Source organism: Flavobacterium hercynium, assembly GCF_002217285.1.
GTDB classification, from domain to species: domain Bacteria; phylum Bacteroidota; class Bacteroidia; order Flavobacteriales; family Flavobacteriaceae; genus Flavobacterium; species Flavobacterium hercynium.
In genome coordinates this window covers 1-57,671 of the sequence record NZ_MUGW01000011.1, presented here as the reverse complement: position 1 = coordinate 57,671, position 57,671 = coordinate 1, and the positions used below count along the sequence as shown (strand labels likewise).

Below are 57,671 nucleotides of genomic sequence, written 5' to 3'. Positions count from 1 at the left end.
CCCATCGTATTCTGCATTACATGCAATGTATTATCATAAGCTTCTCTAACATCATTGGCTTGTACCAGCATATACATGTTTGATTTTCTTTCTTTTCCGCTTTCTTCATCATAAGCCAATAAAGAAATTTTTGATTTAAACCATCTGTCAGCATTTTCAAAAGGATGAATTTCAGCGTAGTTCGCTACTTTTATATTTGTGATTTTAAATTCTTCACTTATGTAGGCAGCCATTTCTTCATTAATTCTGCTTTCCGCTTCTGTGTAAGATAAGGCATCTACCAAATAAGGTTCAGTCAAAACTTTTTGTCCCCCGGTTTCATCCGTCTTTCTATATTTTACTTTGCATTCGTACCAAGTTGCGCTCATTCTCTATATGTTTTTAAAGAGGGCAAAGATAGATTTTACAGAAAAACAAATGATTAAATCATTAAAATAGATATTCACAATTTAAAGTAATTTTCTGTATTTATGGGCTTTGTAGCCTGTAATTATGTCTTAATCTGTTATTAATCAAAGGTATTGTGGAAAAATTGGGATATAATTTTGTAAACAGTTTTTAAACAAATTTTTTATGAAAAAGTATTATTTTTTATTTTTCTTATTACTGAATGTAAGTATACTGCTTGCCCAAACCAAACAAAAGGTAACAAGTTGGGGAGCTTTGACGACATCATATAAGATTAATGATAATTTTAGTGTTCAATTGAATACTCAGGTCAGAGGTACAGATAGGTTAAAGGGAACACCATTGTATCTTATACGTCCAATGTTAAATTATAAAATGGATAATATAACGGTTGGATACGCATTTACAGAAAACTATAAAACGGTTAGTGAGATATCGGGTTGGTTGCCGGAACATAGGGCCTGGGAACAATATGTATTAAGCCAGAAAATATCCTTTTTGAATCGTAAAACAGCACTAACACACCGTTTTCGTCTGGAAGAGCGCTTTGTAGCAACAGGTATAGTCGATGGTGAGAGACTAAAGAAAGACAGTTTTGAATTTGCATTAAGATTCCGTTATCACATTAGAACTATGATACCGTTTCTGCAAAAAGAAAAGTTTACTTCAGGAGCTTATGTAGCACTTCAAAACGAGTTATTTGTCAATGCTATGAAAAGTGATAAAGTTACCAACGGAAAAGTGGTAGATCAAAATAGAGCCTATGTAGCATTGGGATGGCGTTTTAGCCCAAAATTTGATCTTGAAGCCGGTTACATGAATCAATATTCTGTAGGTAAGACAGCATCTGATGTTTCTAATAATATTGTGCATTTGGCTGGCACAATAAGACTATAAAAATTAGGCCTATATTGCAAAAACTTTTTATTTTTTGATTGTAAGACTTAGTACGTAAAATTATTATAGGGTATTTTACGTGTTAAGTTTTTTTATTTAATTGAATTAAAACCCTTCTGTAGGTATCTGTAGGGTATTTTAATGAAAGTATGTCCTATTTTGTTACAATTAAATTTATTTGGCTCTTTTCTGATGTTATTTGTAATTAAGTTAGCAGGCTAATTTTAAAAAAAATACTATGAAAAGGATTTTATGCATATTAAGTGTTGCATTTTTAGCACTAACTTCTTGTTCAAAAGACGATAATTTAGCTAAAAGAGAGGATACCTCTAAACCCGCTCCGGTTTTGGTGAAAAGAGAAACGTATACTATAGGAAGCAGAATGACAAACAGTCTGATTTCGTATGAGGGAAATAAAATTATCAGTACTACCAGTTCCAGCGGACGAGTTTCTAAATTCACATATACAGAAGATTACATTACTAAAAGAGAATCATATAATATGGCAGGTAAATTGGAATCTACAACGGATTATGTCTATGATAAAGGAAAGTTGGTAGAAAAGATTAGAAAAGACGGTGAAGACAGTGAATATTATTACAAGACTAAGTATATACATAACGGAAGCGGAATAATTATTTATCAGGAATTTAGAGTTACAATAGCTAACGGAGAAGAGCAAGCATCTGATTTTGCTGGAAAATACACTTACAAAAGCAGCAATTTGGTAAAGATTGAAAGTACATTTAATGGCGTAGATGCTATTACTACATTGGAATATGATAGCAATAATACTCCATACAGAAATATAAAAGGATTTAATTTATTACTAGGAGATGACTCTTCAAACTTTAATAATATTATTAAAAAATCGTATGTATTAAAAGAAGCAGATAGTGAGCCAAGACTTACAACTTATGAGTATAAATACAATACAAAAAATTACCCGACAGAGATGGTAATAAATTATTATTTTGAAAATTCTGTTTCGACTGAAATAACACAGTTTTCATACTAAATAAAAAGAGCCAATGCTTCCATAATGCAATAAGGAAGTATTGGCTCTTTTTTAATTTCAGAATATTTTAGTAATGATATAGCTGTAGGCCTATGAAAAAAAATTACATTTTAGTTTTTTATTATTTTCTTTTTTTAGTTTTGGACAGGCTCCAATTGGTCAGTATAAAGTTGTTTTTAAAGGATGGGCTAGAGGAGATAGCGAACAGGTTTTAGAATTAGACGTTTCTATTCCGGGTATTGCACCACGATATGAATGGACTTTGACTAACGGTTTTACCTCAGATCAGACAAAAGTAAGTCTGACCAATGCAGGAACCTATCATGTAAAAGCCACTTGATATTTAGGTTGTATTGCGCAAGATGATATCATGGTTTCGGTTAACAATACTATTATCAACTCAGAATTATTATTAAGCACTCAGGCTTATCAGGATGAAGAAGTAGTATTGGAGAATAAAGATTATTGTTTATTGAAAATGACAAAAGTCTGAAATATAATTCGATATTTTTTTGACTTCAAGCTTTGCAAATTGCTGTTTGATATTAATGCACAATTATTTCTTATTTTTTTATATTTAGTTTTAATTGATTTTTCTAGTTAAGTTCGCAGAATAATTGAAAAAATAGTATGAAAGTAATATTATGTTGTCTAAGTGTTTTATTATTGTTTTTAAGTTCTTGTTCTAATGATGATAATTCATCAAATGCGAAAACAGTTTTAGCTAAAAATATAGTTTCCAAAGAGAATGGAAAAGAACGTACACGTGTATTTACCTACGATGGTAATAAAATAAATACTGTTACGTTTTCAGATGGTTTAGTTTTTAAATATACATACACTGGGGATTTTATTACTAAAAGAGAAGACTATGCTGAAAAAGATGGCAAACTTAATTCTAGTTCTGAATTAACATATGAAAATGGTAAGTTGTCTAAAAAAATCGAAAGAGAGGTTGGCAGTAAGTTTTATCATGTAAATAGGTATATATATAATATAGATGGAACAATTTCTCTTGAACAGTCCTATGTTGATTCTGAAACAGGTATTGAAACGTATGATAGTAGTGAAAAATATACTTATGTAAATGGCAATTTGGTAAAGGTTGAAAGATTTTTTTCAGGTTCATATAATGAAAGTATAATCGAATATGATACTAAAAATAGTCCTTTTAAAAATATTATAGGATTTAATTTAATCGTAGGTGATGAAACTACTTGTTCTAATAATGTAATTAAAGTAACTCGTCTACCAACAGAAGGTGCTAAAACATATTTAGAAAAATATACTTACAAGTATGATAAAAATAATTATCCAATAGAACAAGTAATAACATATCAATTGGGTGATTATATTTTTTCTGAAACCAAGCAGACAAAGTTTACATATTAAGTTATAAAAAAGAAATATAAAAAGAGCGAATACTTCCTGAAATTTAGGTAAGTATTGGCTCTTTTTTATTGAAAAGAAAAATTCTGCTGTTTTACATATTGAAGAAATTACAAACCAATATAAATTATAGTTTAGTTTTTAACTAATTTGTGTTTCTGTAGTTTTTATATTATTAATAAGAGAAGATTTGTTTTTTACTGATTAGCCTTACAAATACTTCTGTTGTGTTAAAATTAAAATATGTCCTAATCTGATATAATTAATTTTATTTGCTTTTTCTTTTTTTAAATTTTCTACTTAAGTTCGCAGCAAAATTTAAAAAGAAAATTATGAAAAAAATTTTATGTTTAGTAAGTGCTGCGTTTTTGGTACTAAGTTCTTGTTCAAGTGACAGTGATTCAGCTAAAGAATCTTCAATTTTAGTTAAAAAAGTAATTTATACTTATCAAGATGGTACAACAACTAGTGATGTAAGTTACAATGGTAATAAAATAACTAAGATTACTGATTCTGATGGAGAGTTTACTACGTATACTTATACAGGAGATGTGGTTACTAAAAGAGAATCTTTTTATGAAGATGGCTCGTTAAATTATTCAACTCAATTTATTTACACTAGCGGAAAATTATCAGAAATTCTTAAAAAGGAAGGATCAGACAGCAAATTTAACTATAAAACTAAATATACACATAATGCAGACGGAACAATTGCTTATGAAGATTTTAGAGTTAATATCGCTACAGGTGTTGAAGAAGAATATGGTTTTATTGGAAAATATACGTATGCAAATGGTAATTTAGTTAAAGAGGAAAAATCATTTTATGGTTCAGATTCAGTAATTACTCATGAATATGATACTAAGAACACACCATTCAAAAATGTTACAGGATTTAGTTTATTAATTGGAGAAGAATCTTCAAGTAGTAATAATGTTGTTAAAAGTACTTTTAATTCAAAAGGAAGCAGTACACCAAGTAGTGAAGCTTACATTTTTGAATATGATTCAAAGAATTATCCAACAAAAATAACAACTAATACTCAGGCAGGAACTTCTGTTATAGTTGAAACAACAGAGTTTGTATACTAAAAAGAAGTTAGAATAAATAAAAAGAGCCAATGCTTCCTGAAATTAGGTAAGTATTGGCTCTTTTTTGTGCTTAAAATTTAAGTGTTTTTACTTTTTTAAACAATATTAAAAAATAAGAATTTTACATAAACTATAGTTTAATATAGGTCTTAATTTTATTTTTGTAGTTTTTTAAGTACTAATTAAAAAGCTATCCACTTTCACTGATTAGCCTTACAAATGCTTCTATTGTGTTAAAATAAAAATATGTCTTAATCTGATATAATTAAATTTTTTTGAATTTACTTCATTGTTCTTTTGTACTTAAATTCGTAGGCTAATTTAAAAAAATGATATAATGAAAAGAGCTTTATGTGTTTTAAGTGTTGCCTTGTTGGCATTAGTGTCCTGTTCAAAAGATAATGATTCAGTTGTTACTCCTGGTGATAAAGTAATTACCGATCCAATAGTTAAAAAAGAAGATTCAATAGTACTTCCTCCAATTTTGGTTCAAAAAATAATTTCTACAGATCAATATGGTACTTTAAATAATATAGTACTATATGATGGCAATAAATTAAAAAGTATTATGGACGAAGAAGGTAATAGCTTAAAGTACACGTATACCGGGGATTTAATTACTAAATCAGAAACAATATACAATGGTAAATTGATCGCTACTAATGAGTATACATACAATAACGGAAAGTTGTCGATGACTATTCAAAAACAGCCAGGCCGCGATTTTTATTATATAAAGAAATATACACATAATACTGACACTACAGCTGCTTATGCAAAATTTAAAGTAACTATCGCTACAGGGATTGAAGAAGAAACGGGTACTATTGGCAAGTATACCTACAGAAATGGTAATTTAGTAAAAGAAGAAGAGTTTATCAATGGCTTAGAATCAATAACAATAAATAAATTTGACACTAATAACAATCCGTTTAAAAATGCTGCAGGTTTCAATTTGTTGCTGGGTGATGAAAATACAGGTGTTAATAATATAATTGAAAGCAAATCAACTTCTGGGTCAGGATCGAACCCTAAGCCAAATAATATAGCATATGTTTATAAATACGATTCAAATAAATATCCAACAGAAAGAATACTAACCTATCAGGGATTAAGTTCAGTTGTAACCATAACGGAACAATATGTATATTAAACTATCAGCATAACATAAAAATCTAACATACTTATAAATAGGTGTGTTAGCTTTTTACTTAATGCATTAGCAAGTAATTTCTTTGATATTTTACTCTTTTATATAGAAAAATCTACATTGTGTTTTCAAATAGTACATACATCATTAATTATCTATTAGTAAATAACCAATTCCTTGTGAATTAGTAATTATGTACTATTTTTGCATTTTTTTAACACGGATATAATTACCATTTAATGCCAAAAATTAAACTCCTTTTATTTCTTTTCCTTTTTACCTTTCTATCTTATTCTCAGACAAAAGAGGCAACGATTATGGTCAATGCCCGAGCACAGAAAAACAGAATACTGCTTCGCTGGGCAATTAATTCGCCTAGTGAATGGAAAAAAGCGCATAAAAAGGGATTTGTAATCAATAGAATTACAGTGCTGCGTAACGATAAGATTTTGCCAAAACCGGAAAAAACACTTTTAACAGTTTCGCCTTTGCGACCTGATGTATTAGATTCATGGATAGATCTGGTACAAAAAGACGGTAATGCTGCCATTATCGCGCAAGCCATTTATGGAGATAGTTTTGAAGTTACAGGAGCCAAAGAAGGGGATATTTCAAGAATCATAAATATGGCAGATGAACTCGATCAGCGCTATACATTTGCTTTGTACGCAGCCGATATGAATTTTGATGCTGCAATCAAAGCAGGATGGGGTTATGTCGATACCAATGTAAAAGCAAATGAAGTGTATGCGTATCAAATCAGTGTTTTTGAAAGCCCTAAAGTTAAAAAAGCGTCCGCAATGGTGGGCTTACGAGACTATAGTGATTTACCCGCACCAACGGATTTTATAGCAATTGCAGATGATAAAAAAGTAATGCTTTCCTGGGATTACGAAACCTTCAAAAGAATTTATACTTCTTTTATGGTGGAGAAATCAGCTGACGGAACCAATTTTGCACCTATTGCCAATACACCTTTGGTCAATTTAAACGATAAAGAGGGGAATCCCTCAAAAACCATGTATTATGTAGATACGCTAAAAGTAAATGACAAACAATATCATTACAGATTATACGGTATCACCTCTTTTGGAGAAAAAGGAGAATTTACAAAACCTATTACAGCTACCGGAATGGCAGGACTTTCTGTTGGAGCAAGATTGACAGATTATAATATTATAAATTCTAATGAAGTAAATCTGATGTGGGATTATCCGCAAGAGTCAGAAAATGTAATTCAGGGTTACGAAATCAATTTGGCTCCGGACGATAAAGGACCTTATAAAGTTATTTCAAAACTTATAGCACCTACAGAACGAAAGTTAAAGTACAATGAAAAAGAAGGGCTTTACCCCTCCAATTATTTCACCATTACCGCTGTAGGTAAAAACAACCAGCGTCTTACCTCACAGAGTATGCTGGTACAGCCCGTAGATTCTATTCCGCCTGCCAGACCCATTGGGCTTGAAGGTGTGATTGACAGTCTTGGTGTTGTTCGCTTAAAATGGAAACCCAATACCGAACGTGATTTAAGAGGGTACAGAATTTTAAGAGCCCATAATCCTACTGAAGAGTTTGTCGATATTTACCACAAATCATTTAGCGGAACAGAGTATAAAGACAGTGTGAGCCTGAAAATGACCAATAGCAAAGTATATTATAAAATTGCTGCCGAAGACATGCGCTACAACATATCAGAACCTTCCGAAGCCTTAATATTAGATAAACCGGATAAAATTCCGCCCGCAGCTCCTATTTTTAAGGACTATGAAAGTGTAGACGGTAAAGTAACCCTAAAATGGATTCGAAGTTATAGTGAAGATGTGGTTGGATACAAATTACTCCGAAGAGAAAAAGGACTGCCCAACTGGATAGAGATCAAACAAATGAACGACACCATTCAGGAATATACAGATAACAAAGTAGAAAACAGAAAAGTGTATCAGTATGCAATTATGGCGATAGACAAAAGCAATCTTTGGTCCTCATTAGATCAGTCGACCATAACGGTTATGGTATTGGATTTTACACCCGTAAAAACAATTAATTTTCTGGAAGGCATTGTAGATCGCGAAAAGAAAAAAATAGTACTAAACTGGGACTATACTAAAAACAAAGAAAAGATTCTGGGAGTAAGTATTTATAAAAGCAGTAAAGGAAATCTGCCCACATTATGGAGGGAATTAAATGCAGATATCCGCACCCTAGAAGATCGCAATCTTAAAATAAACACAGAATACGAATATCATTTTATTCCCAATTTACAGAGTAGTACTCCTGCAAGACAGGAAATTTTAACCGTTGTATATTAAGCCTATGAAGAAGATTTACTTATTGATAATTTTATTGGTTACCAATTTTGGTTTTGCACAGGTAGAGATAGTAGGTAAAGCTACTTATCGTACTGAAGTAACTGTAGCTATGGGTAATGCAACAGCAGATGGTTGTACAGGAGGAGGATTAGGATATCTATATTTAAGTGGAATCGGAGCCGAAAGTGTTTTGAAAAATGATAATGATTTTTGGGAAGATAAAGGTGATTTTTTTACAAGAGACTATACAGATGCTAATTTAGCAACACATGTAGCTTTACACACTAGAAGAAGAACTAGGAGTGGTGGTTGTAGTGTTACGCAAGATCTTAAAAGTATTAGACCAATAGTTATAAATCAGGATATTACATATAAAGATTATAATAGTGATAAGAATCCTGACGGAATATTTGCTTATTTAGTTCACGGCACTCTAAGAGTAAATAGCTTTCCTAAAATTGATTTAGTAAATACTGATCCAGTAAGTGATATTATTGGTACAGAATCTTCTCTTGTTATACCTCAGATAACAGGTGTAGCACCGCAATATTTTGACTGGATGTATCATATTGAGGGAGATGATACACGTATTGTAATAAAAAATATAACGATTATAGTAGAGAATTGGCACCCTCTTCCAGCCGGATATCAGGGTAAGAATTCATTAAATATAAAATGTAAAGACTTTTTACCGGATGAAGCGGTTGGAAAAAAAATCTATTTAAGAGCAAGTGAACATGGAACGAAGGTTATATTACTATACAACTTATCTGCACCACATATTCTATCTGTTGAAGAAACAGAAACGAGATGTTTTGATACTAATGACGGTAGTAGTATAAAAATAAATTTTAGCAGGCCTTTAGAAGATAATGAAAAGTTGTCTTTGGATTTTGATGGTACTTTTACGGATGATATTACCAATATCACCAACAACGGACGTTTTCCGAGTGGAATGTTAGAGCGTGATAATTCATATACGGTTCGTAATTTACCAAAAGGTATAAGCTATCTTAAATTATTTGGATTTTTCACGAGAGCAGGTGTTGAGGAAAGCCTTTACATTAAGGATCCGGAACACCAGAGGACTTTCGAAATAACGTCTCCTACACCTGTAGATTTTTCGATTGCAAAAAAGAATGATGTTCTTTGTTATGGAGGAGGTCAGGACGGTGCCATAATAGTAACGGCAACAGGAGGTACAACCCGAGGAGGTCTATACCAATGTACCATAGACAATGGGGCAACATGGCAGAATTTTTCCAATGGAGCGGAACATACCATTACAGGTTTATCGATGGGAATTTGCTACGTAAAAGTAAGAAGAATCAAAGATGCAAATGATACTGTGGGTTGTGTTGCAAAAAGTGCCGGCAATGAAAAGCAATTATCACTTGAAATAGGGCAGCCTGCTGCTCCGGTTTCTTTATTTAGCTCTTCTACACAGCAACCAACTTTTTACGGTGGTACAAACGGAAGCATTACCGCTTCGGTAACGGGGGGAACACCAATTGCAGGTAATTCCTATTCTTATGAATGGAGAAATAGTAAAGATGAAGTAATCAGCAACACCAAAACCACAACACAATTTGGCGGAGGATTGTATGCCATTACCTTACAGGGTATTCCGGCAGATACTTATAAATTAACAGTTTGGGATGCTAATCATGGGGCTGCAGTGCATAAAGAAGGCTGTACCATAGTACCCGTAAATATCGTAGTTATACAACCAGATCCTATTGTAGTGACCTTGAGCATTCAAAAAACAATTTCCTGCAACGTGACCAATCAGTTTGGGAATGAAAGTGATATGGAACCTGTCGACGGACAACGAGACGAATCGCAGGATGGAATTCTAACTGTGAATGTAACCGGTGGAGTACCTTTTACAGGTTTCTCTAATGGAGGATTGCCGTACAAATACTTTTGGAAGAAACAACAGCAAAATGGAGCCTGGACCGCTATTAATGATGACGATGCCACTATTGAACATTTGTCGCACGGTAATTATTCCGTAAATGTCGAAGATAAAAACGGAATCCGACTAGGCGATTATGTCGACAATATTTTAACTGTAGAGCGCGATAGCATTCAATTTATGCAACAGCCTGATAAATTAGAATTAACGTTTACCAAAGAAGATATTTTTTGCAGTCAGGGCAATAACGGCTGGGCAAAAACACATGTGACAGGCGGAACAGCTCCGTACAAATACCAATGGTCTAATGGAAAAACAACAGCAGATTTAGCCGGTTTAAATACAGGAAATTACTTTGTGCAAATTACAGATGCCAAAGGATGTGTCGTACAGGGAAGCATCCTGATCGAACAGCCGAACGGTGTAGCAGTCAACGAAAACATCAAAAATCCAACCTGTTATCAGGGCAACGACGGAGCCATTACTTTAGCACCTACTGGTGGTGTTCAGCCGTATGAATACCGCTGGAGTACCGGAGCCAATACACAAAGCCTTTCGAATTTAACAGCCGGAAAATACACCATAACACTAACCGATGCGCAAGGCTGTATCCTGATTCAGGATTTTGAATTAACAGATCCTGCTCCGATAGTAATCGATTTAGGTCCCGACAGAACATTGTGTTACCAACAGGTTTTAGATTTAGACGCTTCTATTTCGGGCAATGCACCGCGATACGAGTGGACTTCAACCAACGGTTTTACTTCAGATAAAGCCAAAGTAAGTGTAACCAATGCCGGAACCTACCACGTAAAAGTAACCTCAGATTTGGGTTGTATAGGCGAGGACGAAATTGAAGTTGCGACCAATGATACCATTATCAGTTCAGAGTTTTTATTAAGTACTCAGGCCTATCTCGATGAAGAAATAATTTTAGTAAACACAAGCAGTCCGCGTGGGGAAAGCACCAAATGGATAACGCCTGAAGGGGCTGCCATTGTGGAGGAGAAAGACAATTTTATTACTTTAAAATTTAAAGACTTAGGAACCTATACCGTTTCGCTGCAACAAACACAAGGCGATTGTTATGCGATTTTCACTAAAAGCGTCATGATAGAAAAAAGAAGTATCATGCCCAATGCCGGGGCAGCAGAAAGTTCTTTTATAAAAGATTTTATAGTAACACCCAATCCAAGTGACGGAAACTTTAAAGTAATAGTAAACCTGGAAAATAACAGTACGGTAAACCTGAGATTGTTTACCTCAAACGGACAAAACGCCTTATTGGAGAAAAAGGAATCAGGCAAAAAGGAATATGAAATAGACTTTAATGCAACACTGGCATCAGGAATTTACATTTTAGTTTTAGAAACAGGACAGCAAACGCTTGTTAAAAAAATCATCATCTATTAAAATGAGAAACTTTTATAAAAATATAGTTTTATTTATAGTACTTATGCAGTGCTCCCCCTTCGGGGGTTGGGGGGCCTACGCGCAACTTTATCCCGTAAATCTTACTCCAATATTCAATGTACCGTATTCTGTTAAAATTTCGGAATATGCCAACAGCATGGATACCAAAATGCAGTTGCTTATTAACCCAACAGATTTTGCTATAACCCAAAAACAGGTACGTCTTAAATTATACATTCAAGGAAATCGTCTTAATATACAAAGCAGCGATTACATACAAGGACAAAGACCCATTTTTATCAATGGTGGTGAATTGCAAACCTTGACCAATACCGATATTGCGGCACTTTTTAGATTAGAAAACCTGCAGGGAATTACAGCGGCACAATACGCAGCGCCATTGCCGGATGGTATGTATAATTTTTGTTTTGAAATGTATGATTTCCTAACCAACGAAAAATTATCGCAAAAGAGCTGTGGAATGATGTATTTGCAGCTTAATGATCCTCCGATATTAAATATTCCGGCAAAAAACGAACAGATCGTTGCTACAGATTTTCCCAATATTCTTTTTAACTGGACACCACGACAAATCAATGCGACGAATGTATCGTATAAGTTTGAGTTAAAACAAATTATAGATCCTGCCATAGACCCGCAAATTGGGTTTATGATGGCACCTTTATTGCATGAAGAAACGGTTTTCAGCACTGCCTTGCTTTATAATTTATCCATGCCCATACTTACGCCGGGCATGCGTTATGCATGGCGTGTAAAGGCGATTTCAACCACAGGTTTATCTGAAAATGCGGTCTTTAAAAATGATGGGTATAGTGAAATCTTTTCATTCAAATACGCGACCAACTGTAGCGCTCCAAACTTTTTGCTCAGTCAGGCACAAAGCGCCAAAAGTGCTAAAATTACCTGGCAAAGCCAGTCCGGAAACCGAAAATTTCACGTACAATACCGTACAAAAGGAGTAGCCAAAGCAGAATGGTTTTCGGTTTATACGCAAAACGATCAGGTAACGCTCACGAATCTGGAACCGGAATTAAGTTATGAATTTCGTGTAGGGGCTACCTGTGAAGCAGAGCAATATGGTATCGACCCAAGTTATGTATACAGTAACATTCAGGAATTTAGAATGCCGGAGAAGAGTAATGCCGTTCAGGCTTACAACTGTGGGATTCGTCCTGCGCTAAAAATCAGCAATCAGACACCACTTACCAATTTAATTCAGAGCGAAACCTTTACTGCCGGTGATTTTCCGGTAACGATTCTGGAACTCAGCGGAAAAAGCCCTTACTCAGGACTAGGTTATGTTGTAGTGCCTTATCTGGCAGATACTAAAATTGCCGTAGAGTTCAATAATATTATCATCAATACCGACTATCAATTGATTAATGGTATTGTAGAAACAAGTTATAACCCGGATTGGAATAATGTTGCAAATATAAAAGAGCCTTTTGATGATCTTTTAAAAGCTGTATCTGATTTAATTAGTAAGCAAGAACAATTATTAGCGGATAATAGTGATGGTATAAAAAATCAGGAAGAATTTGAAAATATTTGGATTGAATACGAAAAAGAATCTAAAGAAAAATTTGATCTATTATTTAATTCAGGTGATTTACCGCAATCGATAAAAGACGATATTACTAAAGTTGCAGGTAATACTTTTACAGCTTCAACAGAAAATAATGCTCCTAAAGTAACGGAGTTTAGCAGTAAAAAAGAAGAACTAAAAGCCCAAAAAGAATTAATAGAAGCAATAAGTCAGACAAATAAAACATTTGATGAATTGGTTTCTTTTTTGGATTTGGAAACAGTATTAAAATGTAAAAAATGTGATGAAGCAAAGAAAGTTAGTACAGTTCAAATTGATAAAATAGGATCTTCTAGTTTTTCTTTTAATCCCTATAATAAAGAAAGATACATTTGTATTTTGGGATCAATAATTAAAGGAGAGTTTAAACTAAAAAAAATAGATGCAAAGCAAGCCAATGCATCGGATAAAAAACTTTTAGAAAGCACCAAAAAAGCTTTTAATACAAATAAAAGTATTTTTTTGGCAGTTGTTCATACCGACAATCAATTAGTTGAATGTAACGTCAAATATGCTTCTGATGAAATTTGTAGTGCTGATAAAAAAGTTTCTGCAAAAACAGAAAAAGAAATTGCAGAAGAAATTTCAGCATGTTACGATGATAATAAAGCTAATTTTATTTTACCGGCTTTGGCAACAGCAGCCAGAAAAAATCAGTCAGTTGAATTTTTCTATAATAATGAAGTGTACCGCTTCATCAATAATCAAGTTGAAAAAGTAGAAAATCCGTTAAGCGATGAACAAATTAACAATGGAAACTGGACAGAAGATTCAGATGTTAAAATCCGTTATGAAATTAGCAATAATGGCGTTATACAATATAAAGCATTAGGTTTTTGGAAACAATTATCTATTGCAAATGGAAAAACAGCAGATTTAAAAAAGCTTTCAAAGGAGATTAAAGAAAAAGCCAATACATTTTTTCAAAAGTATAAAGTAGTAAAAGCAGATTTAACGCCAATTAAAGCGGGTGTAGATTTGAATAAAGATTCAGAAGAATTTGCAGACGGAGAAAAGATTGCTTTAGACAATAAAGCTTCCTTTTATAAAATTTCTTCAGAGTTAATAGGCTTAACAACTACTTTTCTGAAAAGTGCTGAGATAGAAGAACCGACATATTTGGCTAGTTCAAAACCAATTACAGTTGTTCACGCACCAGGACTTGTTACCGGAACAATAGAAAGTGGTGCAACGGTTGTGACAGATATTACAAGCCTATGTTCGATGATTTATGACTTGTCTACTGATGAAAAAGCAAGAACTGAAATGCACGCGGGGCTTGTTAAGCTAAAAGATGTAGTTAAAGATGAGCCTGCTGGTATTATACCAATTTTTGCTCAAATGCTAAGCGGTAATACAAATGACGAATGGGCAGCGATAGCAAAAGATCAAACTGATGAAGGTAAAAAAGGACATTTATATTCAAGAGGTGTTGTAACATCTGTAAAGAGTGCTATTGTTGGTGGTGCGCTTATTACAAAATTACCTGAGCTATCTGAGAAATTAGTTGAGAATATTAAGAAGGTTAAGAATGCAGTAGAGCTAGTTGGTAAATATGATTGGGGCACTGCAAAGCGATATTTCGCACATATTCAAGATATTACAGGCAGGCAAGTGTTACAGGTACAAGTTGACAAATTAAAAGAGGCGTTGAGAGCTAAAGAATATAAAAAACTTTCTCCGGCTGAAGTGACAAAACATAGAAAAAAATTCACATCAAAGGTTAAGAATAAATGTATAGAGGATTGGGAACGTGAAACTGGGCAGAAATGGCCAAGATATACAGAAGAAGTTTTAGATAAGAATGGAGATGTTGTACGAGCAATAGGCACTCCCTATGATGCTCATCATATTATTGAAAATCAATTTGAAGGACCTCACGAATGGTGGAATATGCATCCAGCAAAGTTTCCTGATGAGCATCAAGGAGGTATACATGGAGCAGGATCGCCAAGTAGAGAATTATTTAAATAACAATTAAAAAAAGTAAAAATGTTTGAAAAATTTAAAAAATATATAATTGAAAATAAAAATCAAGAAAATAATTTGAAACATAACTTTTATAAAGTGAAGTTTGAAAATATTAGAGAAACAGAAATTTCAATCCAATTACCACTTGAATTAAAATTATTTTATGAAGAAGTAGGCTATGGTTTTTTTTACAAAAAATTAGATTCAATAGACAGATTGCTTTCTCCATTGCAAGTAAAACAAATTAATTTAAGAGAAGATTTTTACGAGTTTGACCCAGATTTAGAATTATTCAAAGCTGATTTTTATAAAGACAAATTAATTTTCTTTGAAATTAATGATGGAAATTATCTATTAATTAATAAAAGAAATGATCAAGATAAAAATGCGATATATTATTTTGACATAAAAATAGCTGATTCTCTTAGTGAGTTTTTGAATCGATTTGATGATGAGGGACATTATTTTGAATTAGATGAAATGTCATAAAGAACAGCTTATCTATTAAAGTAAATGTTTTGCTCTCTGCTCCTGTATCTTTCACAAGTAAGATATTTGCGACAGGATTTAGGGAATTGTTTAAATAACATATTAAATATTTTATTATGAGTTTTGAAAAAGAATTGAATTTTCTAAAGGAAAATGAAAATCAAGATAACTTAATTAATAATAAAATTAGAAGTAGTGTTCCCGAAATTAATAGTTTAAAGGAAAGTTATCCAAATCTACCTAATGATTTTTTTGAATATTTATTAGAAGTAGGTTCAGGGAATATAATGGAATCACAGTTTAAGGTAATGAAAGACTTATTTGATTTTAATGATTTAGGATTGGAAGATATCTATGATTTATCCGATAATATTAAGCTATTTGGTGATAATTATTCAGGTGATTTTGCCGGATTTGATATATTATGTAATAAAGATGAAGTTATTGAATTTTGGCACGATTCAAATGAGCTTCATTATACAGGAAAAACATTTAGAGAGTATATCAGAGAAAAAATGCTGATGGAGTAGATATAGCTGGTAGTATTTTGGATATGCAAAGAATAAATACAGATAAAGTTAAGTGATAAGGTATCTTTCTTTTTAATAAAGAGAGCTTAATATATGCTAAATAGAAAATAAGATATACGTTCATTGAAATAGAGAAAAGATGATTTACTAATTGGTCTGAATATGGAGTTGCAAAAAATCTTTTTCTAGCCAAAAATAAGTTTAGGCAAAAGTTGTGGTCACTAGCGAGACGCTCGCGAAAGCGGGGGAAATACTTTTAAATGTGTATGAGCATCAATTTGAATTTTATCCAGCGGCGCGTGGAAAAGTTTTTACAATAATAGAAAAATAAATATTATGCATAATTTGAAAAATATTCTTGAAATTTATAGAAAAGAAAACATAAATACCGACGAAATTATGTTCATCGAGATGATTGATAAATATAAGAGTTGGCAATCAATGACTGATCGAGAGAAGTTTCAAGATAAAAAGCAATCTTATTTAATAGATACTAAATTTGGTGGATTTTCTTTAGAAATTGAATATGAAACACAAATTATTTTCTTTTTAGAAAATTTATTGTGTTTTTTTGAAAGTATTAATGAGCAAGAATTTTTTCGGGAATATTTATCTCTTAGTCAAGAAAGCAAAATACTATTTCGTATTTATTATTTGTTGTATAGTGAAAAAGAATTATTACTATATACTAGAAGCTCAAGAGGAATAAAAATTCACATTCCACTTGAAACTTTTGAGAATCTAATAAATCAAATAAAATTTACTTCATTGTATAAAAAATACTCACTAGAAAAGTTATTTGAAGATTATAGTTTATTATTAGAATTATTTTCAAAAAAGCCTTTTGAATATGATGAAAAGTAAAGTGTTAATGCTACCTAGACTTGTTAATTTAGATGACTATATTGAAGGAGCAGCCCCCTCGCTGACGCGAGTGTCTCTCTCATGAATATGATGGAAGTTTTATTCTAAATAGAAGATAAAATTTAGATTCATTGAAATAGAAAAAAATATAATTTACTAATTGGTCTGAGTATAAAATCAAGTTTTTTTGTTTTAGAAGAGATTTATTTTAAAGATTATAAATTTAGAATTAAATATTAAGTTGTTTAAAATGAAAACATTAGATATAAATACATTTCCTAAAGTAGAAGTGTCGGAAATAGAATCAGTCTTATTAGCTCAAATGACTGAAGATAATGCTAATTTGATTACTTGGATTGAATTTTCTAATACTTTAAGCGCAGAACAAAAATTAGAAGTTTATAATAAGCGTATTGAACTGTTAAGAAAAATTGAAAAGGATAATTTTGAATCGATGAGCTCTGATGAAAAGAAAATACAAAATGAAAATTTTAACAAGAGCATGAATAATAATCATTTTACAGGTAATATGGGAGATTTAAAAGGAGAACATAGAAACAATAAAAAACATAAATGATATAATTTTACGAATGCCTACGTTGCTTGTGATATGTTCGCTTAAGAGAGGTTAATTTCTCAGACGTAATTCTGGCTTTATAATAACTAAAAATATGCTAAATTATATTTTTCAAATAATTTTTTTAATTCTAATGATGTATGTCTCTTGCAAGACTAAAATGTTGTTAGTATCTAATTATTTTATAGGCTTCTTTTTATTGTTATTTTTTACGTGGTCAAATTTTGAAGGAGTAACAAATTCGCTAATGATTAGAATCATGATGTTTATGTTTAATTTAATTTTTTATACTGTTTTATTCACGTTTTCATCATTTATCTATTTTGATAATGAAGATAATAAAAGACATTATTTTATAATTCCTTTTATCTCATATTTTGTTTTAGCATTTTTAGAATCAATTACATTAAACGTTGATGATTCATTTAGCTCTATGTTTGTGCCTGTTTTTATTGCTTTTTTTCCATTGTTTGTTTTAAAACATTATTTAAAGTATATAAAATGATAAGGTTTTATTCTAAAATAAGTTTATGCAAAGGTTGTGTTAATGAGGGAGACGTTTGTGCCGCTGGGGATGTTAGTATTACAAGGTAATGTTACAGAATTAGAATTGCAATTATTAATGAGAAAAAAATCGTGGTTTTAAAATGTAATTTTTCATAATGCTTGTAAATTTTTAAAGAATCAAGAACTAGTTTTAAAAGTTATAAAATATTTAGAGTGATGATTAATATTAGTGAAAGAATTTTGAATAAAAAAGTAACTGGAATTTATAATAATTTCTTTGAACAAACCTTAATGATTTCTTTTGAAGATGATTGTATACTTAAATTTAGTGGATGTGCAATTGTTTTTGATTTAGGTATGATAGGACATATTATTTCTTTCGTTTCTGACAGTGGCACATTAGGAATGGCTCTTGAATTAAAAAGAATTAAACTAGATCCAGAGGAATATAATTATTTATTAATAAGTAGAGATATAAAAGATTATGAGAATAAAAATGAAATTGTTATCTCATATAAAAAAATGGAGTTTAAAAATAATAATTAAGTACTATATGTTAACTTTTTAATGTTGCAGTGGTATGGTGATGTATCGGATTTGGTGATAGAAATTAAGAAGACAATAAACTTCACGAACACTTTATATGGACAGAGTAAGAAACTATAATATAATATCTCAAAGATTTGTTACAGAATCTTATGATATTCCTTTTGTAGAGACTAATTGTAGAAATGGTAGTAAATACGATGTATTTATTGAAGTATTTGATACCGATTTCACAAAATCCTTTTTTGAATATTTTAATATATTTAATTTATATGCAATTTATATTGTTGATGAAGGAGATGATTCTAGTTATTTTAATTTAAACATAATTTCAAAATATAACAATTATGGAAAGGACATTGTTGTGGTGAAAGCAGAGCTCAACTTTTTTATGAATATAGAGTATAATAATAGAACCGTAGTGGCAACACCATATTTTTTTAAATCTGATAATTTTGAAGAATTGAAAGTAGAGGAGGTTTTAAATGATGCATTATATTGGAAAGAAATTGTAATTGGAAGTTTTAGAAAAAATATTGTTAAGATCGATATTTTAAAATTATTAGAGAATGTTGAAATTAAAAGTGCTATAAAATTTTATACTGATAGAACTGAGGCTAATATAGAAGATATTCTAAGATTGAAACAAGACGCCTTAGATACAAATGCAGAATATATATCTAAAATCGAAGTTAGTCTTAATAAATAAAATAAAGCTTGTATTATTATGATTTAGCTGGTTAATGATATCATTAAAACAACTTGAAATATAATTCCTTGTCTTGTCCTGAAATAAGTTTACACAAAAGGACAAGAACGAGAACGTTGAAAAAAACAAAAGAATATAAATAAAGAATAAAATGAAAAACAAAATTACATTACTGGTAGTACTACAACTTTTTTTAATGCTGGGAGCTTGCAGTTCAGATTCAGGAAGCGATTCAGTTCCTACACCAGAACCTGTGGTAGTTAAAACGCCAAAAATAACTTCTTTTTCAAAAAACTCAGGAGAAATAGGAGAAACCATTACGCTAAGTGGTGAAAACTTATCAGATAAAATTAGCGAAATCAAAATAACTTTTGATGAAGTTAATGCTACAATTATCTCAGCAACAACAAAAGAAATTACTTTTATATTACCTAATTCAGAGAAAGTTTTGCCAAAATTTGCTCTAACAATAGCTGACAAAAAAGTGATAAATGAAGTTAAGAACGATTATAAGGGTGCTATTGGAATTTTACCAAAACCGTCTACTTCAGATTGGTTTACTATGGAAAATACTTCTTTAATAAATGATTTAGGGATTCACAGAATTCAACAATTAAGTGAAAGTAAATTATATTATTCGATAGATACGAATACGTCGGAGGGAACTAGCATATATAGAACACTTGATGGAGGTATTACTTGGATTCTATGGGCTCACAATACTTTAAGAGGAGGTTTTTATGTTACGGCGAATGATGAAGGATGGGCAGATAGAAGTTTTGCATTTTCAAAAATATCAAAAGAGGGATATTTAGGATTTGATGAATTTGCCAAATTTGAAGATAATCAAAAAGTTAGTGTATTTAAAGCCACGTATGTTGATGACGAAATGAAAAATGGAACGTGTGTTACGTATAAAGGAAAAGTTTATACAACCAATGACGGTATTAATTTTAGAAAAGCGTATGAAGTAAATATAACAGAAAGTGATGTTTTTTCTCTTTCTCTAAGCACCCAAATTGATAACGATCATATGTGGGTCATTGGTTCTAAAAGGATGAAGGGTAGAAATGATAATCTCTTAGATGATAGGCCTTTCATTTTGTTTAAAAATAATACAACAGATGGTTGGAAAGAGTATCCGTTTATTGATGAAGTAAACAGATGTTTAGCCAAAGAAATATATTTTGTTGACAAAACCAATGGTTTTCTTTTAATTGATAAGTATAATGATAATACTAAAATAGAGACTAAGTTATTTAAAACAGCTAATGGAGGTGATTCTTGGGAGCAGATTTATAACCAGCAATTTTTTACAAAGTTTACCTTTAAAGATGCTAATACAGGTTGGGCAATTGCTGAAAATAAAATATACAAAACTGTAGATGGAGCTGCTACCTGGACACTTGATTACACTCATGACCAGCCAATTAAAGCTATTTCGTATAAAAACAATGTGGTTTGGGCAATTTCTACAGATAAAATTATCAAGCGTTATTTAAAATAAAAATCTTCTTCAGGAGTACAGAATAAAAAACATGAAAAAAAATATTTTAGTCTTACTGGTATTGCTATTAAGTGTGGGCAGTTTTGCTCAAAAAATCAAGATAAGCAAAGGAGAGATCAAACTCGATAACAAAACAATTGGGTATGTCGAAGGGAAAAAGCCAAATTTTAAAATCTCGAATTTAGAAAAAAGTTACAGTCTTATTGTTGAGTTAAAGCAAGTATTACCGGTTCCTGCTATTCCTATTATGCTGTTAAAAAATGAAGGAACAGCGAAATTCAATGAAATTGCTTTTACGCTTGGAAAGTTTAATCCTTTTAATAATGAGAAAAGTGTTATAGCGGCATTGGTGGAGCATCAATATTTGAGTGCAGATGGTTTAAATGCAGCACTAACGGAAAGCTTTATTAATGGAGAGGCAACGGGTGTTTCTGCCAAATTATTAGCAGAGCAAAATGAAAAAGACCAGATAAATAATGCTATAAATGCGTATAAATTAACGATTGATGATGCAGGTACAATTTACAGTATAAAAGCACAAAATCCGGATCCAAATGATAAAAGAATCGGATATGTAAAAATGACATCACCTTCTAATAATGGAGAAGTGCAATACGAAATTCTAGATTTAGACAATTATCTTACAGCAACCTGGTTCGCAAGAGGAGGTACAATGTTAGATTATAATAGTTTTTTGAATCAGGAATTAATCACTGCTGACAGAAGGATATTCAAAGTACCATTTGATAACAGTGGTAATCCCATAGGTTATAAAATGAGCAAAGATATAACCGCCATGAATATAGTAAGAGCTTTGATAGGAGAAGGTTACACATTGCAACATCAAGGCATGGAGATCGAAAACAGAATTAGAGCTCAGAACATGCAGCAAAAACAAGAGCAGGCAAAATTGAATCAGGAAAGGTATGAAGCTGATAAATTAAAGTCAGTAAATATTTATGATAAAAAGGGATTTGTTGTTAATGAAAAGGGAGAAAAAACAGCAGGCGTTTTTAAGATAGAATTTGAACAAATCGCTTCTGAAAAAATAAATGGAAACAACACTTTTGTTCCGGGTCAGAAATTGTATCAGACAGATAATAAAAATATTTATCTCGCAAAATCAGGAATTCGTTTTTGTACAGAGGAAAGTAAAGAATGTTTTATTGGTTTAACTGCTAAAGGCGGAAGTATATTGTCTTCAGGAATAAGAGCTTTAAATGGTGATAATGCAGTTTTTTACAAGATTTTGCATGAAGATAATGGTCTTATGGTTTTAGCTTCTCCAAACAATTTAGAAGAATTAATACTAAAAATAAAAGCTCAGGAAAACGGTCTTTTTACTACTAAAGTAAGTAATGGTAAGTTAAAGAAAAATGTAAGCGAGTATCTGAAATGCGATGCAGTTGTATTTGAAAAGCATGATTTTAAAACGTTAGAAGGATTGATTAAAGTTTTAGAAGATTACAAAAGCAATTGTAATAAGTAATAAAAAAGAATAAAAAGAATAAAAAGAATAAAAAGAATAAAAAGAATAAAAAGAATAAAAAGAATAAAAAGAATAAAAAGAATAAAAAGAATAAAAAGAATAAAAAGAATAAAAAGAATAAAAAGAATAAAAATGAAAACAAGAATTTTAACAATAGTAGCATTGCAACTTTTTTTAATACTGAATAGCTGTTCCAGCTCAGACAATGAGTCAGTGAACATTGTAGATAAAGAAGAAATACAAACTGACTTTATAGCTGAAAATCAAGGTGATTTTGTTATAACGACTGATAATTTGGTTTATAATGTAAACATTAAATCTGATAGAATATATCCTTATATTGAGCAAATTGATGCAGAAGGAAAAACAACAGTACTTAAAACTTTAGATTTTACTTTTCCTAAGTTAGTGTTTTCTCAAAGTGGAGAACTTTTGTTGATTTCGCCAAATAAGACTAATGATTCAGATAAAATATTTCGATTTGAGAATAATTTTCAACAGTTAAATCCATTTTATGTGATGCAGGCTGAAAGCTCTCCTTTTGCGAAATTAGCTAGACTTGGAATTATTTGTAATGCCAATGATGGTTCCTATTTTGTTTTTGATTATACAAGCAATAATATAAAACGTATTATCCCTGAGTTAGGTACTGATGTTTTTATTGCAGGTTCAGGAAAGGAAGAAATAAAGGATGGTGATGGATTAGAGGCAGGATTTGGGGGTATTACAAAGATACTTTTTCATAAAAACATTTTCTATTTAATTGATAACAATTATAAAAGTAATGGCACTTCTGATGGAATTTCTTATATCAGGAAATTAGAATTTTTGAATAATAAATGGACAGTAACAACATTGATTTCGACACCAGGTGTGAATGTATATAAGGATCTGGCTTTTGATGCAAATAATAATTTACATGTTGTCGTTTCAGAAAAAGGAATCTATAAATTGAATCTTCAAAATAATGATTTATCCCTTTATAAGGATTGGAGTGTTAAAATTAGAAAAGATAATAGACAATATTATACCAATTTCAAAACTGTTACAGGCTTAAAGTTTAAAGGAAACGTGATGTATCTGGCAACAAGTGACTTGTTAATTAAAATTTCAGATTATCAATCTAAATTTGATGCATTAGGTAAATAAAAACTGTCTAAGATAAAACACTACAACCTTAAAGAAGTTGTAGTGTTTAAAAAAATACTGAATGAAGAAAACTTTACTTTTATTATTATTTATTGTTATTACATCATGTTATCAGGAAACTTCTATTTTGATAGAAGGCGATTTTACGACTTCGTATGTAAACGCTGATGAATCGGTTCCTGTTATCATAAAAATCGACAATCAGGTTACCGGTGCTGATACCTATCAATGGGAATTTGAAGGTGGAAGTCCTGCAACATCCTCGGAAAAAAATCCGGGGGAGATCTTGTATGAAAAACAAGGTACCTATGCTATTAAACTGCACCTTACCAATGTAGACGGAGAAATCCGTGACATTAGCAAAACAATTGAAATAAAAGAGGGAATTCACATTCAGTTTAAGCATGAAATTATAAAAAGTACTTTTTCACCAGTTGAGGTAGTACTTACTAATACAACACCCGGAGAAGGTTTAACCTTTCAGTGGGATTTTCAGGACGGAATACCAGCTTCTTTTACCGGAAAAACACCGCCTAATGTAGTTTTTACAACACCGGGAGAACATATAATTACCCTAACAGTTTCTAACGGATTTGAGTCAGAAAAACAAATTCAGACCATCAATGTAGCGCCTTATCTGGTGAGTGCCTTTGTATATGAATCAAAATTTGAAGACGATGATTATCAAAATCCGGTTGTAATTAATTTCATAAACAAATCAATAAGTGCTACAACTTATAAATGGACATTTGAGGGCGGTTCACCTGCCACTTCAACAGTAGAAAATCCGGTTGTGACTTTCTCTACAGTGGGAGAGCATCAGGTTACGCTGGAAGTTTTTAACGATAAAACAAGTCATATTTCCACCACATCAATAACAGTTTTACCCGATACCAATCTACGTGTTCTTACCGATGTGCAGTTAGGAATAAATGCAGCGCATACTACGAATAGTGTAGGCGCGATGTTTTCGACGACAACGAGATTGGTGTATAAAGCCAATGAAATTACAGCGCAAAACAGTCCTTTGATCGATATCGTTTTTCAGGGTTTAAACAGCAATTTTGGTTCAAACAAGTTCATTTCGCCGGATCAGGCAGGTAATTTTGGTTTTCTGCCCTTGAAAAATGCACAAAATACAGTCTTTATCAATTCACAAAATTTATGCAATTGTGGTTTGAATTTTACAGAAGCCCAATTTGATGCCATGGTAAATGATAATCCCCTAAAAGGATTAAATATAAATTATAGTGCGGCAGGAGCACAAGAATTTGGCAATACGTATCCACGTATCATTTTGTTTAAAACACAAGATGGACGAAAAGGCGCCATTAAAATAAAAGAAATGGTCAAAAACGGAACGGAGTCCTATATTTTATGTGACATCAAAGTACAAAAACAATAAGGTCGCTTACTAATGATAATAGAAAATAAAAAGAATTTATTTTGGGTGTTTGTTGTTTTTGTCTGTTTACTAAGTAAAAACGCCTACGCACAAGATGTTGATTTAGAAAATGTTTACAAGCCTAATTTTAAAGTAAGTGGAGCATTAAATGCCAATACCGTATTTTACGATTCGAATCAGGACAGTTCTCGTGAGCCTTTTACGTACTTGCTGTCGGGAAGTTTAAATTTTTCAGCTTTCAGCTTTAGCGTACCTGTTTTTTACAGTATTACGAATCAGGGAGAGAATTTAGGTTACACAGCACCTTTTGATTTTAACCGAATTTGTATAATGCCAAAATACAAATGGATCAAAGCCTATATTGGGAATGCGAGTATGACTTTTTCTCCTTATACCTTAAGCGGCATTCCGTTTAAGGGAATTGGTCTGGAACTAACACCAAGAGGACCTTTTAAAGTGAGCTTGATGGGAGGACAAATATTTAAAGCAGTCGCAGAAGACGAAGCTTTAGGCGGCGTTCCGGTATACGAGCGTTATGGATATGGTGTAAAAACGAGTTTCGAAAAAGAAAAGTATAAAATTGGGTGGATTGGTTTTTATGCCAAAGACAATGCAAATTCGCTGCAGTTTGTAGGAGAAGAGAAAGGCGTAACACCAAAAGAAAACTGGGTAAACAGTTTAACTTTTAATACATCGTTATTAAGTAATTTAACTTTTGATGTGGAATATGCCATGTCTGTAGTCACTGAAGATTCCCGTGCCAATTACAGAGCAGGAGGAAATTTTCGTGATAAAATTTTTTCGGCAAAGGAAAACACCGAATATTTAAATGCATTGAATGTCAATTTCGATTATGCCATTCAAAAAAGCAAATTAGGACTAACATACGAACGTATCGATCCCAATTATTACACTTTAGGCGCTATGTATTTTAATAACGATTTAGAAAATATTGCACTGCGGTTTTCGCGTCCTTTTTATAAGGATAACATTAACTTTTCTGCCAGTCTGGGATATCAGAGAGATAATCTGGCACAAGATAAAAAACAGGATTCCAAACGTGTAGTAGGATCTTTGAATATGAATTATAAAATTTCAGATCAGTTAAGTTTCAACGGAAGTTATTCTAATTTCTCAACTTATACCAATAAAAGACTGGATCAGTTTGAGATTATCAATAATCCTATTGTGGTACCTGCAGATACTTTAAATTACAGGCAATTGTCTCAGAATGCCAATTTTAATCTGACCTACGCTTTTGGAAAAAAGAAAAACCAAAATGTAAATTTCAATTACAGTATTGCGGGTCAGGCCAATCAACAGGGAGGCGTGATCAGACGAGGACAGGCAAGCACCGTACAGAATTATAATCTTGCTCATACAATCAACTTTACAGGGATAAAGACATCTTTTAACAGTTCGATAAATTATACAGAAAATCAGGTGTCTCAATTTGATAATTCATCTGTAGGAGCTTCAGTAGGAGTTTCTAAAAAATTATTAAAAGATAAAATGAATACCAATTTCGGTTTACTCTATAATAATACGGAGAGTAACGTAACCAGTAGTTCCGTTTTTGGTATCAAGTTCAACAACACGTATATGTTGCTGCAAAAACACAATTTTACATTAGGTCTGATTTCGATGTTTCGGAGTTCAACAGGCCGACCTCAAAATAATGATTTAATGTTGAATTTTAATTATGGATATTCTTTCTAATGAAATTAAAATCCAAAAATATAAAAGAAACTGCTATGCTCAAATTCATAACAATGACTACTTACACGCCGACTAAAAAGACAATTAATTTACAGTTATTCTTTTTACTATTCTTATTTGCTATTTCATTTTCGTATGGTCAGGATCTAACCGCTTCAAAAGAAGTAAGTGCGGCATCCAGTACTATAACCAAAATTGAAAAAGCGGACCGCTGGGTAGATAAATTTTCCAATCAGGAACTAACAGAACTTCCGGTGGGTATCCGCAACACGGTAAGCAATGTTCAGTACTCGATCGGAATTACAAAAGCTATTTTTTCTCCTGAATATACTACGCTAACTGTTTTTTGCAGAGTAGATATTCCACAAAAGGATAAAAATGGGCAACCCATGCAATTGTTCTTTGGAGCAAATGATGTAAAACTATCACATCAGGGAGGTATCATTGGCGAAGCAAAATTGGTATTACTGGGTAATGTTGAGATTCCGTTTAGTGAAAACAAATGGCAAGTATCCTTATACGGTGGTTTTAATATGGACACTGGTGCTACGGCAGATTTAACCTATGTAACCATAGATTGTGATGGATTTAAAGAAATGAAAATTTCCGGAGCAGTAGAATTTTCAAGGGACTTAATATTGCCTATAGATCCGGTATCAAAAACAGTTAATGAAGCCAAAACAACCGTTACTAAAACGTATTACAACGGAAAACAAGTTCCAATTCCGAATAGAGTTAGAGGAGAGTTTAATTTTATGGCAGGCAACTGGAATGATATTGTAGTAAATGTAGATTTGCAGCCTTTTGTTTTAAAAGAGAAACGAAATGGTAAAGATTATGATGGGAATTTTGAATTTATGGTCAGTAATGCCGTACTGGATTTAAGTGATCTTAAAAACAGTCCCGGTGTAGCTTTTCCGGATTATTACTTCAAAAACGGATTGCTGATGCCAAGTCAGGAATCCTGGAAAGGAATTTTTATACAGAATTTCAGGGTAGGTTTACCAAAAGAATTTCAAACCGGTGAAACGGCTTCCAAACAGGAGCGTGTAACCGTTGGAGCTCAAAATCTTATTATAGACCGATACGGTGTTTCAGGAACATTTTATGCCGATAATGTTTTTCCGCTGGAGCAGGGCGTTACAAGCAAAGAAAAAGCCTGGGCGTATTCATTGGATCATATTGATGTAACGATTGCTGCCAATACATTTGTAAAGGCCAATTTAAACGGGCAGATCCTTTTACCAATAAGTAAACCAACTACGGAAAAGAAATCAGAAAAAGATGCAAGTGGCAAAACGACTAAAGCAGGTCTGGCTTACAATGGTTTTATTTCGATGAACGAATACCGTTTAAACGTAGTTACCAAAGACTCCATTTCATTTGATTTATGGAAAGCCAAAGCGTTGCTACTACCCAATAGTTCTGTGGAATTAGCGTTAGTAGAAGGACGCTTTTTGCCAAAAGCCAACCTAAACGGAACGATATCCTTTGCTACCAATAAAAAAGCAACAGACGATAAAGCCGTAGAAGGAGATAAAGCAATTGATTTTAAAGGAATTACTTTTGAAGATCTGCAATTGCAAACTGTTTCCCCGATAATTTCAGTTCGAAATATGGGTTATGCAGGCACCGTTTCGTTTAGTAATTTTCCTGTTTCGATCGGTAATATAAACGTTGCGATGGACGGCGACAATACCCGAATCGATTTTGATCTTGGTATCAATTTAATGGATGCTGTAGGAGCAAGTGCCACCGCCAGAATTGGTATAAAAGGAAAAATGTACGATGACGGCATCAGGCAAAAATGCAGGTACGACGGATTAGATCTGTCGGCTATTAATATCGATTGCAAATTTGGCTCATTGAGCATTAAAGGAGGTTTAATCTTAATGGAAGATGATCCTGTATATGGAAATGGTTTTAATGCAGATCTGGAAGTCGATATTGCTAGTATAGTGAATGTTCGCGCCAAAGCTATTTTTGGGAGAAAAACATTCCGATACTGGTATTTTGATGCAGCAGTAAAATTTCCGCCTACACCCGGAACTCCTTTTATGATTACCGGTTTTGGAGGAGGTGCATACTATAAAATGCGAAGAAATTCAGATATTCCTATTGGTGATTTTTCTACATCGGGTTTAAGTTATACACCGGATGAAAAGATAAATTTAGGATTGAAAGCCTTAATTTATTTCCATATAGGATCAGAAACGATTTGCGATGGCGAAGCAGGTTTTGAAATAGCGTTCAACTCAAGAGGAGGAGTAAACAGACTGGCTATTTTTGGTAAAGCAAATGTTATGGCTAAAATACCGGGTATGAAAAAGATCAATGATCTGATCGGAAAGGTTGCTGGTGACGTAACGGCAAAATCAAGTTTTTTAGGCGTAAGCGAATCCGATCTTCAAGGCTCTTTTGCCAGTAAATATATTCCGGAAGCCAGTAAAGCAATTCCAGGCCCACTGTCTGCAGATGTTGGAATCAGAATGGCAACAGCAATCGAATTTGACTTTGAGCACAATTCACTGCACGCCACCATGGATACCTATATTAACACACCAGGTAATTTCTTATCAGGAACAGGACCCGGAGGAAGAGCGGTCTGGGCTGTTTTTCATAAAGATCCGCAGGACTGGTATATGTATTTGGGAACACCGGATGACCGATGTGGTGTAAAAATAGGGGTTGCAGGACTATTCCTGAAAACAACCAGTTATTTTATGGCAGGTTCAGTTTTACCGGGAAGTCCGCCACCACCGCCGGTTGTAGCAAAGATTTTGGGAGTTGATGTCAAAGAACTGGACTACATGCGTGATGAAAATTCATTGAAAAACGGAGGAGGAATGGCGTTTGGAGCCAGCTTAGATTTTGACACAGGAGACTTAAGTTTCTTGTTGTTCTATGCTCGTTTTCAGGCAGGAATGGGCTTTGATATTATGCTAAAAGATTACCAGCAGGCAAGATGTTCTAATACAGGCGATCAGGTAGGAATAAACGGCTGGTATGCTAACGGACAATCGTATGCTTATCTGCAGGGTGAGCTGGGTATTAGAGTTAAATTATCTTTTTTACGATTAAAAGTTCCAATTATTTCGGGAGGTGCAGCAGTACTGCTACAGGCAAAATTGCCAAATCCGGTTTGGATGCAGGGTTATATGGCAGGGAATATGAATATTTTGGGAGGATTGATAAAAGGAAAATTCCGTTTTAAATTTGAAATAGGAGAGCAATGTCAGTTCGAAGACGGATCTCCGTTAGGAGGTATTAAATTAATTACAGATGTAACCCCAAAAGAAGGTTCAGGAGATATTGATGTATTTGCAGTACCGCAAGCAGCTTTCTCTATGAAAGTGAATGAAGCATTTGTAATTCCTGAGGATTCGGGAGATGTAACTTATAAAATAATACTGGAAAAATTTAAAGTTTTTGATGGAGCAACTGAAATACCGGGTGTGTTTGAATGGAGTTCGATGAAAGACAGAGTAAATTTTGTTTCTAAAGATATTTTACCACCTAATAAAAAATTAAAAGTACAAGTAGAAGTAAGTTTTCAGAAAATGATAAATGGAGTGTTCCAGCCTATAAAAGTTGATGGACAAATTGCAAAAGAATTTGAAGAAAGAAGTTTTACAACAGGAGGTGCACCAAATTACATTCCGTTAAATAATGTACAGTATTCGTATCCGGTGGTCGATCAGAAATATTTCTTTGAAGAAGAATATCCAAAAGGTTATGTACAGCTTAAACGAGGTCAGGATTATCTGTTTGATGATGGCAAATGGGAAACCAAAGTAAAATTAAATGAAGATGGCACTTCAAACATAAAGGCTGCTGCTTTTACGTATGAAACAAACTCCAATCAGATTTATTACGACTTGCCAAATATCGATCAGCAGAAGAAGTATAATTTTTCTATTGTAAGCAGCTTAAAAACAGCTACGAGAAATAATACTGTAAGCAGTACAAGATCAAATAGTATTAATAATGAAGGTAATGATATTGAAATAAAAGAAAATCAGGCAGATGCATTGTCCAAAGCCGAAGGTGATATTGATCGACTTAATTATTCGTTTACTACCAGTAAATATAAAACGTATCTTTCTAAAATGAATTCGATAGCGACAAGAAGTTACAATTTTGGGGTATTGTATTCCGATGTTATTTTCCTGAGTAACTCCATTAACAGTGATGAAGCTTTTGATCTGGCAGATCTTCAAGGAGTAACCTATAGTGACAATAAACCTTTGATTGCAGCTCAGTCTAAACTAAATGATGAGTATTTCAGAACAGATATATTTCCTTTTTTGTATAGAGATTATCCTGTAAATGATTCTTACACTATAAGAAATAGAAATACAGAAGAATATGGTATTGTACCGGCAAAAGCAATACCGCTAAACGCGTATTATATGACTAGTATTGAAAATGATATTAATCATAGCTGGACGAAGGAAAATTTCCCTTATAAATACAACATGCCATTATTATACAAGGAAGATTGGGTTGATCTGAACAATCAGATTATGAACGATTATTTTGATGGAGTAGCAGCTAGTTTGTCGATTGCAAAACGCTTTATGAATAGTAGATTCTTGTTTATGCGATATGGTAATTACGACATTGAGATGAAGTACAACTTACCCGGAAATAAAAAATCCTCTGATTTTACGTATACATTCAAAAACAGAAACAGTTTTAGATAAGTTTTAAAACCGTAATTTCAAAAGTTACGAAAATTTAAGAAAGCCAATACACCCTAAAAAGGAAAGTATTGGCTTTTTTGTTTCTGTTAAGTACGTTCTCAATTGCTAACTATTTATTGTATTGCAAATTTAAAACTGCAGTGCTTTTTTTTGTAATTTTTTAAGTGTTAAGTTTTCTGGCTTTTCATCAATATATTGCTATTACAGATGTTTGTATTGTGTTAAAATGCAATTATGTCTGATATTGTTACAAATAAACGTCTACAACTGCTATGGTATTTCTTTTTGTATTTAAGTTTGAAAAATCAATCAAAATAAGTCGCTAATTAGAGAATTAAAAGCTTCTGCCTTTCTTAAGTCAGATAGTTTTAATTATGTAGTGCAAAAATTGATTTAATTATTTTATTAACATGTAAATTAAGTAGTAATGTCAAAAATCAAACTTTTTTTACTCTTATTCTTTTTTGTTTCTTTAACGTATTCTCAATCAAAAGAGACTGCTATTGTGGTTAATTCGCGAGCTCAAAAAGATAAGATATTAATTCGTTGGGCTATAAATTCACCAATTGAGTGGAAAAAAGCCCATAAAAAAGGATTTATAATCAATAGGATTACAGTTTTGCGTAATGGTAAAATTGTGCCAAAACCGGAGAAAACACTTTTAACTCCTACACCGCTGAAGCCAGATGTTTTAGATGCTTGGCTTGATCTGGTACAAAAAGACGGTAATGCTGCCATTATTGCGCAAGCTATTTATGGAGATAGTTTTGAAGTAACAGGAGCGAAAGAAGGCAGTATATCCAAAATAATCAGCATGGCTGATGAACTCGATCAGCGCTACACCTTTGCCTTGTACGCAGCCGATATGAATTTTGATGCAGCTGTAAAAGCAGGATGGGGATATGTTGATACCAATATAAAAGAAAATGAGGTTTATGCCTATCAGATTAGTGTTTTTGAAACTCCTAAAGTTAAAAAAGCCTCTTCTATGATTGGATTAAAAGACTATACTGATCTACCGGCACCAACAGATTTTATAGCCATTGCTGATGATAAAAAAGTAATGCTTTCCTGGGATTATGAAACTTTTAAAACAATCTACACCTCTTTTATGGTAGAGAAATCAGAAGATGGTATCAACTACAAGCCTATTGCCAATACACCTTTGGTAAATTTAAATGATAAAGACGGTAGTCCGTCAAAAAGCATGCATTATATAGATACACTAAAAGTAAATGATAAGCTATATCATTACAGATTATATGGCATCACTTCCTTTGGGGAAAAAGGGCAGCTGACCAAACCAATTACTGCAACTGGAATAACAGCGGTATCCGTTGCAGCAAGATTAACAGATTATAGCATTATAAATTCTAATGAAGTAAATCTGGTATGGGAATATCCGCAAGAGTCAGAAAATGCAATTCAGGGGTATGAAATTAATTTGGCACCAGATGATAAAGGACCCTATAAAGTTGTTTCAAAACTGATTGCGCCTGCGGATAGAAAGTTTAATTTTAAAGAGAGCCTCTATCCTTCCAATTATTTTAAAATTACGACGGTTGGTAAAAACAACCAGAGACTTACTTCTTACAGTATGCTGGTACAGCCTGTAGATTCTATTCCACCGGTCAAACCAACAGGACTTGAAGGTGTGATTGACAGTCTGGGTGTCGTAAATTTAAAATGGAATCCCAATACTGAACGTGATTTAAGAGGATATCGAATCTTAAGAGCGAATAATCCTGATGAAGAATTTGTAGATATTTACCATAAATCATTTACAGGAGCAACGTACAAAGACACTGTAAGTCTTAAACTGACAAACAGTAAAGTGTATTATAAAGTGGCTGCCGAAGATATGCGATACAACATATCAGAACTTTCAGATGCCTTAGTTCTGGATAAACCAGATAAAATTCCGCCATCAGCTCCTATTTTTAAAGATTATGATATTAAAGAAGGTAAGGTAACCTTAAAATGGATTCGAAGTTATAGTGAAGATGTGGTTGGGTACAAATTAGTGCGGAGAGAAAAAGGACAGCCGGAATGGGCAGAGCTTAAGCAAATGAACGATACGATTCAGGAATTTACAGATGAGAAGATCCAAAACAGAAAAATATACCAATACGGAATCATGGCAAAAGATAAAAATAATCTTTGGTCATCGTTAGAACATTCTACTTTAACAGTTACTGTATTAGATTTTAAACCTGTAAAAGCAATTAGCTTTCTTGAAGGAACTCCAGACAGGGAAAAGAAAAAGATAGTTCTGAATTGGGATTATGTTAATAACAAAGACAAAGTTTTGGGAGTAAGTATTTATAAAAATGTAAAAGGATTTCAGCCAACACTATGGAGGGAAATAAATAGTGAGGTACGAACATTAGAGGACCTTAAACTTAAAATGAACACGGAATACGAATATCGTTTGATTCCTAATTTAGAGAGTAATAACCCTGCGAGGCAGGAAATTTTAACAGTACTATATTAAGCATATGAAGAAAATTTACTTAGGAATATTTTTAATGATTTGTTTTAGTAGCTTTTCACAGATAAATATAAGTGGTGATGGTTATTCTACTTTAAGAGTTACTGGAAAAGTAGGGAATAGTGGAGGTGTCTGTCCTAACAACAAGATTACTGGAGGATTGCAGTGGATTGCAACAAAAGACAGGAATGGTAAATATGAAACTATCGTTCAGGGTAATGCGTCATATCCCGATAATGGGAAAGCATTAGCAAATGAATCTTTTGATTCTAACACTATAATTTTTAGAGATGATAAACAAATTACGGAGTTAGTTATAGGAACTAGTTACAAACCAAAAGGCAACAGGTGTTTTGGTAATGATTTTACAGATCAAAAAATTAGTATTACAGGAAACTACGATAAATATTTTGACTTTTCTAATTTGAAACTAAATCAGCCTGGTGAAGTACAAATTAATGTTGATCCTGTCATTAATTTGACGAATCAGGATACAAACAATACTTTTATTGGTGCAGAATCGTCAATTGTTGTTCAGGCAATAGCAGGTGTGGAACCTCAGTATTTTGAATGGATGTATCATATCGAAGGGGATAGGGTGTATCGTCAAATTAGTCCAGTTCGTGGATTTTGGCAAGATGTCTGGAACGATCTGCCAAGTGGTTATCAGGGTAAAAACTCATTGAATATAAAAGCAAAAGATTTTTTGCCGAAAGAAGCAATAGGTAAAAAAATCTTTCTAAGAGCTAGTAAAAAATCAGACAATGCTCCTATAGAATTATTTTATGCTATGTCAGCTCCCCACATTGTATCGATTGAAGAAATTGAAACAAGTTGTTTTGATACTACAGACGGAAAAATAAAGATCAATTTTAGCAGGCCTTTAGAAGATGGTGAAACATTGACTTTGGATTTTAGTGGAACTTATCAAGGAGATATTTACAACATTAGTAAAGATGGAAATCTTGGAGGCGGAAAATTAGCTCCTGATAATTCTTATACTATTGAGTATTTAGCAAAAGGGAAAAGCCATTTAAACTTACTGGGATTTTGCAAAAAAAATGGCTATAATGCCAGTACTTATGTAAATGATCCGGAACATCAAAAAGATTTTGAAGTAACCTCGCCCCCAAGAGTAGACTTTTCGCTTGTAAAGAAGAATGATGTTCTTTGTAGCGGAGGAAGTCAGGATGGAGCCATTATAATAACTGCAACAGGAGGTTCAGCTAAAAGAGGTATTTATCAATATTCTTTGAATAATACTGTAACATGGCAAAATTTTTCAAATGGAGCGCAGCATACCATTAAAGGTTTATCGGTAGGAACTTATTTTGTACACGTCAGAAAAGTAAAAGATATAAATGATAAAGGAGGGGGCTGTTTTGCCCAAAATGCTCAGGGATCTAATAAGTATTTGTCAATGCAAATTGATGAGCCCGCTGCTGTTGTATCTTTATATAAAACTTCTACTCAAGAACCTCCTTTTCATGGTGGAACAAATGGCAATATTACTGTTTCCGTAACAGGAGGAACACCAATTAATGGTAATTCGTATATGTATGAATGGAGAAACAGTAAAAATGCTGTGATCAGCAATACGAAAACTACCACTCAATTTGGTGGTGGTTTGTATGCTATTATTTTAAAAGATGTTCCAGCCGATATCTATACTTTTACTGTCTGGGATGCAAATTATGCAACAGCCGCAGATAAAACCGGTTGTACAATAATCCCGGTAAATATTGTGTTGAAACAGCCTGATCCGCTTGAGGTGACGTTGAATGTTAAAAAAACAATTTCTTGTAATGTCACCAATCAATTTGGAAATGAAGCAGATATAAATCCTGCTGATGGACAGAGAGATGAATCACAAGATGGTATTTTAGAGGTGAATGTAAAAGGTGGTGTGCCTTTTACAGGTTTTAATAATGGAGGACTACCGTACAAGTATTTTTGGAAAAAACAGCAGAAAAATGGTAGCTGGATCACTATAAATCATCATGAAGCTACTATTGAAAACTTATCACATGGTAACTATTCCGTAAATGTTGAAGATAAAAATGGTATTAGGTTAGGGGATTATGTAAACAATGTTTTAGTCGCAGAGCGTGATAGTATTCAATTCATGAAACAGCCTGATAAATTAGAATTAACTTTTACTAAGGAAGATATTTTTTGTAGTCAAGGAGATAATGGCTGGATAAAAACAAATGTTAAGGGAGGTACACCACCTTATAAATACCAATGGTCTAATGGCGAAAAAACGGACAATATAACAGGTTTAAATACAGGTAATTATTTCGTGCAAATTACAGATGCTAAAGGATGTGTCGTACAGGGAAGTATACTAATTAAGCAACCAAATAGTATGTTGATTAATGAAACTGTTATAAATCCGACCTGTTTTCAAGGAAACGATGGTACAATTAACTTAGCACCAACAGGAGGTGTTCAGCCTTACCAATATATCTGGAATACTGGGCAAACTACTCAAAGTATCTCTAATTTAACAGCAGGGAAATATTCAGTAACATTAACCGATGCACAAGGTTGTATTTTGATTCAGAAATTTGAATTAAAGGATCCAGCTCCTGTACCTATAGATCTTGGAGCTGATAGAACAATATGTCAGGATCAGATTGTAGATCTGGACGTTTCATTTCCATCGGCTACAAAATACGAATGGACTTCGACTAACGGTTTTACATCAGATAAAGCAAAAGTAAGTTTAACTGAAGCAGGAATATATAAGGTAAAAGTAACTACAGATTTAGGCTGTATTGGAGAGGATGAAATTGAGATTTCAATCAATAATGCTAAAATTAGTTCAGAATTTTTATTAAGTACTCAGGCCTATATGGATGAAGAGGTAATATTGATAAATACAAGTAATCCTTTGGGGGAGACAACAAAATGGAACATACCAAATGATGTTACTATTGTTGACGAAAATGAGCAATACATAACCTTAAAATTTAAGGATTTAGGAACTTATGATATTTCATTAGAGCAGACTCAGGGCGAATGTTATGCAATTTACACTAAAAGTATTATGGTAGAAAAAAGAAGCATCCTGACCAATAAAAATGCAACAGGAATTGCTTTTATAAATGATTTTATAGTGTCTCCTAATCCAAGTAATGGGAATTTTAAAGTACTTGTAAATTTAGAGAATGAGAGTCCGGTGAATCTACGATTGTTTGCTTCTAATGGTCAAAGTTCCTTATTACAGAAAAAAGAGGCAGGAGAAAAAAAATATTTATTTGATTTTGATGTAACGCTATCCTCCGGTATCTACATTTTAGTCTTAGAAACAGAACAACAAACACTTGTTAAGAAAATTATCATCTATTAAAAATGAAAAACTTCTATAAAAATATATTTTTATTTATAATCTTTCCTCTTTGGGGAGTAGGGGGATTTGGCTTGGCGACATATGCCCAGTTACATCCAGTGCAGCTTAATCCAACATTTAATTTACCGTATGCGCTTAAAATTTCGGATTATGCTAACAGCGCAGATACCAAAATGCAGTTAGTAATTAATCCTACCGATATTTCTATTGCGCAAAGACAGGTAAGGCTAAAATTATACATTCAGGGAAATCGTTTTAACATACAAAGTAGTGATTACATTCAAGGGCAAAGGCCAATATTTATTACTGGTGGCGAATTACAAACATTAACTAATGCAGATATTGCAGCACTCTTTAGATTAGAAAATCTGCAAGGAATTTCGGCCGCACAATATGCAGCTCCATTACCGGACGGGATGTATAATTTTTGTTTTGAAATATATGATTTTATTACCAATAAAAGACTGTCGCAAAAGACTTGCAGTATGATTTATCTGCAACTTAATGAACCGCCAATACTTAATATACCAGTGAAAAACGAGCAGATCGTTGCTTCAAATTTCCCGAATATTCTTTTTAATTGGACACCTCGACAGATCAACGCGACCAATGTTTCATATAAATTTGAGTTAAAGCAAATTCTCGACCCTAATTTAGATCCACAAACTGCATTTATGATGGCTCCTTTACTTCATGAACAGACAGTTTTTAGTCCAACTTTATTGTATAATTTATCTATGCCAATACTTATACCAGGTATGCGTTATGCATGGCGTGTAAAGGCTATTTCGACAACAGGTTTATCTGAAAATGCAGTTTTTAAAAATAATGGTTATAGTGAAATATTCTCTTTTAAATATGCTGCTAATTGTGCTGTTCCAACCTTTTTACTTAGTCAGGCACAAAGTGCCAAGACTGCTAAGATAACATGGCTTAGTCAGCCTGAGTACCGAAAGGTTCACGTACAATATCGAAGAAAAGGAGTAGCTAAAGCAGAATGGTTTTCTATTAATACCCAAAATGATCAGGTAATGTTAACTAATCTCGAACCTAACGAAAGCTATGAATTTCGGGTGGGAGCTACCTGTGATTTACCTCAGTATGGTACTGAACCAAGTTATGTGTACAGCAATATTCAGGTATTTAAAATGCCGGAAAAAAACAATCCGAAATTAGTATACAATTGTGGTATTGAGCCTAAAATAAAAATTAGCAATCAAACACCCCTTACCAATTTGATTCAAAGCGAAACATTTACAGCAGGCGATTTTCCGGTCACTATTTTAGAACTTACAGGAAATAGTCCATATTCTGGAAAAGGCTATATCGTCGTGCCTTATTTATCTGACACGAAAATTACAGTTCAGTTTAACAACATTATGGTTAATACAGATTATCAATTAATCAGAGGTATCGTTAAAACAACTTATGACAGTGCCGGGAAAATTTAAGAAAAGAATTTCTACCTGAGATTATGAGATGGAAGCCTTTACAAGGACTTTCGATATGTAGGCAATCTGATTAAATGTACTAGGAGTAAAAAATATTACACTTATTAATATTCTGGGATATTGATCGGTAATGGGTTTGCTATGCTAAGTCAATAAAGAAAAAAGAAATTAACAGAAAACTATCCAAATGAAGAAAACTTTACTCTTACTATTATGTATAGTTATTACGTCATGTTATCAGGAAACTTCCATTTTGATAGAAGGTGATTTTACAACTTCGTATGTAAATGGTGATGAATCCGTACCAGTGACTATAAAAATTGATAATAAGGTGACAGGTGCTGATACTTATAAATGGGAATTTGAAGGAGGGAGACCAGCTACATCATCTGAAAAAAATCCCGGTGAGGTACTATATGAAAAACAAGGCAGCTATGGCATAAAATTACATCTTACCAATGTAGATGGAGAAATCCGTGACATTAGCAAAACAATAGAAATAAAAGAAGGAATTCACATTCAGTTTAAGCATGAAATTATAAAAAGTAATTATTCACCAGTTGAGGTAGCGATCAACAATACAACACCAGGAGAGGGATTAAATTTTAAGTGGGATTTTCAGGAAGGATTACCTGCATCATTTATAGGAAAGACACCACCAATTGTAGTTTTTACAACACCGGGAGATCATGATATCACTTTAACAGTTTCTAACGGATTTGAGTCAGAAAAAGAAGTTAGGACCATTAATGTGGCACCATACTTAATGAGTGCATTTGTGGATAAACCCAAATTTGAAGATGATGATTATCAAAATCCGGTTGTAGTTCATTTTAGTAATAGGTCAGTTAGTGCGACAAGTTACAAATGGACATTTGAAGGAGGATCACCTGCAACTTCAACAGAAGAAAATCCGGTTGTGACTTTCTCGACTGTGGGTCAGCATCAGATTACACTGGAAGTATTTAACGATAAAACAAGTCATATCAGTATTGTACCAATAACAGTTTTACCGGATACGAACTTGCGGGTATTTAATGATGTACAGTTTGGGATAAATGTGGCTCATAACACTAATAGTGTTGGAGCGATGTTTTCTACTACGACAAGATTATTGTACAAAGCCAATGAAATTACAGATCAAAGCAGCCCTTTTGTTGATATCGTTTTTCAGAGTTTAAACAGCGATTTTGGTTCGAATAAGTTCATTTCTCCGGATCAGGCTGTTAATTTTGGTTTTCTGCCATTGAAAAATGCACAAAATACAGTATTTATCAATTCGCAAAGTTTATGCAACTGTGGTTTGAATTTTACGGAAACCCAATTTGATGCAATGGTAGATGATACATCAATAAAAGGATTAAATATAAACTATAGTGCAGCAGGAGCACAGGAGTTTGGATTTGCTTATCCTCGTATCATTTTGTTTCAAACGCAAGATGGACGAAAAGGAGTTATTAAAATAAAAGAAATGGTCAAAAAAGGTACTGAATCTTATATTTTATGTGATATCAAAGTTCAAAAACAATAATGTTGCCTGTCATATGATGCGAGAAAAGAAATTGTTTTGGGTGTTAGTCGTTTTTGTTTTTTTTCTAAATAAAGATGCGTACGCACAAGATATAGATTTAGAGAATGTTTATAAGCCCAATTTTAAAGTGAGTGGAGCTGTAAATGCCAACACGGTATTTTATAATTCGAATCAGGATATCTCTAGGGAACCTTTTACCTATCTGCTTTCAGGAAGTTTAAATTTTTCAGCTTTCAGCTTTAGTGTTCCGGTTTTTTACAGTATTACCAATCAAGGAGAGAATTCTGGTTATACATCGCCTATCGATTTTAATCGAATTTGCATTATGCCAAAATACAGGTGGATCAAAGCATATATAGGAAATACTAGTATGAGCTTTTCACCTTATACTCTGAGCGGAATTCCATTTAAGGGAATTGGTCTGGAACTAACGCCAAGAATTCCTTTTAAGATTAGTTTAATGGGAGGACAAATATTTAAAGCTGTCACAGAGGACAGAGCTTTAGGCGGAGTTCCTATATATGAGCGTTATGGATATGGTGTAAAAACCAGTTTCGAAAAAGAAAAGTATAAAGTTGGATGGATTGGTTTTTATGCTAAGGACAATGAAAATTCGTTGTTTTTGGGAAGAGATGAGAAAGGTATAACACCAAAAGAAAATTTGGTAAATAGTTTAACCTTTAGCACATCGTTATTGAATAATTTAACTTTTGATTTTGAATATGCTATGTCTGCCTTAACGGAAGATTCGCGTGCGGATAAAAGAAAGGGAGGGAATCTAAGAGATAAAATATTTTCAGCTAAACAAACAACAAGTTACTTGAATGCATTAAATGTTAATTTCGATTATACCATTCAAAAAAGTAAACTTGGTTTAACCTACGAACGTATAGATCCCAATTATTATACTTTGGGTGCTATGTATTTTAATAATGATTTAGAAAATATTGCACTACGCTTTTCACGTTCTTTTTATAAGGATAAAATAAATTTTTCAGCAAGTTTAGGGTACCAGAGAGATAATTTAGCCAAAGAGAAAACGCAGAATTCCAAGCGTGTCGTTGGGACTTTAAATATGAATTACAAAATTACGGATCAGCTTAGTTTTACCGGTAGTTATTCCAATTTTTCAACTTACACCAATAGAAATCCGAATCAGTTTGAACTCATTAATAATCCAATTATAGTACCTGCTGATACGCTTGATTATAGGCAATTATCGCAAAATTCGAATTTTAGTTTAATGTATGCTTTTGGAAAGAAGAAGAACCAGAATGTAAACTTTAACTATAATATTGCGAGTCAGGCAAATGAACAAGGAGGTGTGATTAGAAGGGGACAGGCAAGTACAGTACAAAATTATAGTGTTGCACATACAATCAATTTTGAAGGAATTAAAACCTCCCTGAACAGTTCGTTGAATTACACAAGTAATCAGGTTGCAACATCAGATAATTCAGCTGTGGGAGCTTCTGTAGGAGTTTCAAAAAAAATATTAAAAGATAAAATGAATACCAATTTCGGGTTGCTGTACAATACCTCCCAAAGTAATATTACAAGTTCTGTATTTGGCATTAAATTCAATAATACTTATGCCTTATTGCAAAAACACAATTTTACATTAGGTATGATTTCGATGTATCGGAGTTCTTCCGGTAAACCCCAAAACAATGATTTAACGTTAAATTTTAATTACGGATATTCTTTCTAATGAAATTAAGATCAAAATAAAATAAAAAAACTGCTATGATTAAATTAATAAAAAACAATGCTTTTTTGTCTTTGCGGAAGATAAAAAAAATACAATTAACACTTCTTGTCTTGTTGTTTACATTTTCTGTTTCTTACGGTCAGGAGTTAAACGCTTCTCAGGAAATTACTAAGGCAGTAGATGCTATAGAAAAAATTGAAAAAGCAAATCGTTGGGTTGATAAATTTTCAAATGATAAATTGACAGAACTTCCGGTTGGTATTCGTAAAACTATAAATAACATTCAGTATTCGATCGTAATTAGAGAAGCGTTGCTTTTACCGGAACATACCACTTTGGCAGTTTTTTGCAGAGTTGATATTCCGCAAAAAGATAAAAACGGGAAACCAATACAATTATTTTTCGGAGCAGAAGATGTGAAATTATCACATGAGGGGGGTATAATTGGAGAAGCAAAATTGGTACTGCTGGGAAATGTTGACATTCCGTTTAGTCAAAATAGGTGGCAAGTGTCATTGTACGGCGGTTTTGATTTGAAAAATATTCCCTTTGCAGACTTAACATACCTAACAATTGATTGCGACGGTTTTAAAGAAATGAAAATTTCCGGAGCAGTGGCGTTTTCAAGAGATTTAATTTTACCTATAGATCCAGTATCAAAGATGGTTGATGAAGCTAAAAAAACGATTACTAAAACCTATTATAACGGAAACCAAACTCAAATTTCAAATGAAGTTAGGGGTGAATTTAATACTACGATTGACAATTGGAATGATATTTTAGTAGATGTTAGCTTAGATGCTTTTGTTCTAAAAGATAAAAGGAATACTAAAAATTATGATGGAAATTTTGAATTTCTGGCGAGTAATGCTGTACTTGATTTGAGTGATATCAAAAACAGCTCAAATATAGTTTTTCCAAACGATTATATGTTTAATGGGATATTATTGCCAAACGAACAATCGTGGAAAGGAGTATTTATAGAAAATTTTAAAGTTGGTTTACCAAAGGAATTTAGAACGAATGATTCAGAATCAAAAAAGGAGCGCGTAACTGTTGAATCACATAATCTTATAATAGACAAATTTGGAGTATCCAATACTTTTTCTGCAGATAATGTTTTTGCTCTTGATGAAGGAATTACAAGTACAAAAAAAGCATGGCATTATTCCTTAGAACATATTGATGTAGCAATTGAAGCTAATACGTTTTTAAAAGCTAATATAAACGGTGTAATTCTTTTACCTATTAGTAAACCAACTCCAAAAAAAGATCCCGGCTCTAGCGCAGATCCTACAAAAGGGGAATATGGGTCAATTGACCAGTTAATAGACAGTTTTAAAATTCAGAATGTAGGTTTACCATATACAGGTTTTATTTCAATGGATGAATGTCAATTGACGGCCGTTACGAAAGATTCTATCACCTTCGATTTATGGAAAGCGAGAGCTCTTTTGCATCCCAATAGTTCTATTGAATTAAAATTAAAAGACGGTCACTTTTTGCCAAAAGCAAACTTAAATGGAGTTATTAATTTTGCTGTCAATAAAAGAGCGAATGACCTTGCTCTAATAAAAGGTGGAAAAGCTATAGATTTTAGATCTATTATTTTTGAAGACCTTCAATTACAAACTGTTTCTCCTTATATAGCAGTTAGAAATATGAGTTATAAAGGAAAGGCTCGTTTTGCTAATTTTCCTGTTACAATTGGAGATATTAAGGTTGTTTGTAATGACGATACTGCCCGAATTGATTTTGATCTCGGAATTAGTTTAATGGATGAACTTGGTGCTTCTGCTTCAGCCAGGATTGGTATAAAAGGGAAAATGGATGATGATGGCGTAACACAACAGTGGAAATTCGATGGATTAGATTTATCTGGAATTACAGTAGACTGCCAATTTGGGGGAATAGGTCTTAAAGGGAATTTAATTCTAATGCAGGATGATCCGGTATATGGTGATGGTTTCAGTGCAGATTTACAAGTTGATATTGTAAAGAAAATCAATTTTAAAGCAAAAGCGATTTTTGGACGATCAACCTTTAAATACTGGTACTTTGATGCAGCAGCACAAATAGAAGGTATAGCTGGATCGCCTTTTATGATTACCGGTTTTGGGGGTGGTGGTTATTATAAAATGCGTAGAAATGATAATATTGCTATAGCCAATTTTTCGCCTTCGGGTTTAAGTTATACACCTGACGAAAGTGTGAAATTTGGTATTAAGGCTTTAGTTACCTTTTTCATTGGTTCAGATGTAACATGTAAAGGAGAAGCTGGTTTTGAAATGGAGTTTAATCAAAGTGGAGGAATCAATTCCATGTCTCTTTTCGGAAAGGCAAATCTTCTTCCTAAAGTAAGTAGTTTACAAGATATTACCAAGTTGATTGCTAAGGTAGCAGCTGATAAAAGTGGAAAAGAGAGTATTTTAAGCGTTACCGAAAAACTTGTAGATAAAGGGGATAAAACTTCTAAAATTAAAAAGAAGCTTAATAAAGCAAACAAAACAATTCCAAGTAAAATGCATGATAATTTGGGAATTACAATGACTTTAGGGATTGAATTTGACTGTGTTAATAATTCTGTACATGGGGAAATGGATACCTTCGTTAATACACCTCTTGATATTCTAAAAGGTACTGGAAAAGACGGAAGGGCAGGAGCAGGAGTTTTTCATTATGATGAACAAGACTGGTATCTGTACAACGGAACACCTGATAACAGATGCGGTATAAAATTAGGATTTGGCGGAATCTATGTAAAAACCGGAAGTTATTTTATGGCTGGTACAGTTCTGCCTGGAAGCCCGTCGCCACCGCCGAATGTTGCCGATGTTTTAGGTGTTGATGTGAAACAGTTGCAGTATATGCGTGATGAAAATGCGTTGAAAAATGGAGGAGGAATTGCTTTTGGAGCAAATTTACAGTATGATACAGGTGATTTAGGTTTCGCACTATTCTACGCTCGTTTCCAGTCTGGATTAGGATTTGATCTAATGCTGAAAGATTATCAGCAGGCAAAATGTTATAATACAGGAGATCAGGTCGGAATAAACGGTTGGTATGCAAACGGACAAGCGTATGCTTATCTGCAGGGAGAATTAGGAGTTAAGGTTAATTTGGCTTTGGTGACATTAAAAGTTCCTATTATTTCCGGAAATACTGCTGCAATACTGCAGGCAAAACTGCCAAATCCTGTCTGGATGCAGGGGCATATTGCCGGAAATATGAATGTTCTTGGAGGATTAATTAAAGGAAAATTCCGTTTTAAATTAGAATTAGGAGAAAAATGCCAGTTTGAACAGGAAACTCCATTGGGTGGTATTAAAATAATAACAGATGTAACGCCAAAAGAAGGTTCCGGCGATGTTGATGTATTTGCTGTACCACAAGCAGCTTTCTGCATGAAAATTAATGAAGCATTTGTAATTCCTGAAGAAGATGAAGATGTGACTTATAAAATAATATTAGAAAAGTTTAAAGTTTTTGACGAAGGAAAAGAAATTTCGGGTTCTTTGGAATGGAGTGCTATGAAAGACAGAGTGAATTTTATTTCCAGTGATATTTTACCACCACGTAAAAAACTCAAAGTACAGATAGAAGTGAGTTTTCAAAAATTGGTAGATGGAATATTTAAGACGATAGAAATTGACGGGCAGGTCGCAAAAGAGTTTGAAGAAAGAACTTTTACCACAGGAGGTGCTCCAAATTATATTCCGTTAAACAATGTACAGTATTCCTATCCTGCTGTAAACCAGCGATATTTCTTGGAAGATGAGTATCCAAAAGGATATATTCAGCTCAAACGTGGACAGGATTATTTATTTGAAGATGGACGATGGGAAACAAAAGTAAAATTAAATCAAGACGGAACATCAAATTTTAAGTCTGCTGTGTTTACATACGAGTCAAATTCTAATCAGATTTACTATAATTTGCCTAATATCGATCAGGAGAAAAAATATAACTTCTCTATTGTAAGCAGTTTTAAAGGAGATGCTACAAAGAATGGCTCAGGTAAAACAAAAGTAAATGCGAATAAATTTACTGATGAAGGAAATGATATTGAAATAAGAGAAAACCAAGCTAATGAATTATCTAAAGCAGGAGGAGAAATTGATCGTTTAAATTATTCATTTGCAACAAGTAAGTACAAGACATTCAGATCTAAGATGAATGCTATAAAAACGAAGGGGTATAATTTCGGTGTTCTTTATTCAGATGTTATTTATTTGAGTACAACTATAGATAGTGACGAAGCATTTGATATTGCAGATTTGCAAGGAGTATCGTACGCAGACAATAAGCCTTTGATTAGTGCAGAGTCCAGATTAGATGACGAATATTATAGAACAGATATATTTCCTTATTTGTATAGAGATTACCCTTTAAACGGTACTTATCATATTACGCAAAGAGATACAGAGGAATATGGTGTTGTACCTGCTAAAGCAATAACGTTAAATGCTTCTTATATAAACAGTGTCGAGAATAACGTAAATCATGCATGGACAAGACAAAACTTCCCGTTTAAGTACAACCTGCCATTGGTATACAAGCAAGACTGGACAGATTTAAACAATCAGATTATTAGGGATTATTTTGACGGAGTTGCAGCAAGTCTACCTATTGGAAAACGTTTTTTGAATAGCAGTTATTTATTTATGCGTTATGGTACTTATGATATTGAACTCAAGTATAATTTACCAGGAGATAAAAAATCTTCACCGTTTATATACACGTACAAAAACAAAAATAGCTTTAGATAAGTTTTAAAACCGTAACTTCAAAAGTTACGAAATTTTAATAAAGCCAATACGTCATAAAGATGTGTTGGCTTTTTTTGTGGTTTTTTACGTATTAATTAATACACTGTGTTTTTCAATGAATGTGCTCTACAGGTATCTGTATTGCGTAAAAACGCAATTATGTCCTATCTTGTTATAAATAAATTTTTTCGATTGCAATGCTGCTCATTTTTGTATTTAAGTTTGAAAAATTAATTAAAAAGTAGTCAATATAAAAAGTTGATACTTCCTATTTAGTTCAAATTAGGGAAGTTTTAACTATGTGCAGGCTTAATTGATTAAGTAATTTTATTAATATGAAAATTGAATAGTAATGCCAAAAATCAGAATTATTTTACTCTTATTATTTTTTACATCATTATCATATTCTCAGTCGGAAGAGGCTGTTGAAGATGTACAAAACAATCCATCTGATCTTTCAGAAGATTTGGTTTTAGAAAAAACGCATGAAATTCCGCTTGCTGCTCCAGTTTTTAAAAATTATAGCAGTACAGAAGGCAAAGTAACCTTAAAATGGATTCAAAATGATGGTGAAGATATTGTAGGATGCAAAATAGTACGAAGAGAAAAAGGGCAGCCGGACTGGATAGAAATTAAAGAAGTAAATGAATCCATTACTGAATTTACAGATGATACGGTTGAAAATAGAAAAGTATACCAATATGGGATTATGGCAAAAGATAAAAATGACTTGTCGTTTTTAGAGGATTCTGCCTTAACAGTTACTGTGTTGGATTTTGCACCCCTAAAAGCAATTGGTTTTCTGGAAGGAATTCCAGACAGGCAAAAGAAAAAAATAATTTTGAATTGGGATTATGCCAATAATAAAGACAAAGTTTTAGGAGTAAGTATTTACAAAAATGCTAAAGGATCTCCACCAAAATTGTGGAGAGAACTAGATAGTGATTTAAGAACGACTGAAGATTTCAAACTTAAAATAAACACAGAATACGAATATCATTTTATTGCCAATTTAGAGAGTGATAATCCTGTAAAGGAGGAAATTTTAAAAGTGGTGTATTAAGCTTACGAAGAAATTTGCAGAATAATTTAAAGTCATCGTAAAAAATAAAGATGGGACAAATGTATAACGTTTGTCCCATTTTTTTTATTCTTTAAATATTGGTTTTGAAGTTACTTGTTTTTTCAGGAATAGTAAAATTATTAAGAAAACATATTGTATTAGTATAATCGACACTTAATTCAGAGTAAAGTGTATTTTTTTTGTAAAGCCATGTTCGTAAACAAATCCGGGAAGGAAGACATTCATCTTAAATAGATTTTTATTTGCTGAAACAGTTTCTTGAGCATGGAGAGTGGAGTAAACGCAAAAAAGTAAAAGAAGAGCGTATTTTAATTTCATAATAATATTAGGTGATAGTAAATTGAGAGCAAAAGTAGGATTTAATTTTCCAGAAGCCAATACTGCTGATTTTTATCTGTAGAGAAAAAAAAGTACTTTTGACTGCTTAAAAAAAGAACAAAATCCAATGATTAAAATAAATAATGACCAATCGTTTTTAGTAGAGAATACCTTGTTTTCTTTTGCTTTAGCAATTGAAGCCGCTGATGTTTTTAATGATTACAATACTATTATCACAGGAATAGGAAAAGTGAATGCAGCCTATGAATTATCAAAAATAATTCAGAATAAAAAACCATCACTAATTGTTAATCTTGGATCTGCCGGAAGTAATTTTTTTAAGAAAGGAGATATTATTTGCTGTACTAAATTTATCCAAAGAGATATGGACGTTCGTGGTTTGGGATATGAACTCTATGAAACACCCTTATCAGGATTGCCAACCGTTTTAGAATATGGTTTAAAAATGGATGGTTTGCAGGAAGGAATATGTGGAACAGGAGATAGTTTTGAGATGGGGCATTCAAAAACGGCATATAATGTTGTAGATATGGAAGCGTATGCTTTAGCGATGATTGCCATGAAAGAAGATATTCCGTTTTTATGTCTAAAATACATTTCAGATGGAGCCGATGATAATGCCGCAGAAGATTGGCTCGTTCAGGTTCATAAAGCTGCAGTCGCTTATGGAAATCTTTTGAAGTTGAATAAGAATGAAGATGTAGTAGAATGAGTTTCTTTTAATAATGAAAAATGCGCAAAAATAAATAGCCTGACGACTTTACGTTTTCAGGCTATCTTTTTAGTATTATAAATTAAGTAAATCATGGTTTGCTGGTAGGGGGCATTAGAATTGAACCTTTTTATAATAGCACATTTTTATTAAAATTATTTACCAAGAACCCATCCTAAAGTAAAGTTGGCAATAGGAATAATTTTATTATCACCACTCGTAATACTATAACCAATTCCGCCATTTAACCCAATATTGAAGGCTCCTTTGTAAGTACGTTGAAGTCCCCAGACAGGTCCTAAAAGAAAAGATGAAGTATATTCATTTTCATTTATTAAAAAAGATGGAAAATAGTATGTAGCATTTAAAGCTACAAAATTCCCCGAGTTATAACGAGTTTTTTTTCCTTTATCAGCTCTTTTAGTAAGATTATAATAATGGCGAAATTGTTCGCTTATGGTAGGAAATAATGGCCAATTTTCTCCCTTTTCAGAATTATTGCTATATCCAAAGCCTAAATAAAATTCAGAATGAAGTGTGTTTTTCGTTGTAAAGCCATGTTCATAAACAAATCCGGGAAATAAAACATTGATCTTAAACTGATTTTTTTCGACTTTTGGGATTTCCTGAGCATAAAAATTAATGCTTAAACTAAAAATAAAAAATAAAACGCATACTCGTTTCATAGTAAAAAAATAAATAATGTTGATAATATTGTTTGAAGAAACAACGATTGTGTTAGCCGTTGTATTCGATCGGAGCTCTTTCAATATCAATATGTAAGGAAGGTGGTGTTATTAAGTAGAAAATTGTAATCCAGACAAATATGAATTGAATAGAGCAATTCAATAGAAGTGGTTCGCCTTTGTTTTTGGAGTGATATTACCAGTAAAAGTAATTCGATCGCAAAAATAATACTTTATTTTGAGTTATCAATCGATATTAACTTTTTTTGAAATTTATTTATCTATTAATCAAGTAGTTTGCTAAAATTAAAGAGAATGAAGAAATAATTTCAAATCAAAAGGCAGGAGATAATTTTAGAGAATTTATTACTTGCTCAGCAATTGAGAGCATTCTGGGGAAAAATGCAGATGCAGCACTAACTGCTGCTATAGTATTAGCAGATAATACTGTAGTTTCGGTTGCGGTGTAAACCGTTGCAGCTGTTGCTCCTACAGCTGTTTCAGGAAGTAGTAATAGGGCAAGTACTATAATTAAACTTATACCCATTCCTGCCCCTATTATCATGATAAGTTCTTGTTTATCTGATATGTTAGAATTCCAATAGTTATTCAGAAAAGGAGTAAGTGTTAATTCAAATGTATGTTGACGCATTAATTTTCGAATTTCAAATGCTACTTTTTCTAGTACTCTTTTAGGAACCATTTGGTTATTTCCTGTTGAGTGTATCTCATAAAGAATCAATCCATCCTGCCCATTACCATTGTTGTATCTAAAAGTTGGTTTATAGCAGATCCATTCATATTTAGGATTTTTTGAACTACCTAAGTTGGAAAGTAAAGGAATAATAAGTTGGTTTTTGTCTGGTTTCCACTTAGAATAAATGACATCAATTTTAGTTGGTCCAATTGATTCTCCAGTACTTATTTGAGTACTGTTTATTTCATTCTCAATAAAAGGAATTACTCCTTTTTCAAGAATTTCCTTTTTTGACTCTAAGTCTTCAATAATAGTTTTTGCTGCCTGGGATTCTGTTGTAACTTCGACCATTTCAAAAATAATTTTATTCGGCTCAAATCGAATGCCCAGCATATCAGGTTTTCGAAGACCTCCGGATAATTTAGAGAAGTCTTTTTTATTGGAATACATATTTCTAAAATCTGATCGAAGCCATTTGAGAATAATATTTAATACTTTGCTTTTAGGTAAGCCTCTTAAATAATATTCTGAATATTGTTTTATGCCATCAAAAATGTTACTACTAAATTGTTCAACAGATTTAAAGGCAATATCTCCTCTGTAGTCATCAGTTAAATAGCTAAGACCAGTTATAACATATGAATTTGATTTCCCATACTGTTTTTCATAATAATTTTTGAAATAGGTACTGATCCATATTTCTGCCTGAAGGGCTTCGAGAGTGGGAAATTTATTATTTACAGGTCTATTTGGAACAAGACAGTAATTTTCAAAAAAATCAATAGTAGTACCCATATCAAAGTTGGAATTAATAGGTTGGCAGATCAGCGTTATTTTGTAAATAGACCAATGTGGTTGGCAGTATTACTTCCCAAGGAGTACCTTCGGCAATGGCTCCTGCTAAATCATCTGTTTGATTTCTTAATTCATCAGCAATTGCTATATAAAGATCATTTAGTGAACCATTTTTATTTTTAATAAGGGGAGGGTTGCCATCTTCACCCCATATTTCTCCAGTTTGCATGTAGTGAGTTACCACATCATTATATCCAGGTCTTACCGGGATAACTACTCTGGCTGAACCTGCTTGCAAAAATTTTGTAAAAAGAGGATCATTGTCATATTGTACAGATTTTCTAAGCCATTCTTTTTTTCTGGACCAGAAGTACGAATAAAATAAATAGGTGATGTTTTCCCATTCAAATGCCTGTTCAAAAAACTGAATAATTTTACCCTCCTGTAAAGCATCAGTAATATCGAAATCAGGAGGATTTGATCCGTGATCTTTCATGGCATCAAAGGTACCAAAGACACTTGTATCGGTATCCATGAGTATTTTTATACATTGTTTTTTAAATTCTGTCTTTTCAATTTCTCTGTTAATTTTTGGATTTTGACCGGTTATCATAACGCCTTGTTGTACTTCTTGAGCTGCTATTTTTTGCTCATATTCTAGCTGCATGGCTTTGTAGGCAGTCATAATTTTTTCATAAGTCAGAATTTGCCATTGCTCGTATGTTTCCGGTAATCTTTCTACAAGGGCATATAAATTAATAGAATACGAAAGAACATCCGAACAGTTTACAGAAACCTGAATGATACTATCCGGATAAAATGTATGAAATGGTATAGTATCATTGTTACTATTATTTCCAGCTAAAAATCTTTCATCAAATGCACTGTCATCTTCATTAATTTGTCGGTCATGATCTAAAATCCGAAATATTTTATTGCCTACTGTTAGTTCCATTTTAGGAAATGCAGTCCATATTGCAGATACGTCAAACCAAACTCCTGCGTTGCACTTATAACCAGCAGGTACAATTAGCTCTTTATTGTTTAGTGAAAAACTGGGACCTTCTTTTTTTCTGTCTTTTTCTTGTTCATCCCTTACTAAAACAGTCATACCTTCTTTAGTAATTGCTGTGGAAACGGTTTTGTAAGGAACAGGAGGAGTAGTTACGCCAAGTACATTGTAATCTCGAATATAATTCTGAAAATTATGTTCAGTAATGTCTTTATGCGTGATGAGACTTCCATCTGTTTTCCATTCATTACCATCGAAATTCCATTTATAAGGAGCAATAGGAGGGATGATATTTTTTTTAGGTTGATGGGTCTGGGTGTATTCAAAAAAAGCAGATGGTTCAGGGATTATAAATTCGAACATTAAACGTTTACCGTAATTATAAATCTGGGCTTCATAATATTTATCAACCCAACGATAAATACCTACTGCATGATCGGTCTTGTCTTTATTATCGATACCATGAGTATTTATTTCCTCTACTTCATGGAGTTTTTTTGTGGTGCGTTCTTCTTTTGTTTTTTTCTGTATTCTTGATACTGATTTATCAATTACCTCTCTTGCAAAATTTGCTGAGGTTTTATTAGATTCCTGACTGGAAGTACTATAAGCAAAATCACCATAGGCTCCAAATGTTACCATGCCATAAGATCCGGATACGGTAATACCCGCTTCTACACTCATTTTTTCTTCAATCGTTTTTTCACTTTCCTTTTTTAATTCAAATCTTTCTGTTGTTTGGGTGTCTTTTGTATTTTCTTCTTCAGTTTCGGTAGAAAAAGTAAATATATCTTCAGTACGGTCTAAAATGCGGTGTTTACGTTCTTTATATTCGCCACGTAAAACATTTTCTATATGTGCTACTTCACCTGTCTCATATTTTTTTAAAACCTGTTTTACTACTTTTAGTTCGCCAATTCCCAACGGCTTTATTGAGGGCAAAATGCTATTTGGAGATAATAATACAACCGTTGGTATTTCTTTATTGCGGTTTTTAAAATTTCCAATTAAGGAAGAAAATCCTGGGAAAGAATTTGCTTCCTGTGGTGCCCCCTTAATAAAATCAGGGTCGTTTATATTATTGGCTATTGAATAAAGTTTATCTAACTTTATCTGAAGTTGCGACAAAGGTTCGGTTATTTGAAAATTCTTAGAGACAGTATTGAAATTATCTAAAAACACTTTGGTTGATTCCCTCATGTTGTCAAAGCTTTTTTCATTTATTGACAATCTGTTTTTGAGATAGGTGATTTTTCCTTTTCCGGTTACAGAAAGGTTATTGGTTTCTAATTCAGAATTGTTTTCATAGTGTACGCTTTTTATTTCATCAATAGCTTTGTGAGTGTCTATAATATCAACCCAAAGTTTATTGTATTCTTTTAATTTACTGTCGTTTTTTTCTTCCTCTTTATGGTTTTGAGGTTTAGATGTTGTTTTAGTGCGATTTGAAAACAAATTACTTATAATCGGTTTAGCAGATAATACTTTTTGCAGAGCTTCAAAATTAGAAATTTGAGAATCATATAGTACTTGTAACAAATGAAATGCTCTTAAAGTCTTTGTTACAATGTCAAAATTCTGAGGTTCATTCTTTGATAGAATATAATAGGCATAATAAAGATCCCAGAACATATCAAGCAACTTTTTCGTTTCAGAATTGTCGGAATATAATTTAACAGAAGTGCCAAGGGAACTTTCGACCAATTGATTTAGTTTGTCTGTACTGAAAGTAGCTGAATTAAAAGAAGATGCTATATCAATTAATTTTGTAATAGCTGCACTCTCTTTAGAATTATTAATTTCATGTTGATGAGAGTTGATAAATTTTCTTACAAGATATATAATATGCGTATCATCCTTTAATACTAATTCTCCAATCGGTGTTTTCTCAACAGTTCTCTTATCAGTAAAAAAAAATGTTTCCTGATCTTTTTTGTTTATAGAAACCGGAGGTCGGAGTGCTACAAATTTAAAAATGTCTGTTTTAATTATTGATTCTGCCATTTTATTAAATTTTTAGAATTAAATTAAATTTTTACTTTGAGATTTCAGACGATGGAAAAAATAAATTAAAAAAAACAAGGAACGATATGCTATTTTTAAAATGAATCACTTAATGAATTAACGTCTTAATAGCCTAAGATTGTTCTGTTTTGTTGATTATTTGTGTTTATGTATTTGAAAAAAAGGTGATTACGTTTTGTAAACTTAATGATTTTTATTTATATAAGCTTTAGTAAGTCAGAATAATAATGTTAATGAACGATAATTATAATTCTTTAGACTAATAATGAATAAATTTAAAGTAATACCTAAAAAAGTAATTTCTGAATGATAAAATTGTATAGGATTTGGCTTGATAAGCGAGTTTTTTTAGAAATAAAAAAAGGGAAGATATTTTAATATCTTCCCTTTTTTGTGGAGTCGCCGGGAATCGAACCCGGGTCCAAACAAGCAACTAAAGAGCTTTCTACGCGTTTATTTCCTGATTGGATTTTCGATGTTAAGCTAGGTCAGGAACAACCACTCAACACTTATCTTCTTAATTTCAATCTCCACCCGAAGCTCATGGAAATCTAGGTTTATTTTTACGGTTCCCCTATACTGACCGCCACAAACCAAGGCTTTCAAGGAGAATCCAGCTTTCCTATCTGATAGGAACGTGGCTTAATCTTACTATAATTCGGATTATGCAGCTAAAGCGTAGTTATTTTCGCCGTGTAAAATTGTAAGATCTTATATTTACGAGCAAGGTCTCAATGCTCGACGTGCTTACTTTTCAATTCGACTTGCTGTCAAAACCAGTCGACCCCAAAATTGAGTTTGCAAATTTAGGCTTTTTGAAGTTAGATTAACAATAAAATTTACTTAAAAATTTAATTATTCTTCATCCTTGAAATTAAACGGATAATCGCCGAAAATGGGAGCCAATTTCCGAACGGCATAAGTCTTTCTGGTCATTTTGTTTGATAAGGCAATTATCGTAACATCTTCGTTCATCAGCGTGATGTACGATGAGGTGTTACCGTGCCACCAGCCATTATGAAAATAGTAATTCTGTCCTGAATTCCAATTGATCATGCGGATACCAAGACCATAATTTTTCTCTCCTTTTCGCTCATTGCTGTAACCGGTGTAAACCTGTTTAAGAAGTTCCGGTTTTAAAAAATCAGGTGAATTTCTTGAGCGATCAAATTTTAATAAATCTCTTGGAGTTGAAAATATATTTTTGTCACCGTAAACATTATCCAGATAATCAAAACCAATTTCAACACCATTACCTTTATAAGAAGGCACAATTTTTTTTCTTTCCTTATCATCATCAAAAACATAAGTATGTGTCATTCCAAGAGGTTTGAAAATCATCTCTGACATGGCTTCCTTATAAGTAAGACCTGTTATTTTTTCGATAATAAGCGCCAGCATAGCATAATTGGTATTGCAATAGCTGAAACGTGTACCGGTTTTGGTTTCTAAACCAATATCTTTTGTAGCAAGGAGTTCTAAAATATCTTTATTCGTTAACTGATCGTGTCTGTCCCAAACTGTTTTATCATGATCTGTAAAATAAGCATAATTACGCATTCCGGTTCGATGTGTCAGAAGCATTCTGATCGTACAATCTTCGTAAGGAAAAGTTTTAAGAATTGTATTTACTTTTTGGTCTAATTCAATTTTGCCGGCGTTTACTAATTTTAGAATCGCTGATGCGGTTAGAACTTTACTTACCGATGCAATATGAAGTGGCGTATCAGCTGTAATGGTTGTGCCTTCATTTTTATTCGCAAAACCATTGTATCTTTCAAAGATAATCTGACCGTTTCTTGCGACCAAAAAACTGCCGTTCATCGTATTATTAGGCCAGTTTTTAGTGTAAAAATGGTTAATTCTGCCTGTAACAGAATTTATATAGGCTTGAGATATTTTTTTTTCAGCAGCTAACGGCTTCATTTTAGGTAACGTATCTTCGATCGTTACAATTTCTTTTTCTACTGCTTTTTTATCTTTTCCGCAAGAAGCTAAAACCAGGGATAAAAAAAGTATTTGTGGTATATTTGTTTTTCTAAGGAAGCTCATTTTCATCATTCTTTAAAAACAAATATATAGAATTCAATACTTTTGTTTTGTCATTTTTCGAATATGCGGATAATGGTTTTAACATATTTTTAACTTCTTTTTTTGTTACTAGATTGTGCACCAGCTATTAAAGTTATGAAAATCTTTTTAAAGAGAAAACAACAACAAAAATTTAACTTATTTTGTTATATTTGAAACAAATTGAGTTTAAAAAGTTATATTAATAATTATCTTAATCTGATATAAATGAAATTTGGAATTATAAAAGAGAGAAAAAACCCACCAGATAGACGTGTCGTATTTTCACCAAATGAGCTCGCAAAATTAAAACAACAATATCCAGACGCCTCTGTTGAAGTAGAAAGTTCCGATATCCGTATTTTTTCTGATATTCAGTATAAAAGTTTAGGGATTTCTATTACAGATGATATTTCAGGTGCCGATGTCTTATTTGGTGTAAAAGAAGTTCCTGTTGATAATTTGATTCCAAATAAAGCGTACTTCTTTTTTTCGCATACGATTAAGAAACAACCTTATAATCAGAAATTGCTAAAAGCGATTTTAGAAAAGAATATTGATTTGTACGATCATGAAACGATTGTAGACGATCAGAATCGACGTTTAATTGGTTTCGGAAAATATGCCGGAATGGTTGGCGTGTACAACGGAATCCGTGCTTTCGGAATAAAGTTCGAATTGTTTAAATTGCCAAAAGCAGAAACACTTTCAGGAAAAGACGCTTTGATTGCGCAACTTAAACGTATTACGATGCCGGCTTTGAAATTTGTAATTACAGGAACCGGAAAGGTGGGAAGTGGTGCTAAAGAAATTCTGGATGCCATTAGAATAAAAGAAATTACAGTCGATAATTATTTGACTAAAAAATACACTCAGGCTGTTTACGTACAGTTAGACGTTTTAGAATACAACAAACGAATCGATGGTCAGGAACTTGACTTTAAAGATTTTGTTGCACATCCTGAAGCCTATGTTTCTAATTTTGAAAGATTCACGAAAGTATCTGATATTTATTTTGCTGGTCATTTTCATGCTGCCGGAGCACCCATGATTTTGACAAGAGAAATGCTAAATGCAAGCGATTGCAAATTAAAAATTGTGGCTGATATTTCGTGCGATGTAAACGGGCCAATTGCTTGTACATTGCGTTCTTCTACAATTGAAGAGCCTTTATACGGATACTTTCCATTAGAAGACAAAGAGGTAGATGTCTTTCATCCTGCAGCAGTTGTTGTAATGGCAGTTGATAATTTACCATGCGAAATCCCAAAAGATGCGAGTGAAGGTTTTGGAGAAATGTTTATGGAGCATGTGGTTCCTGCTTTCTTTAATGGTGATAAAGACGGAATTTTACAACGCGCTAAAATCACAGAGAACGGAAAATTAACACCACGATTCAGCTATTTACAGGATTATGTAGACGGGAAATAATTGTGAATTGTGAATTGTGAATTGTGAATTGTGAGTTGTGAGTTGTGAGTTGTGAGTTGTGAGTTGTGAGTTGTGAGTTGTTTTTACGTTATAATAAATTTTAAAAAAAATAGCTTTCTATTTAGAAAGCTATTTTTTTTAA

34 protein-coding genes and 1 other RNA gene (1 of these 35 running past the window's edge) are annotated in these 57,671 nt (G+C 32.7%); 28 read left to right on the top strand and 7 right to left on the bottom strand.

Annotation, left to right across the window (positions count from 1 at the left end; genetic code table 11):
- Nucleotides 1-368: the 5' portion of a DUF4494 domain-containing protein gene (locus B0A66_RS05605; RefSeq protein WP_089048877.1), read on the bottom strand. It extends 181 nt beyond the left edge of the window; 368 of the gene's 549 nt are visible here — the first part of the coding sequence; it begins with the start codon at nucleotides 366-368; its stop codon lies off the left edge, out of view.
- Between the two features lie 205 nt (nucleotides 369-573).
- Between B0A66_RS05605 and B0A66_RS05600 the strand changes: the two genes are divergently transcribed.
- The 7 genes from B0A66_RS05600 to B0A66_RS05570 all read left to right on the top strand — a co-directional run bounded on the left by B0A66_RS05600 (nucleotide 574) and on the right by B0A66_RS05570 (nucleotide 11,596).
- Nucleotides 574-1,305 carry a DUF2490 domain-containing protein gene (locus B0A66_RS05600; protein WP_089048876.1) on the top strand — a complete coding sequence of 244 codons (732 nt, stop codon included), beginning with the start codon at nucleotides 574-576 and terminating at the stop codon, nucleotides 1,303-1,305.
- Between the two features lie 238 nt (nucleotides 1,306-1,543).
- Nucleotides 1,544-2,323 carry a hypothetical protein gene (locus B0A66_RS05595; RefSeq protein WP_089048875.1) on the top strand — a complete coding sequence of 260 codons (780 nt, stop codon included), beginning with the start codon at nucleotides 1,544-1,546 and terminating at the stop codon, nucleotides 2,321-2,323.
- Nucleotides 2,324-2,953: 630 nt separating this feature from the next.
- Entirely contained in the window at nucleotides 2,954-3,715 is a 762-nt protein-coding gene (locus B0A66_RS05590) for a hypothetical protein (protein ID WP_089048874.1), read from the top strand.
- 329 nt (nucleotides 3,716-4,044) lie between these two features.
- On the top strand, nucleotides 4,045-4,803 hold the full coding sequence (locus B0A66_RS05585) for a hypothetical protein (protein ID WP_089048873.1): 759 nt from the start codon (nucleotides 4,045-4,047) through the stop codon (nucleotides 4,801-4,803).
- 337 nt (nucleotides 4,804-5,140) lie between these two features.
- Nucleotides 5,141-5,956, top strand: a complete 816-nt coding sequence (locus tag B0A66_RS05580; RefSeq protein WP_089048872.1) for a hypothetical protein — start codon at nucleotides 5,141-5,143, stop codon at nucleotides 5,954-5,956.
- A gap of 236 nt (nucleotides 5,957-6,192) precedes the next feature.
- Entirely contained in the window at nucleotides 6,193-8,265 is a 2,073-nt protein-coding gene (locus tag B0A66_RS05575) for a fibronectin type III domain-containing protein (RefSeq protein ID WP_089048871.1), read from the top strand.
- A gap of 4 nt (nucleotides 8,266-8,269) precedes the next feature.
- Entirely contained in the window at nucleotides 8,270-11,596 is a 3,327-nt protein-coding gene (locus B0A66_RS05570; RefSeq protein WP_089048870.1) for a T9SS type A sorting domain-containing protein, read from the top strand.
- A gap of 1,721 nt (nucleotides 11,597-13,317) precedes the next feature.
- On the opposite strand, the gene B0A66_RS23275 is transcribed toward B0A66_RS05570, so the two are convergent.
- A complete protein-coding gene (locus tag B0A66_RS23275; RefSeq protein WP_449404072.1) occupies nucleotides 13,318-13,389 on the bottom strand; it encodes a hypothetical protein in 72 nt (23 codons plus the stop codon).
- Nucleotides 13,390-15,194: 1,805 nt separating this feature from the next.
- Between B0A66_RS23275 and B0A66_RS05560 the strand changes: the two genes are divergently transcribed.
- From B0A66_RS05560 to B0A66_RS05455, 20 genes are all read left to right on the top strand, one after another.
- Entirely contained in the window at nucleotides 15,195-15,662 is a 468-nt protein-coding gene (locus tag B0A66_RS05560; RefSeq protein WP_089048868.1) for an SMI1/KNR4 family protein, read from the top strand.
- A gap of 116 nt (nucleotides 15,663-15,778) precedes the next feature.
- Nucleotides 15,779-16,192, top strand: a complete 414-nt coding sequence (locus B0A66_RS05555) for an SMI1/KNR4 family protein (protein ID WP_089048867.1) — start codon at nucleotides 15,779-15,781, stop codon at nucleotides 16,190-16,192.
- Between the two features lie 336 nt (nucleotides 16,193-16,528).
- Nucleotides 16,529-17,056, top strand: coding sequence for a hypothetical protein (locus tag B0A66_RS05550; protein ID WP_089048866.1), 528 nt, complete (start codon nucleotides 16,529-16,531; stop codon nucleotides 17,054-17,056).
- A gap of 250 nt (nucleotides 17,057-17,306) precedes the next feature.
- Complete coding sequence (locus B0A66_RS05545) at nucleotides 17,307-17,633, top strand: hypothetical protein (RefSeq protein WP_089048865.1); 327 nt, start codon at nucleotides 17,307-17,309, stop codon at nucleotides 17,631-17,633.
- A gap of 723 nt (nucleotides 17,634-18,356) precedes the next feature.
- Complete coding sequence (locus tag B0A66_RS05535) at nucleotides 18,357-18,686, top strand: hypothetical protein (protein WP_089048863.1); 330 nt, start codon at nucleotides 18,357-18,359, stop codon at nucleotides 18,684-18,686.
- Nucleotides 18,687-18,783: 97 nt separating this feature from the next.
- Entirely contained in the window at nucleotides 18,784-19,395 is a 612-nt protein-coding gene (locus tag B0A66_RS05530) for a hypothetical protein (RefSeq protein WP_089048862.1), read from the top strand.
- Between the two features lie 151 nt (nucleotides 19,396-19,546).
- Nucleotides 19,547-20,902 (top strand): IPT/TIG domain-containing protein, encoded by a 1,356-nt coding sequence (locus B0A66_RS05525; protein ID WP_089048861.1) that lies wholly within the window; start codon nucleotides 19,547-19,549, stop codon nucleotides 20,900-20,902.
- A 31-nt stretch (nucleotides 20,903-20,933) separates the two neighbouring features.
- Nucleotides 20,934-22,391 carry a hypothetical protein gene (locus B0A66_RS05520; protein WP_089048860.1) on the top strand — a complete coding sequence of 486 codons (1,458 nt, stop codon included), beginning with the start codon at nucleotides 20,934-20,936 and terminating at the stop codon, nucleotides 22,389-22,391.
- A gap of 132 nt (nucleotides 22,392-22,523) precedes the next feature.
- A complete protein-coding gene (locus B0A66_RS05510) occupies nucleotides 22,524-23,540 on the top strand; it encodes a hypothetical protein (protein ID WP_123868215.1) in 1,017 nt (338 codons plus the stop codon).
- Between the two features lie 61 nt (nucleotides 23,541-23,601).
- Nucleotides 23,602-24,945, top strand: coding sequence for a PKD domain-containing protein (locus B0A66_RS05505; protein ID WP_089048857.1), 1,344 nt, complete (start codon nucleotides 23,602-23,604; stop codon nucleotides 24,943-24,945).
- 12 nt (nucleotides 24,946-24,957) lie between these two features.
- Nucleotides 24,958-26,664 carry a hypothetical protein gene (locus B0A66_RS05500; RefSeq protein ID WP_244283395.1) on the top strand — a complete coding sequence of 569 codons (1,707 nt, stop codon included), beginning with the start codon at nucleotides 24,958-24,960 and terminating at the stop codon, nucleotides 26,662-26,664.
- Nucleotides 26,665-26,699: 35 nt separating this feature from the next.
- Nucleotides 26,700-31,370, top strand: coding sequence for a hypothetical protein (locus B0A66_RS05495; RefSeq protein WP_244283394.1), 4,671 nt, complete (start codon nucleotides 26,700-26,702; stop codon nucleotides 31,368-31,370).
- Nucleotides 31,371-31,797: 427 nt separating this feature from the next.
- The gene (locus B0A66_RS05490) at nucleotides 31,798-33,864 is read left to right on the top strand and encodes a fibronectin type III domain-containing protein (RefSeq protein WP_089048856.1); all 2,067 of its coding nucleotides are present in this window, start codon (nucleotides 31,798-31,800) and stop codon (nucleotides 33,862-33,864) included.
- A gap of 4 nt (nucleotides 33,865-33,868) precedes the next feature.
- Nucleotides 33,869-37,216 (top strand): T9SS type A sorting domain-containing protein, encoded by a 3,348-nt coding sequence (locus B0A66_RS05485; RefSeq protein WP_089048855.1) that lies wholly within the window; start codon nucleotides 33,869-33,871, stop codon nucleotides 37,214-37,216.
- A 2-nt stretch (nucleotides 37,217-37,218) separates the two neighbouring features.
- Nucleotides 37,219-38,667 carry a fibronectin type III domain-containing protein gene (locus B0A66_RS05480; RefSeq protein WP_089048854.1) on the top strand — a complete coding sequence of 483 codons (1,449 nt, stop codon included), beginning with the start codon at nucleotides 37,219-37,221 and terminating at the stop codon, nucleotides 38,665-38,667.
- A 187-nt stretch (nucleotides 38,668-38,854) separates the two neighbouring features.
- A complete protein-coding gene (locus tag B0A66_RS05475; protein WP_123868214.1) occupies nucleotides 38,855-40,198 on the top strand; it encodes a PKD domain-containing protein in 1,344 nt (447 codons plus the stop codon).
- Nucleotides 40,173-41,909: a hypothetical protein gene (locus B0A66_RS05470; protein WP_244283393.1), complete on the top strand. Its 1,737-nt coding sequence runs from the start codon at nucleotides 40,173-40,175 to the stop codon at nucleotides 41,907-41,909. Before B0A66_RS05475 ends, B0A66_RS05470 begins: the two co-directional genes overlap by 26 nt.
- Before the next feature lie 35 nt (nucleotides 41,910-41,944).
- Nucleotides 41,945-46,678 carry a hypothetical protein gene (locus B0A66_RS05465; RefSeq protein ID WP_123868213.1) on the top strand — a complete coding sequence of 1,578 codons (4,734 nt, stop codon included), beginning with the start codon at nucleotides 41,945-41,947 and terminating at the stop codon, nucleotides 46,676-46,678.
- 352 nt (nucleotides 46,679-47,030) lie between these two features.
- On the top strand, nucleotides 47,031-47,741 hold the full coding sequence (locus B0A66_RS05460) for a fibronectin type III domain-containing protein (RefSeq protein ID WP_089048851.1): 711 nt from the start codon (nucleotides 47,031-47,033) through the stop codon (nucleotides 47,739-47,741).
- 466 nt (nucleotides 47,742-48,207) lie between these two features.
- The gene (locus tag B0A66_RS05455) at nucleotides 48,208-48,813 is read left to right on the top strand and encodes a 5'-methylthioadenosine/S-adenosylhomocysteine nucleosidase family protein (protein ID WP_089048850.1); all 606 of its coding nucleotides are present in this window, start codon (nucleotides 48,208-48,210) and stop codon (nucleotides 48,811-48,813) included.
- Between the two features lie 155 nt (nucleotides 48,814-48,968).
- On the opposite strand, the gene B0A66_RS05450 is transcribed toward B0A66_RS05455, so the two are convergent.
- The 5 genes from B0A66_RS05450 to B0A66_RS05430 form a co-directional block, all read right to left on the bottom strand.
- Complete coding sequence (locus B0A66_RS05450; RefSeq protein WP_089048888.1) at nucleotides 48,969-49,499, bottom strand: hypothetical protein; 531 nt, start codon at nucleotides 49,497-49,499, stop codon at nucleotides 48,969-48,971.
- A 334-nt stretch (nucleotides 49,500-49,833) separates the two neighbouring features.
- On the bottom strand, nucleotides 49,834-50,991 hold the full coding sequence (locus tag B0A66_RS05445) for a hypothetical protein (protein WP_089048849.1): 1,158 nt from the start codon (nucleotides 50,989-50,991) through the stop codon (nucleotides 49,834-49,836).
- Between the two features lie 13 nt (nucleotides 50,992-51,004).
- Nucleotides 51,005-54,007 (bottom strand): hypothetical protein, encoded by a 3,003-nt coding sequence (locus B0A66_RS05440; protein WP_089048848.1) that lies wholly within the window; start codon nucleotides 54,005-54,007, stop codon nucleotides 51,005-51,007.
- 412 nt (nucleotides 54,008-54,419) lie between these two features.
- Nucleotides 54,420-54,816, bottom strand: a transfer-messenger RNA (tmRNA) gene (gene ssrA, locus B0A66_RS05435).
- Between the two features lie 67 nt (nucleotides 54,817-54,883).
- Entirely contained in the window at nucleotides 54,884-56,086 is a 1,203-nt protein-coding gene (locus tag B0A66_RS05430; RefSeq protein WP_089048847.1) for a serine hydrolase domain-containing protein, read from the bottom strand.
- 240 nt (nucleotides 56,087-56,326) lie between these two features.
- Here B0A66_RS05430 and B0A66_RS05425 point away from each other — a divergent pair, with 240 nt between their 5' ends.
- Nucleotides 56,327-57,529 carry an NAD(P)-dependent oxidoreductase gene (locus B0A66_RS05425; protein ID WP_089048846.1) on the top strand — a complete coding sequence of 401 codons (1,203 nt, stop codon included), beginning with the start codon at nucleotides 56,327-56,329 and terminating at the stop codon, nucleotides 57,527-57,529.
- The last annotated feature ends 142 nt before the right edge of the window (nucleotides 57,530-57,671 follow it).

Excerpts from the sequence above, each read along its gene's own strand:
- B0A66_RS05445 (WP_089048849.1), bottom strand. The coding sequence starts at position 50,991 with ATGGGTACTACTATTGATTTTTTTGAAAATTACTGTCTTGTTCCAAAT.
- B0A66_RS05495 (WP_244283394.1), top strand. The coding sequence starts at position 26,700 with ATGCTCAAATTCATAACAATGACTACTTACACGCCGACTAAAAAGACA.
- B0A66_RS05555 (WP_089048867.1), top strand. The coding sequence starts at position 15,779 with ATGAGTTTTGAAAAAGAATTGAATTTTCTAAAGGAAAATGAAAATCAA.
- B0A66_RS05505 (WP_089048857.1), top strand. The coding sequence starts at position 23,602 with ATGAAGAAAACTTTACTTTTATTATTATTTATTGTTATTACATCATGT.
- B0A66_RS05560 (WP_089048868.1), top strand. The coding sequence starts at position 15,195 with ATGTTTGAAAAATTTAAAAAATATATAATTGAAAATAAAAATCAAGAA.
- B0A66_RS05535 (WP_089048863.1), top strand. The coding sequence starts at position 18,357 with ATGATTAATATTAGTGAAAGAATTTTGAATAAAAAAGTAACTGGAATT.
- B0A66_RS05450 (WP_089048888.1), bottom strand. The coding sequence starts at position 49,499 with ATGAAACGAGTATGCGTTTTATTTTTTATTTTTAGTTTAAGCATTAAT.
- B0A66_RS05510 (WP_123868215.1), top strand. The coding sequence starts at position 22,524 with ATGAAAACAAGAATTTTAACAATAGTAGCATTGCAACTTTTTTTAATA.
- B0A66_RS05485 (WP_089048855.1), top strand. The coding sequence starts at position 33,869 with ATGAAGAAAATTTACTTAGGAATATTTTTAATGATTTGTTTTAGTAGC.
- B0A66_RS05500 (WP_244283395.1), top strand. The coding sequence starts at position 24,958 with ATGATAATAGAAAATAAAAAGAATTTATTTTGGGTGTTTGTTGTTTTT.
- B0A66_RS05595 (WP_089048875.1), top strand. The coding sequence starts at position 1,544 with ATGAAAAGGATTTTATGCATATTAAGTGTTGCATTTTTAGCACTAACT.
- B0A66_RS05455 (WP_089048850.1), top strand. The coding sequence starts at position 48,208 with ATGATTAAAATAAATAATGACCAATCGTTTTTAGTAGAGAATACCTTG.
- B0A66_RS05580 (WP_089048872.1), top strand. The coding sequence starts at position 5,141 with ATGAAAAGAGCTTTATGTGTTTTAAGTGTTGCCTTGTTGGCATTAGTG.
- B0A66_RS05475 (WP_123868214.1), top strand. The coding sequence starts at position 38,855 with ATGAAGAAAACTTTACTCTTACTATTATGTATAGTTATTACGTCATGT.
- B0A66_RS05465 (WP_123868213.1), top strand. The coding sequence starts at position 41,945 with ATGATTAAATTAATAAAAAACAATGCTTTTTTGTCTTTGCGGAAGATA.
- B0A66_RS05425 (WP_089048846.1), top strand. The coding sequence starts at position 56,327 with ATGAAATTTGGAATTATAAAAGAGAGAAAAAACCCACCAGATAGACGT.
- B0A66_RS05585 (WP_089048873.1), top strand. The coding sequence starts at position 4,045 with ATGAAAAAAATTTTATGTTTAGTAAGTGCTGCGTTTTTGGTACTAAGT.
- B0A66_RS05590 (WP_089048874.1), top strand. The coding sequence starts at position 2,954 with ATGAAAGTAATATTATGTTGTCTAAGTGTTTTATTATTGTTTTTAAGT.
- B0A66_RS05430 (WP_089048847.1), bottom strand. The coding sequence starts at position 56,086 with ATGAAAATGAGCTTCCTTAGAAAAACAAATATACCACAAATACTTTTT.
- B0A66_RS05480 (WP_089048854.1), top strand. The coding sequence starts at position 37,219 with ATGAAAAACTTCTATAAAAATATATTTTTATTTATAATCTTTCCTCTT.
- B0A66_RS05520 (WP_089048860.1), top strand. The coding sequence starts at position 20,934 with ATGAAAAAAAATATTTTAGTCTTACTGGTATTGCTATTAAGTGTGGGC.
- B0A66_RS05550 (WP_089048866.1), top strand. The coding sequence starts at position 16,529 with ATGCATAATTTGAAAAATATTCTTGAAATTTATAGAAAAGAAAACATA.
- B0A66_RS05545 (WP_089048865.1), top strand. The coding sequence starts at position 17,307 with ATGAAAACATTAGATATAAATACATTTCCTAAAGTAGAAGTGTCGGAA.
- B0A66_RS05575 (WP_089048871.1), top strand. The coding sequence starts at position 6,193 with ATGCCAAAAATTAAACTCCTTTTATTTCTTTTCCTTTTTACCTTTCTA.
- B0A66_RS05460 (WP_089048851.1), top strand. The coding sequence starts at position 47,031 with ATGCCAAAAATCAGAATTATTTTACTCTTATTATTTTTTACATCATTA.
- B0A66_RS05440 (WP_089048848.1), bottom strand. The coding sequence starts at position 54,007 with ATGGCAGAATCAATAATTAAAACAGACATTTTTAAATTTGTAGCACTC.
- B0A66_RS05525 (WP_089048861.1), top strand. The coding sequence starts at position 19,547 with ATGAAAAACAAAATTACATTACTGGTAGTACTACAACTTTTTTTAATG.
- B0A66_RS05600 (WP_089048876.1), top strand. The coding sequence starts at position 574 with ATGAAAAAGTATTATTTTTTATTTTTCTTATTACTGAATGTAAGTATA.
- B0A66_RS05490 (WP_089048856.1), top strand. The coding sequence starts at position 31,798 with ATGTCAAAAATCAAACTTTTTTTACTCTTATTCTTTTTTGTTTCTTTA.
- B0A66_RS05570 (WP_089048870.1), top strand. The coding sequence starts at position 8,270 with ATGAAGAAGATTTACTTATTGATAATTTTATTGGTTACCAATTTTGGT.
- B0A66_RS05530 (WP_089048862.1), top strand. The coding sequence starts at position 18,784 with ATGGACAGAGTAAGAAACTATAATATAATATCTCAAAGATTTGTTACA.